The organism is Acinetobacter sp. LUNF3 (assembly GCF_022699605.1).
GTDB lineage: Bacteria > Pseudomonadota > Gammaproteobacteria > Pseudomonadales > Moraxellaceae > Acinetobacter > Acinetobacter johnsonii.
On the sequence record NZ_CP093968.1, the window covers coordinates 1,152,899 to 1,210,569 of the forward strand.

At 41.2% G+C, this 57,671-nt stretch carries 51 protein-coding genes, 5 tRNA genes and 3 pseudogenes (2 of these 59 running past the window's edge); 26 read left to right on the forward strand and 33 right to left on the reverse strand.

What is annotated here, in order from left to right; genetic code table 11:
* The 8 genes from MN200_RS05595 to MN200_RS05630 all read left to right on the forward strand — a co-directional run.
* A protein-coding gene (locus MN200_RS05595) for an aminoglycoside phosphotransferase family protein (RefSeq protein ID WP_242760268.1) crosses the window boundary here: on the forward strand, window positions 1-620 show its 3' portion. Its footprint begins 307 nt before the window's first position; only the last 620 of its 927 coding nucleotides appear in the window; its start codon lies beyond the left edge, outside the window; it ends in the stop codon at window positions 618-620.
* 137 nt (window positions 621-757) lie between these two features.
* Window positions 758-1,312, forward strand: a complete 555-nt coding sequence (locus MN200_RS05600; protein WP_242760269.1) for a PAAR domain-containing protein — start codon at window positions 758-760, stop codon at window positions 1,310-1,312.
* 3 nt (window positions 1,313-1,315) lie between these two features.
* Entirely contained in the window at window positions 1,316-1,498 is a 183-nt protein-coding gene (locus MN200_RS05605) for a hypothetical protein (RefSeq protein ID WP_242760270.1), read from the forward strand.
* On the forward strand, window positions 1,499-2,122 hold the full coding sequence (locus MN200_RS05610; protein WP_242760271.1) for a hypothetical protein: 624 nt from the start codon (window positions 1,499-1,501) through the stop codon (window positions 2,120-2,122).
* 11 nt (window positions 2,123-2,133) lie between these two features.
* Entirely contained in the window at window positions 2,134-2,574 is a 441-nt protein-coding gene (locus MN200_RS05615; protein WP_234303834.1) for a hypothetical protein, read from the forward strand.
* A gap of 382 nt (window positions 2,575-2,956) precedes the next feature.
* Window positions 2,957-4,165, forward strand: a complete 1,209-nt coding sequence (ubiH, locus tag MN200_RS05620; RefSeq protein WP_205666903.1) for a 2-octaprenyl-6-methoxyphenyl hydroxylase — start codon at window positions 2,957-2,959, stop codon at window positions 4,163-4,165.
* Window positions 4,162-5,406: an FAD-dependent monooxygenase gene (locus MN200_RS05625; protein ID WP_010326333.1), complete on the forward strand. Its 1,245-nt coding sequence runs from the start codon at window positions 4,162-4,164 to the stop codon at window positions 5,404-5,406. Before ubiH ends, MN200_RS05625 begins: the two co-directional genes overlap by 4 nt.
* Window positions 5,407-5,581: 175 nt before the next feature.
* On the forward strand, window positions 5,582-5,833 hold the full coding sequence (locus MN200_RS05630) for a hypothetical protein (RefSeq protein WP_004694228.1): 252 nt from the start codon (window positions 5,582-5,584) through the stop codon (window positions 5,831-5,833).
* 129 nt (window positions 5,834-5,962) lie between these two features.
* Here the strand turns inward: MN200_RS05630 and MN200_RS05635 are convergent, their stop codons facing one another.
* From MN200_RS05635 to MN200_RS05715, 17 genes are all read right to left on the reverse strand, one after another.
* On the reverse strand, window positions 5,963-6,619 hold the full coding sequence (locus MN200_RS05635; RefSeq protein ID WP_178928657.1) for a DUF2238 domain-containing protein: 657 nt from the start codon (window positions 6,617-6,619) through the stop codon (window positions 5,963-5,965).
* A gap of 96 nt (window positions 6,620-6,715) precedes the next feature.
* Complete coding sequence (gene purB / locus MN200_RS05640; protein ID WP_004980844.1) at window positions 6,716-8,104, reverse strand: adenylosuccinate lyase; 1,389 nt, start codon at window positions 8,102-8,104, stop codon at window positions 6,716-6,718.
* A 57-nt stretch (window positions 8,105-8,161) separates the two neighbouring features.
* Window positions 8,162-8,893: a high frequency lysogenization protein HflD gene (hflD, locus tag MN200_RS05645; protein ID WP_242760272.1), complete on the reverse strand. Its 732-nt coding sequence runs from the start codon at window positions 8,891-8,893 to the stop codon at window positions 8,162-8,164.
* 13 nt (window positions 8,894-8,906) lie between these two features.
* Window positions 8,907-10,040, reverse strand: a complete 1,134-nt coding sequence (gene mnmA, locus MN200_RS05650; RefSeq protein WP_004980838.1) for a tRNA 2-thiouridine(34) synthase MnmA — start codon at window positions 10,038-10,040, stop codon at window positions 8,907-8,909.
* Window positions 10,041-10,044: 4 nt separating this feature from the next.
* The gene (locus MN200_RS05655) at window positions 10,045-10,530 is read right to left on the reverse strand and encodes an NUDIX hydrolase (RefSeq protein WP_242760273.1); all 486 of its coding nucleotides are present in this window, start codon (window positions 10,528-10,530) and stop codon (window positions 10,045-10,047) included.
* A gap of 255 nt (window positions 10,531-10,785) precedes the next feature.
* Entirely contained in the window at window positions 10,786-11,730 is a 945-nt protein-coding gene (locus tag MN200_RS05660) for a phosphatidate cytidylyltransferase (RefSeq protein ID WP_242760275.1), read from the reverse strand.
* Window positions 11,727-12,425, reverse strand: coding sequence for a lysophospholipid acyltransferase family protein (locus MN200_RS05665; RefSeq protein WP_242760277.1), 699 nt, complete (start codon window positions 12,423-12,425; stop codon window positions 11,727-11,729). The genes MN200_RS05660 and MN200_RS05665 overlap by 4 nt, the downstream gene beginning before the upstream one ends.
* A gap of 56 nt (window positions 12,426-12,481) precedes the next feature.
* Window positions 12,482-12,916 (reverse strand): hypothetical protein, encoded by a 435-nt coding sequence (locus MN200_RS05670; protein ID WP_242760279.1) that lies wholly within the window; start codon window positions 12,914-12,916, stop codon window positions 12,482-12,484.
* A complete protein-coding gene (locus MN200_RS05675) occupies window positions 12,913-14,271 on the reverse strand; it encodes a phosphatase PAP2/dual specificity phosphatase family protein (RefSeq protein WP_242760281.1) in 1,359 nt (452 codons plus the stop codon). The genes MN200_RS05670 and MN200_RS05675 overlap by 4 nt, the downstream gene beginning before the upstream one ends.
* A gap of 77 nt (window positions 14,272-14,348) precedes the next feature.
* Window positions 14,349-16,097 carry a bifunctional alpha/beta hydrolase/class I SAM-dependent methyltransferase gene (locus tag MN200_RS05680; RefSeq protein WP_242760283.1) on the reverse strand — a complete coding sequence of 583 codons (1,749 nt, stop codon included), beginning with the start codon at window positions 16,095-16,097 and terminating at the stop codon, window positions 14,349-14,351.
* A 24-nt stretch (window positions 16,098-16,121) separates the two neighbouring features.
* Window positions 16,122-16,760 (reverse strand): CDP-alcohol phosphatidyltransferase family protein, encoded by a 639-nt coding sequence (locus MN200_RS05685; protein ID WP_242760285.1) that lies wholly within the window; start codon window positions 16,758-16,760, stop codon window positions 16,122-16,124.
* 229 nt (window positions 16,761-16,989) lie between these two features.
* A complete protein-coding gene (locus tag MN200_RS05690; protein ID WP_005399792.1) occupies window positions 16,990-17,526 on the reverse strand; it encodes a gamma carbonic anhydrase family protein in 537 nt (178 codons plus the stop codon).
* A gap of 91 nt (window positions 17,527-17,617) precedes the next feature.
* Entirely contained in the window at window positions 17,618-18,766 is a 1,149-nt protein-coding gene (gene dacC, locus MN200_RS05695; protein WP_004694204.1) for a D-alanyl-D-alanine carboxypeptidase PBP5/6, read from the reverse strand.
* Between the two features lie 117 nt (window positions 18,767-18,883).
* Window positions 18,884-19,270, reverse strand: coding sequence for a hypothetical protein (locus tag MN200_RS05700; RefSeq protein WP_242760286.1), 387 nt, complete (start codon window positions 19,268-19,270; stop codon window positions 18,884-18,886).
* 192 nt (window positions 19,271-19,462) lie between these two features.
* Window positions 19,463-19,837: a hypothetical protein gene (locus MN200_RS05705; protein ID WP_242760287.1), complete on the reverse strand. Its 375-nt coding sequence runs from the start codon at window positions 19,835-19,837 to the stop codon at window positions 19,463-19,465.
* A 257-nt stretch (window positions 19,838-20,094) separates the two neighbouring features.
* The gene (locus MN200_RS05710; RefSeq protein WP_205666895.1) at window positions 20,095-20,370 is read right to left on the reverse strand and encodes an antibiotic biosynthesis monooxygenase family protein; all 276 of its coding nucleotides are present in this window, start codon (window positions 20,368-20,370) and stop codon (window positions 20,095-20,097) included.
* A gap of 8 nt (window positions 20,371-20,378) precedes the next feature.
* On the reverse strand, window positions 20,379-21,533 hold the full coding sequence (locus MN200_RS05715) for a catalase family protein (protein ID WP_242760288.1): 1,155 nt from the start codon (window positions 21,531-21,533) through the stop codon (window positions 20,379-20,381).
* A 247-nt stretch (window positions 21,534-21,780) separates the two neighbouring features.
* On the opposite strand from MN200_RS05715, the pseudogene MN200_RS05720 reads away from it, so the two are divergent.
* The 4 genes and pseudogenes from MN200_RS05720 (at window position 21,781) to MN200_RS05735 (ending at window position 25,590) form a co-directional block, all read left to right on the forward strand.
* A pseudogene (locus MN200_RS05720) lies at window positions 21,781-22,484 on the forward strand (DUF1003 domain-containing protein).
* A gap of 338 nt (window positions 22,485-22,822) precedes the next feature.
* Complete coding sequence (gene surE / locus MN200_RS05725) at window positions 22,823-23,593, forward strand: 5'/3'-nucleotidase SurE (RefSeq protein WP_058869283.1); 771 nt, start codon at window positions 22,823-22,825, stop codon at window positions 23,591-23,593.
* A 153-nt stretch (window positions 23,594-23,746) separates the two neighbouring features.
* Entirely contained in the window at window positions 23,747-24,565 is an 819-nt protein-coding gene (locus MN200_RS05730) for a peptidoglycan DD-metalloendopeptidase family protein (protein WP_242760289.1), read from the forward strand.
* A gap of 95 nt (window positions 24,566-24,660) precedes the next feature.
* Window positions 24,661-25,590: a LysR family transcriptional regulator gene (locus tag MN200_RS05735; protein WP_010326350.1), complete on the forward strand. Its 930-nt coding sequence runs from the start codon at window positions 24,661-24,663 to the stop codon at window positions 25,588-25,590.
* 208 nt (window positions 25,591-25,798) lie between these two features.
* Here MN200_RS05735 and rsmI read toward each other — a convergent pair whose 3' ends face one another.
* Complete coding sequence (gene rsmI, locus MN200_RS05740) at window positions 25,799-26,644, reverse strand: 16S rRNA (cytidine(1402)-2'-O)-methyltransferase (RefSeq protein ID WP_242760290.1); 846 nt, start codon at window positions 26,642-26,644, stop codon at window positions 25,799-25,801.
* Window positions 26,645-26,974: 330 nt separating this feature from the next.
* Between rsmI and MN200_RS05745 the strand changes: the two genes are divergently transcribed.
* The 3 genes from MN200_RS05745 to MN200_RS05755 are packed head-to-tail and all read left to right on the forward strand — an operon-like array spanning window position 26,975 to window position 29,000.
* Window positions 26,975-27,382 carry a YraN family protein gene (locus MN200_RS05745; protein ID WP_058869310.1) on the forward strand — a complete coding sequence of 136 codons (408 nt, stop codon included), beginning with the start codon at window positions 26,975-26,977 and terminating at the stop codon, window positions 27,380-27,382.
* A gap of 60 nt (window positions 27,383-27,442) precedes the next feature.
* Window positions 27,443-28,126: a BON domain-containing protein gene (locus MN200_RS05750; RefSeq protein WP_010326352.1), complete on the forward strand. Its 684-nt coding sequence runs from the start codon at window positions 27,443-27,445 to the stop codon at window positions 28,124-28,126.
* Complete coding sequence (locus tag MN200_RS05755; protein WP_178928499.1) at window positions 28,116-29,000, forward strand: alpha/beta hydrolase; 885 nt, start codon at window positions 28,116-28,118, stop codon at window positions 28,998-29,000. Before MN200_RS05750 ends, MN200_RS05755 begins: the two co-directional genes overlap by 11 nt.
* Window positions 29,001-29,042: 42 nt before the next feature.
* Here MN200_RS05755 and nudC read toward each other — a convergent pair whose 3' ends face one another.
* The 3 genes from nudC to dnaQ form a co-directional block, all read right to left on the reverse strand.
* The gene (gene nudC / locus MN200_RS05760; protein ID WP_218287978.1) at window positions 29,043-29,819 is read right to left on the reverse strand and encodes an NAD(+) diphosphatase; all 777 of its coding nucleotides are present in this window, start codon (window positions 29,817-29,819) and stop codon (window positions 29,043-29,045) included.
* Window positions 29,819-31,462 carry a chemotaxis protein gene (locus MN200_RS05765; RefSeq protein WP_242760291.1) on the reverse strand — a complete coding sequence of 548 codons (1,644 nt, stop codon included), beginning with the start codon at window positions 31,460-31,462 and terminating at the stop codon, window positions 29,819-29,821. Before MN200_RS05765 ends, nudC begins: the two co-directional genes overlap by 1 nt.
* A 126-nt stretch (window positions 31,463-31,588) precedes the next feature.
* Window positions 31,589-33,010 carry a DNA polymerase III subunit epsilon gene (dnaQ, locus tag MN200_RS05770; protein WP_242760293.1) on the reverse strand — a complete coding sequence of 474 codons (1,422 nt, stop codon included), beginning with the start codon at window positions 33,008-33,010 and terminating at the stop codon, window positions 31,589-31,591.
* Between the two features lie 208 nt (window positions 33,011-33,218).
* Here dnaQ and MN200_RS05775 point away from each other — a divergent pair, with 208 nt between their 5' ends.
* The 6 genes from MN200_RS05775 (at window position 33,219) to MN200_RS05800 (ending at window position 43,381) form a co-directional block, all read left to right on the forward strand.
* Window positions 33,219-36,488: a LysM peptidoglycan-binding domain-containing protein gene (locus MN200_RS05775; protein WP_242760294.1), complete on the forward strand. Its 3,270-nt coding sequence runs from the start codon at window positions 33,219-33,221 to the stop codon at window positions 36,486-36,488.
* A gap of 35 nt (window positions 36,489-36,523) precedes the next feature.
* Window positions 36,524-38,365, forward strand: a complete 1,842-nt coding sequence (locus MN200_RS05780; RefSeq protein WP_125281281.1) for an extracellular solute-binding protein — start codon at window positions 36,524-36,526, stop codon at window positions 38,363-38,365.
* Window positions 38,366-38,386: 21 nt separating this feature from the next.
* Complete coding sequence (gene yejB / locus MN200_RS05785; RefSeq protein WP_125281280.1) at window positions 38,387-39,448, forward strand: microcin C ABC transporter permease YejB; 1,062 nt, start codon at window positions 38,387-38,389, stop codon at window positions 39,446-39,448.
* Window positions 39,448-40,461 (forward strand): ABC transporter permease, encoded by a 1,014-nt coding sequence (locus MN200_RS05790; RefSeq protein ID WP_242760295.1) that lies wholly within the window; start codon window positions 39,448-39,450, stop codon window positions 40,459-40,461. The genes yejB and MN200_RS05790 overlap by 1 nt, the downstream gene beginning before the upstream one ends.
* Window positions 40,436-42,025, forward strand: coding sequence for a dipeptide ABC transporter ATP-binding protein (locus MN200_RS05795; protein WP_242760296.1), 1,590 nt, complete (start codon window positions 40,436-40,438; stop codon window positions 42,023-42,025). The genes MN200_RS05790 and MN200_RS05795 overlap by 26 nt, the downstream gene beginning before the upstream one ends.
* 111 nt (window positions 42,026-42,136) lie before the next feature.
* Window positions 42,137-43,381, forward strand: a complete 1,245-nt coding sequence (locus MN200_RS05800; RefSeq protein WP_151835909.1) for an NADH:flavin oxidoreductase/NADH oxidase family protein — start codon at window positions 42,137-42,139, stop codon at window positions 43,379-43,381.
* A gap of 8 nt (window positions 43,382-43,389) precedes the next feature.
* Here the strand turns inward: MN200_RS05800 and MN200_RS05805 are convergent, their stop codons facing one another.
* Window positions 43,390-44,055: a glutathione S-transferase gene (locus MN200_RS05805; protein ID WP_151835908.1), complete on the reverse strand. Its 666-nt coding sequence runs from the start codon at window positions 44,053-44,055 to the stop codon at window positions 43,390-43,392.
* A gap of 62 nt (window positions 44,056-44,117) precedes the next feature.
* On the opposite strand from MN200_RS05805, the gene MN200_RS05810 reads away from it, so the two are divergent.
* Window positions 44,118-44,726, forward strand: a complete 609-nt coding sequence (locus tag MN200_RS05810) for a YiiX family permuted papain-like enzyme (protein WP_151835907.1) — start codon at window positions 44,118-44,120, stop codon at window positions 44,724-44,726.
* A gap of 77 nt (window positions 44,727-44,803) precedes the next feature.
* Here MN200_RS05810 and MN200_RS05815 read toward each other — a convergent pair.
* From MN200_RS05815 to pyrC, 10 genes and pseudogenes are all read right to left on the reverse strand, one after another.
* Window positions 44,804-44,879, reverse strand: a tRNA-Glu gene (locus tag MN200_RS05815).
* Window positions 44,880-44,926: 47 nt separating this feature from the next.
* Window positions 44,927-45,002, reverse strand: a tRNA-Glu gene (locus tag MN200_RS05820).
* A 24-nt stretch (window positions 45,003-45,026) separates the two neighbouring features.
* A tRNA-Glu gene (locus MN200_RS05825) sits at window positions 45,027-45,102 on the reverse strand.
* A gap of 123 nt (window positions 45,103-45,225) precedes the next feature.
* Window positions 45,226-46,138, reverse strand: a pseudogene (locus MN200_RS05830) (alpha/beta hydrolase).
* An 80-nt stretch (window positions 46,139-46,218) separates the two neighbouring features.
* On the reverse strand, window positions 46,219-47,631 hold the full coding sequence (locus MN200_RS05835) for an amino acid permease (RefSeq protein ID WP_242760297.1): 1,413 nt from the start codon (window positions 47,629-47,631) through the stop codon (window positions 46,219-46,221).
* 109 nt (window positions 47,632-47,740) lie between these two features.
* Window positions 47,741-47,816 (reverse strand) — tRNA-Glu (locus MN200_RS05840).
* Between the two features lie 175 nt (window positions 47,817-47,991).
* Window positions 47,992-49,427: pseudogene (locus MN200_RS05845) on the reverse strand (amino acid permease).
* A 504-nt stretch (window positions 49,428-49,931) separates the two neighbouring features.
* Window positions 49,932-50,007 (reverse strand) — tRNA-Glu (locus MN200_RS05850).
* 20 nt (window positions 50,008-50,027) lie between these two features.
* Window positions 50,028-50,687, reverse strand: coding sequence for a ribonuclease T (gene rnt / locus MN200_RS05855; RefSeq protein WP_081313228.1), 660 nt, complete (start codon window positions 50,685-50,687; stop codon window positions 50,028-50,030).
* A complete protein-coding gene (gene pyrC, locus MN200_RS05860; protein ID WP_010326368.1) occupies window positions 50,672-51,706 on the reverse strand; it encodes a dihydroorotase in 1,035 nt (344 codons plus the stop codon). The genes rnt and pyrC overlap by 16 nt, the downstream gene beginning before the upstream one ends.
* A gap of 151 nt (window positions 51,707-51,857) precedes the next feature.
* Here pyrC and MN200_RS05865 point away from each other — a divergent pair, with 151 nt between their 5' ends.
* Window positions 51,858-53,120, forward strand: coding sequence for a GGDEF domain-containing protein (locus MN200_RS05865; RefSeq protein ID WP_058869296.1), 1,263 nt, complete (start codon window positions 51,858-51,860; stop codon window positions 53,118-53,120).
* Window positions 53,121-53,175: 55 nt separating this feature from the next.
* Here MN200_RS05865 and argG read toward each other — a convergent pair whose 3' ends face one another.
* Complete coding sequence (argG, locus tag MN200_RS05870) at window positions 53,176-54,519, reverse strand: argininosuccinate synthase (protein ID WP_004694013.1); 1,344 nt, start codon at window positions 54,517-54,519, stop codon at window positions 53,176-53,178.
* A gap of 626 nt (window positions 54,520-55,145) precedes the next feature.
* Between argG and lldP the strand changes: the two genes are divergently transcribed.
* The 3 genes in view from lldP to lldD are tightly spaced (at most 32 nt apart) and all read left to right on the forward strand, a layout consistent with a single transcriptional unit that may run on beyond the window.
* Complete coding sequence (gene lldP / locus MN200_RS05875) at window positions 55,146-56,813, forward strand: L-lactate permease (protein ID WP_171054209.1); 1,668 nt, start codon at window positions 55,146-55,148, stop codon at window positions 56,811-56,813.
* A 32-nt stretch (window positions 56,814-56,845) separates the two neighbouring features.
* Window positions 56,846-57,589 (forward strand): transcriptional regulator LldR, encoded by a 744-nt coding sequence (lldR, locus tag MN200_RS05880; RefSeq protein WP_004694009.1) that lies wholly within the window; start codon window positions 56,846-56,848, stop codon window positions 57,587-57,589.
* Window positions 57,590-57,591: 2 nt separating this feature from the next.
* Window positions 57,592-57,671 carry the beginning of an FMN-dependent L-lactate dehydrogenase LldD gene (gene lldD / locus MN200_RS05885; protein ID WP_058869297.1) on the forward strand. 1,075 nt of this gene lie beyond the right edge of the window, so only the first 80 of its 1,155 coding nucleotides appear in the window; the start codon lies at window positions 57,592-57,594; its stop codon lies beyond the right edge, outside the window.

Sequence of the window (57,671 nt, forward strand, 5' to 3'; positions counted from 1 at the left end):
CTTTGCTTGGGAATGCAGGACGAGCTTTGGGCGAACTTCATCGTGCGCTTCCACAAACGCGCATATTGAATATGAGGTTCTGGCAAGATCGTGATGGCTTATCAACACATTGGGTATTGTGGAAGCAACAATTAGAATTAATGATCTCAAAATGGATGTCACGTATAAATCCATTGTCATCTGATTATCATGAGTTTTGCGACCAATTGAATGAGTTACGAAAATACGCTAAAGCGATATGTGAGCCGACACAGCTTCATTTACTGCATTGTGACTATATAGGTCGAAATATCCTTGTAGACAGTGAAAATCGAATTTCGGGTATTATAGACTTCGACGCTGCTCGTATTGGAGATGCGGTCTATGATTTAGCTAAAATTATTTGGGTGGATATAGATTTCTCTGATTTAGAATTACGAAATGCTTTTTTAGAGGGTTGGGAATGTACGTATAAGCAGACTGTGCCTAAAATGAAATTTCTATTCTATGTTGGCATTCAATGTCTTGCAGCAATCGCTTGGACAGATAAAAATCCTTCTGCTGATGGGACAAATGCTGTTTTTCGTGCTTCCGCAATTCGAACGTTGAGAATTGTGCTAAAGGAGCTAGAAGCACTTTGATTGAATTCTAATACTGTTGTTGCGTATAAGCGCCATTATGTTAAATAGACTCTATATTCAGGGTATTTATTGGAATTTTGTATCGTTTAATTCTTATGCTTTAATGTGATCATTATTAATAAATAATCAAATTATAAATGAAAGCATTAATCACAGTAAGTTGTAAAACAGATCATGGTGGAATCATTGTTTTAGGTGACTCATCTTTTTTAGTCGAAGGTAAGGCAGTACATCTTGATGGTATGACTCATTTTTGCCCTAAATGTAAGGTTCAATCACGTGCAATTGCTTCCAATCAAGGTTTTATGATTGTTGGTGGAAAAAGTATTGTTGCTGTTGGTGATACCTCTACTTGTGGATCAAAATATTTAAAAATTTCTGATTTAGCTGTAATGAGTAATGGATTAGGGAGTGGTGGATCCAGTTTAAACACAACAGCACCTCTCTCGAGTAGTTTTATTGATGATAAAAATCATTTTTATGATGAACAAATACAATTAGAAAATGCTAACGGTGAACCATATGCAAATGTTGAGTATTTAGTCACGTTTGAAGATGGTTCTACGCTCAATGGTATGACAGATAGAAATGGCAATACTGAAAGATTAAAAACTGAATCAGCTTTAGCAATAGTTTCTATCGATCTAATTGTTGATAGTAATTGTAACGAATCTTGTTCTTGTGGAGCATAATAAATGGATTTTAAAATTGTACCTGATTTACACTTACCGGAAATTCCAGGATTTAAATTGCCTAATATGCCCGATTTACCATCGGGGAAATCAGTAATTAGGTTCGTAACTGATAAAATCATAACAAATAAAACGGTAAAATCTAAAGTTGTTATTCGAGAAGATAAATCAAAGAAATATAGATGAATGACTGCTGGCGAAATAGCTATGTGCAGAAAAATATTTAAAGATTCAATGGATTATAGTAAGGTTAAAATAATAAACAAAGCATTTTTACCTAAGCAGCAAGTTCCTATGACACCAAGAGGGCATGCTCACTATCCTGATGGATTAACAGGATCTGATATTTATCAAGACGATTTTTCCAATCCTCAATTTCAAGAAAATCCAATCAGAGTGAATGGTAGTGATTTAAGAATAAGAGCCAAACTCACTTTCATTCATGAAATGACTCATGTTTGGCAATTTCAAAAAGGCATGAATGTACTGAGTAGAGGAGCAGTATTACAAACATTAGAGTGGACTTTACCTGACTCAGTATATGATCCTTATGACTATAGCTTAACAAAAGATACTGACTTTAAAAAATTGAATCCTGAACAACAAGCGAATATAGTCGCTGATTATTTTGGAATAATTGAAGGTTATAAGGAAATCAATTTTAGTATCGCTTGGCGGAATCATAGAAGTAATAACGCACAATACATAAGACAGGTTATGCAACCAATCATTAATAATCCTGTAGGATATCAATTAGTCTCAAATATTACTTTAATTCCGGTAGTTCCATTACTTTTCTTAATTTACTGAACTTTATCCTAATGAAATATATAATTTTTTTAAGCCTAGTGTTTTCATCATTATCATTAATTGGTTGTAAAGAAAAACGTGTGGACTATTTCAAATACGAAATTGTAGATGGCATAAATATTTGTGCATTGAAAACTGAAGAAATTAAAGAGGCTATCGATTTTTCCATGTTCGATACGTCTTTTAAGAGTATCAACGGAAACTTTAATGATGAATTATCAAAACAAATTTATGAAAGAAGTCTAAAAAACATCAGCCAAAAAGAAAGTAAACATGTTTTTTGCTTTTCAAAAAATAGTTTGAAATCAGATTTTTTAGAGACACAAATTAGAATTGAACTAAAAAGTGAAAAAAATTTCAGACAATATGAATTTATAAACTTTTTTTGTTTGAAAAATAATAACTTAATAAATTTTAAGGACAGAGAAGAGGCTATAAAGTCATGTCAATAATGTTAAATTTTTCTAAAAATAACATAATACACCTTATACGTAATCCTTTGAATTACATTTTAAATTCAATTGCTTATGTTTTTTTGAAGAGCTCAATCTGAAGTGGTTGGGCTTTTTTATGTATTATTCATTTTTCATGATCATTATTTGTTTAAAGTTGCACATTTCTTATAAGTCTATTTAAACAGTGTCCTGAAGAAGTTTTGATGAAAATCGAAAAGATTGTCTTTTCAGAAATCATGACATGACACTTTACGGTGAAAGTACGTAAAAACATCCATTTCATTATAAAAAAGAAAATCTTTGATGTAATATAAATCCATTAAAACTTATAGGTATTTGAAGTTTTTGACTTTAGGTACGCCATAAAAAGGATAGAAGCATGCAACAAGAAGTCATCATAGTCGGTGGTGGTATGGTCGGACTCAGTCTGGCGTTGATGTTAGCCAAACAAAACATTGCGGTGAAGCTTTTAGAGGCGATCAAATACCCAAATTATGATGATGAAAACCTTGCGCCATACCACTCTAGCTTTGATGCAAGAAACAGCGCCTTGTCACGTCGTACAGTCCAAATTTACCAAGAACTAGGCTTATGGAGAGCGTTACAAGAACATGCAACACCTATTTTAGAAGTAAATATCACCGAACAAGGTAGCTTTGGTAAGGCGCGCCTTAAAGCAGAACAAGAAAAAGTCGAAAGTTTCGGTCAGGTCATCGAAAATGCATGGCTCGGTCGTGTGCTACTGACGGAAGTTCAAAAACAGTCACTCATTGAGTTGATTGATGGTGTACAAGTCACCCAACTGACCCAAGATGCCGATATGGCTTACATAGACGCGAGTCGTGGAGAAGAACAACTGTCATTGCAAGCAAAACTCGTCATTGCTGCAGATGGACGTGATTCATTCTGCCGTAAAGCCTTAGGAATTGGTGCTTCAGAACATGATTATGATCAGGTCGCTATCGTCACTACAGTACAAACTTCAAAACCGCACAACCATGTGGGTTTCGAGCGCTTTAGTAGTTTAGGACCATTGGCACTATTACCTCTTCCGGGAGAATACCGTCGTTCAGTAGTTTGGCCTGTGAAAAAAGGCACTGAAGGTGAATGGTTGGGCGATGAAAATGACCAACATTTCTTAGATGCCTTACAAGACACTTATGGCGACCGTGCAGGAAAGTTTCAAAAAACAGGTAAGCGTTTTAGCTTTCCATTATCACAAGTACTAGCAGAAAAGCAGGCCGTAGGACGAGTGGTCTTAATGGGCAATGCTGCGCATACCATTCACCCCGTTGCGGGGCAAGGTTTTAACCTGTGTATGCGAGATGCGCACGTCTTAGTACGTTATTTAACGGAGCAAATTGCGCAAAATGCCGACTTGGGCGATGCCGTAATGCTGCAAGCCTATGAGGCTTCACGTTTGACCGATCAACAACGCGTAATTAAGTTCTGTGATTCGGTGGTACGAGGCTTTAGCAATAGCAATCCAATCTTAAAATTTATTCGTAATACTGGTTTGGTCGCGTTTGATACGATTCCAGGCATTAAACCACTCGTTGCCAACTATGCCATGGGGCTAAAAGCATGAGTCATGTTCAAACTGATGTTTTAGATGTGGTGATTATTGGCGGTGGTTTGGTTGGTGGACTGACCGCCTTGCTTTTGGCACAAGGCGGTGTGCAAGCTACCGTATTGGATGCTGCACCTATTTTAGATGAGCACAAGACCTTAAGTGTTGCAAACCCACGTGTCTTGGCACTCAGTCAAGCGACGATACACCTACTTAAAACCGTCGATGTTTGGGATAAAATTGCCCGCCAGATGCCGTATAGTGGCATGCAGGTGTGGAATAAAAATGGCTATGGTGAAATTAACTTTGGTCATGCGTCCAAGCAGGAACCACATGGCGAACAAGCCCTCGGTTCTATGGTTGAGCCAAGTTTGCTTAATTTAGCGATTCAACAGCAGATGCTTGCTGTACTCAACGATTACCGCACCCAAGTTAAAGTTACGCGTGTCGAAGAAGGTGTTGGGCTATGGTATATCCATTTGGCCGATGGTACGGTGTTGAAAACCAAACTGGTGATTGGTGCAGATGGTGCAAACTCTTTTGTACGGGAACAAGCGTTTATCGATATCGATGTGCTGGACTACAAACAGGCTGGTTTAAGCTGTGCCATTCGCACTGCACAGCCTCATCAACACGTTGCACGTCAGATTTTTTTAGAAACGGGGCCTTTGGCATTTTTACCAATGGCGAGTTTAAAACCAGAGCAAGCAGGGCATTGGCAGTCTATCGTATGGACGCTCCCCGATGATTATGCAGAAGAATATGCTGCACTTTCAGATGCTGAATTTACCCAGCTGTTAACGCGAGAAAGTCATCATATGTTAGGCGAAGTGTTGGAAGCAACACCGCGTGCCACTTTCCCACTCAAAGCACGTGCTGCACAGCAATATGTTAAAGCGGGCTTGGCTTTAATTGGTGATGCGGCTCATGTGATTCATCCCTTAGCAGGACAGGGGGTGAATATTGGTTGTCTTGATGCGGCTGTACTGTGTGATGTATTACTACATGATCTAGCACGTGGCGTGTGGGCACATGAGCAAACACTGAAGCGTTATGAACACCGCCGTAAAGGACAAAATGATGCCATGATGCATAGTATGTCTGCCATCGGTTGGATGGAAACCACACAACTCTTTCCTGTGGTATGGGCGCGAAACTTTGGTTTGAAACAGGTTGAAAAATTGCCTGTATTAAAAGATGCTTTTATGGCACAGGCCAATGGTTTAGGGTTGCTCAAAGAGACGCGTTATGCTGTGTAAGAAAGGAAGTGTTATTTTTTAGCCAGTCGTAAAATAAGATTACGATTTTGATTAAAAAAGATACGATTTTCCGTTGAATAAGACTATGCGAAAGGCTGAGAGCTTGTTAAATTTCAACATAATTGGAAACCAGTAATTCATGGGAACCTAAAATGTCATTTGTGGGGAGATTAAGATGACTGATTCAAATGATTATGATGATGTAGAAGACTCAGCAGTCGACGAAGACGAAGCTCAAGCAGCGGAAAAAGGCGCATCAGATTCTTCTGATAATGCTGCAAGTGATGGTGATGTTGCCGAAGCTGAAACACTTACGGTGACTGCAAAATTAAAACAACGCCAAGCACTTGAAGACGAAGTTGCGGCATTCCTTGCTCGCGGTGGCCGAATTACTGAAGTGCCAACAGATGAGTCTGCGAAAGACTAAGAGAGTTAAAAACACCACGCCTGACGTGGTGTTTTTTTGTTTTTTAAAACTGATGTACAAATCACTTGCGCTTGAATGAGTCCTGTATCGTCGTTAATTGTTGTGCTAGACGAATCGTAGGCAAAATGATTACTTTTTCAATAGACAGGCTATGCCTGTGATGATTGCACCAACTGTGGCTAAAAGCATGTCTTGGTGTGCGTCCCAAATATCACCTTGTTGCCCATTGTAGTTTTCAGCATCTTCAGGAGATAAGCCCATCGCAATAAACCATTCAATCCATTCGTAAATGAGGCTACTTGCCATCACAAATTGAATGACCAGCAAGAATAGGGTGAGTTTAGAAAGTTGAGGCAGCCACACTTGAAACAGACGGTAGAAAAACGGGTAGAGCAGCAGACCATATGCTAAATGTACAAAGCGATCATACATATTCCGCGTCCAACCTAAACTTTGGTTGAGGTCGAGGTTTAAATATTGAATTGACCATTCATTATAGGGTACATAAGAATATAGATAATGCGCACCGAGTATATGAATCAGCAAAAACCCAATATAAAGCATAAAGCTGATTAAGCTGAGCCCCATTTTATAAAGACAAATGATCAGCGTAACCAACATGAATACAGTTCCAACCTGATGCAAAATATAAGAGCTGAGTTCAAGGGGATGGATCGATGCGAAAGCAATGGCGACAGCGAGTACAATGAGCGCAATCCAATGCGGTTTTTTCAGTTGATAGTCAAAGTAAGCTTTCGTTGTTGTACTTTTCAGGATTGTCATCATTTTTATTGGTTTTTCAATTATGCGTATAGGAGATTCTTGTTTGCATTATAGATAAAAAAGCGAAGCCGAAGCTCCGCTTTTTTCAATTTCTAAAAATTAGATTTTAGAAATTAAGTCAGCAACTTGTTTTGCTTGTTCAGCTGCGTTACCTGTATAGGTTGCAGGTGTCATTTCCGCTAAACGTGCGCGGTCAGCAGCAGGGACAGCTTCAAGTTCATTACCATTGACGAAGTCAACCATCATGTCACGTGTCATGGCTTGACCACGAGTTAATGCTTTTAGTTTTTCATATGGTTTTTCAACGTTGTAACGACGCATGACAGTTTGAATTGGTTCAGCTAGAACTTCTTGCGCATTGTTCAAGTCTTCATCAATACGTGCAGCATTCAGTTCAAGTTTACCAATGCCTTTTGAACAAGCTTCAAAAGCAATCAAGCTTTGTGCAAAACCAACACCCATGTTACGTAGTACAGTTGAGTCCGTTAGGTCACGCTGCCAGCGAGAAATTGGAAGTTTTTCGCCAAGGTGCGCAAGTACAGCATTGGCTAAGCCTAAGTTGCCTTCTGAGTTTTCGAAGTCAATAGGGTTTACTTTGTGTGGCATCGTTGAAGAACCCACTTCACCATCTTTGAGTTTTTGCTTGAAGAAACCAAGCGAGATATAACCCCAAACGTCACGGTTAAAGTCGATCAAAATCGTATTGAAACGACGTAAAGCATCAAACAGTTCCGCCATATAGTCATGCGGTTCAATTTGAGTGGTGTACGGGTTAAAGCTTAAACCTAAAGATTCAACGAATGCTTGTGAGTGTGCAGGCCAGTTGATGTCTGGGTAAGCAGAAAGGTGAGCGTTATAGTTACCTACTGCACCGTTAATTTTGCCTAAAAGCTCAACTTGTTTGAATTGTTTGATTTGGCGCGCAAGACGATATGCTACGTTTGCCATTTCTTTACCCAAAGTGGTTGGGCTTGCCGTCTGACCATGTGTACGAGACAACATAGGTTGGTCAGCATGCTTTTCAGACAATGCCACGATTGAGTCAATGATTTGCTGCATAGATGCAACCAATACATCACGACCACTTTTCAGCATTAATGCATGAGACAAGTTGTTGATGTCTTCAGACGTACATGCAAAGTGAATGAATTCACCCGCATTTTTAAGCTCTTCGATGCCTTCAATTTTTTCTTTCAGGAAGTACTCAACGGCTTTAACGTCATGGTTCGTGGTACGTTCGATGTCTTTAATACGGTTGGCATCGCTTTCAGAAAAGTCAGCAACAATTGCATCAAGTGCAGCATTGGTCGCAGCACTGAAAGCAGGCACTTCAGTGATTTCTGGACGGTTTGCAAGCGCTTGTAACCAACGCACTTCAACAGTCACACGAGCATGGATTAAACCAAACTCAGAGAGGAAAGGACGAAGCGCATCACATTTGCTAGCGTAGCGTCCATCTAATGGAGAAAGTGCGGTTAAAGCGTTCATAGCGATTCCTTAAACTTTGGAATTAAACGTAAAACTAAAAAGCCCGTCGATCATGTGTTAAATCACCTGATACTGTAAACGAGCGAGATCTTGAATATCTTTAAGCAACTTGCGTTTGCTAAACACCATGCCCCATGAACTTCCACCGAGCTGACGCCATAAATGTGCCATTTGTAAGCCAGTGAAGAGGGAAGCACGAATGCGGTTGGTATGCGATGAATCTTTAAATGCTTCTGCATTACCTCGCACCATAATGCGTGGGTTAATTTGTCCTGCGGTGTCGACGTAGGTTTGCGCTAAGTTGGCAATGATGCTTGGATGTAAATAGTTATTATCGAAAAAAGAAAGTTGTCTTAAGATTTTTTGTTGGGACTGTTCAATAATGTCCACGAATTTGGGGTTGCTATACACTTTCTTTTCGAGTTGTAAGAGTGCCATGGCATAGGTCATGGGAAGTTTAGCAGTGGATAGTTTTGGAATTCGAGTTTTGGGTGAGGTATTAAAGGGCTGGGTAATGCTACTTTCTAAGGTTTTCAGTCCTAAGGAGATGTCCGCCAGTTGATGAAAGAAGTCTAAAGTTTGTCCGCTTTGGTTACCCTTTGGTCGGATATTTAAACTGGCTTTAATCAACTGCTCTAAATAGAAGTTACCGCTTTCCCCAATACTTTGTTGACCGCTCAAGGCGGTCATATGCGTCAGTTGCGCGGACTGAAAAACAGCCGCCAACGCCAAAGCTCGGTTTTGGCGTTCGTTCAAAGTTTGAGGCTGTTGAAACGGTAACTCAGCCATGTCTTAAAATCCTTTAAATAAAATCAGGTTTAGGAGCATTGGTATGATGAATCACGCCACCGCCTAAACAAACTTCACCTGAGTAGAATACGACACTCTGACCCGGAGTCACAGCACGTTGAGGTTCATCGAACTCAACACGTACGCCACCTGGGGTAGTCGGATCATTAAAGATCACACAATCTTGGTCATCTTGGCGATAGCGCGTCCGTGAGGTACAACGGAAACCTGTTTCAGAAATCTGCATTTCACCTGCGACCCAGTCAATCGTTTCACTCCAAAGCGCAGTACTTTGCATCAGTGGATGTTCATGACCTTGACCAATCACCAAACGGTTGTTTTCAATATCTTTATGTAGAACGAACCATGCGCCTTCAGCCACACCTTTCAAACCACCAATACCAATACCACCGCGTTGACCGAGCGTATAGTACATTAAGCCGTGATGTTCACCAACCTCTTTGCCATCATCTAAGACGATTTTTCCAGCTTGTGCAGGTAAGTATTGTTTTAAGAAGTCATTAAAACGACGTTCACCAATAAAACAGATGCCCGTTGAGTCTTTTTTCTTCGCTGTGACTAAGTCATATTGTTCCGCAATTTTACGTACTTCAGGCTTTTCAATTTCCCCTACAGGGAACAACGTCTTATTAATTTCACGGCCATGTACAGCGTGTAAGAAATAGGTCTGGTCTTTGTTTTTATCTAAACCACGCAGTAAAGGTGCGTATTCCTCACCTTTAGAGTTGGTCATAGTTTCGCCGCGACGTGCATAGTGACCAGTCGCAATAAAGTCTGCGCCCAGTTGCATAGCATGATCTAAGAACGCACGAAATTTGATTTCTTTATTACATAAAATATCTGGGTTTGGAGTACGGCCTGCAGCATATTCCGCTAAGAAATGCTCAAATACACGATCCCAATATTCCATAGCAAAGTTAGCGGTGTGTAGCTTAATCCCTAGTTTGTCACAGACCGCTTGAGCATCGGCTAAGTCTTCCATAGCTGTGCAGTATTCCGTACCGTCATCTTCTTCCCAGTTCTTCATGAAAAGACCTTCAACTTGATAACCTTGTTGAAGAAGAAGAGCAGCAGAAACAGATGAATCTACACCACCCGACATACCGACGATGACACGTTGTTGCATAGGACTAGGCATCCAAACTTGAAATAAGGGGAGAATTTTGGTGCTCATAAACGAGCGATAAAGGATATTTTTGACCCGCAAGTGCGTCTTGAACCGCTTTAATCACCAATGGACTACGTGCACGAGCCGTTTCGAGTAGTTCACCCAAAGTCATCCATACTGCACCCACGATACCTGTATCGAGTTCAGCGGTTGGACTGTGATGAAGTGACTGCGCTAAAAAGCAGAAACGATAATACGTGCGGTCTGGAAACATAGGTGGTGTATAGGTATAAATGCCCAATAACGCATCTATAGACACTTCATGTCCAGTTTCTTCCATAGTTTCACGAATGGCAGCTTCGATGAGTGTTTCACCTGATTCAACATGGCCAGCAGGCTGGTTAAATACAGTGTGTGTCACACCCGCAGTATGCTCTTCTACAAATAGAAATTTTCCGTCTTTTTCAACAACAGTTGCGACGGTGACGTGAGCTGTCCAAGCGGTCATATAAAAGCACCATGGGGTAAAAGGGCTATTCTACAAAATTTAGCAGTGCGTGGCTATGGAGATTTGCTTTGGTTTGAGACGTGTTGGGAAGCGGTTAAGAAAATTACAAAAGGACGCTTGTAAGGTAATACCACATAGACATTAGGCAGCATCGACAAAATATCATGAGGCAGAATGCAAGCCAAGCGAGTGCTGAAACTGGGTTGGTCTGGGGGAAATTTATCGTTTAAATATTTGTCTAACCCAATTTGCCAATTAACTCCACCAATATCTAAGTATATGAAAGAAAATAGGTGCAGAAAAGCAAATAGAATCAATGCGGTCTAGCATTCCGCCATGGCCATGAATGAGTTGCCCCCAATCCTTAACACCACGATCACGTTTAATCGCAGACATAACGAGGCCGCCAAAAAAGCCAAAGATACAAACAACTAATCCAATACAAGCAGCTTGAACATAGCTAAACGGCGTTAACCAAGCCATTGCAGTCCCTAAAGCGGTGGCTAAGAAAATACCACCGAGTAGGCCTTCGACTGTTTTTGATGGGGATAAAACGGGTGCAACTTTGTGTTTACCAAATAATTTTCCACACACATACTGCAACACATCAGAGGCTTGAACCACCATAATTAACCAAATGGCTAGCCAAATTGGTTCACCTTTAAACTCTGGGAGTTTCAAATTCAACAATGCTGGAACATGTGAAATACAGAATACGCTGACCATGAGTCCCCATTGAATTTTTGAACTACGTTCTAGAAAATGGGTGGTGTCTTCTTGTTTTAAGCTGGCAATAGGAATTAATAAAAATACATAGAGTGGAATAAAGATTGAATACAGCCCATACCAGTCGGTATAAATCAAATAATATTGATAGGGAATAACAAAATAGAATGCAATCAGTAATGGAAAATAATCGCCCCGTCTGGTCGGCAGTAAGCTAATGAACTCACGTAGGGCAAACAAAGAGATAATTCCAAATAATACAATAAATGCGGTTTTTCCCAGTAAAACTGCAGCAGCAATCACGATGAGCATGACCCACCATGCATTGATTCGTGCATTTAAGTTATCGATAACTGGTGAAGATTGATAGCCTGCTTTTTGTTTGAGAATAAAACCAACAGTTGAAGCAAAAACTAAAATGCCTGCAAAAATAGCAAATAGGGCATAGGTTTTATTAAGGTTGTCTAACATCATTGATTTTCAACCTCTTTTAATTTTAATAATTGTTTTTGCGCATAATCTATAAAGATGGTCTTATCCATGTCTAAATGTTGCTCTAAAGGGCAACCAAAACATACGGTAGAAAGCAAAGGTAGAGGGATAAATGCGCCTTTGGGCATAACCCGTCTTAAATTTGAAATCCAAACGGGAACAATTTCAATGTCTGGAAACTGTTTGTGCAAATTATATAAGCCACTTTTGAAGGGTAGTAATTCAATATCATCATTTAGATTGCGGGTACCTTCAGGAAAAAAGATAATCGAGTAACCTTGTTCAAGTGCATCTTTAACGGGTTGTAATGGATCAGTATGATCATCTCGGTTGCGTTGAATCGTTATACCATTGAAGGTATCTCTAATAAGGAATTGGCGAAAGCCATCTTTTAGCCAATAATCAGAAGCAGCCACAGGCTTGGTTTTCCGTCGCATGATTGTCGGCAAAGATGACCACAGCAATATAAAGTCGATATGGCTATTGTGGTTAGCGTAATAAATACGCTGTTTGGGCACAGGCTGACAACCGATCCATAAACTACGTGTACCCGTTAGCAGACGCGCTCCACGCCGTGTAAAAAATGCAATTAAACGGGCAATAGAATGAGTCGCAAAATGACTTTGAGTTTGCTCTAAAGCTGTTTTTTTCTCGTTTTGAAGCGGAGTTTTATTCATTACATAAACCAATTTTATCAACAATTTCAATGGACTTTTAGCCAGTAGAAAGAGGTTTATTGTGCCAATAATTTATAAATTAGAATCATTAGAACTATATATTGTATAAACAATACAGTTATTTGCAGTTTAAACAAACGGAAACAGCCTGCAAAGCGCAAAGACCAATCTCGACCCACTTTCGATTTTGGTATGAGCCTAAATTGCAGTAATGAGTGATCAAACTGTTGCGTTAAGTCTTCGATGGCCACTGTATCAGATTGTTGCGCAATCACTTCAATGAGTTCAGCATCAAATTTCAACCTGAGTGCTAGGTAATGCTGTATCGCCATCAAACCGAAACATATAAAAATTAATATCCAAAACTCAAGAGATTGCCAGCTTTTAAGTAGTATAGCCAAAATGGTTAAGACAAACGCGACATAGCCTGAAAATAACAAACCATACGTTGCAGATAAAAGTTTTGCCGCCACATAAAAGTGCATTTTCATGGGGCTGATCCTTTGAGTTTTAACTGATAAGTATTGAGATTTTTGATTTGTACGTCGTTCAGTCTAACCCATGGTCTAGCGGATTGAACTATTTGAATGGCCTCATTTACCTGTGTTGCATGCTGCTGTTGCATAAGCCAAGCGCAGAGAATAGCACTACTTCTGGAATAACCCAGCGCACAGTAAATTAATACATGCTGTTGTGTGCTCTGGCTTGAAGCTGCTGCCATTAATTGGTTGAACGCTTCAACCGCACGTTCAAGTTGGTCAGCCTGTAAAGGAATTAAGTCTAAACTTGAGTATTGAAAATATGAATTTTTTGAATTCACTGGCAACTCTGCAACACAATCAAAAACGGCCTGATATTTTTGTATTGTAGAACGTGTTGGGATGCGCCCTAAAAAAATGGTTGTGTTTTCAATTTTTAAAATTTGGGAGTCTTCGGGATGTTTCTTTGTCCAGATTCGACTGTTCAACCACGAAAAGATTAGGTAAGGGGCAAATAAAATTGTAGCGGCAATGCTCAAACTTCCATCTGCTTGCTTTTGGAAGAAATGAGGACGAACTAAATAGTAGCTTAAAGCAATGCCAAATAGACTGATTGCTGGATAGAGTAACCATAATCCCCAAGGTTGGAACAGATAGGCCAAGATTAGAAAAAGTAATGCGGTGCATAGGTAATAACTGCCTAACTTTAAATGCTTTGGCGTTAAAGTCTGCAAACCATCTTTTTTAAAGGGTGATTTTGCCGTAATTGGAAATAACCACAAACATAATGCACCTGCCAATAAACCTGTTGGAATATCGATAAAATGATGTTGCCATGTGGTGAGTACCGATATGCCAATTAAAAATGACCAAAGGTCGACAAAGTATTTCCACTGACCTGAGCTGTGTCTGCGGAAGAAGTCCCAAAGGATGACCAATAAAACGATATGGAGAGAAGGTGCTTGGTTAAAAGGTTTATCAAAACCCATCAAAACATCAAACCATAGGCCAAAAAAGCCATCTAAAGGTGGTCGTTCAAAACTAAATTTGAGTGGAAAAAGAAGAAAGCAACTGATCGAAATCAGCTGTGCGCTAAATAGCCGAAGTGCATGCTGTTTCAGCTCAAATTTATTCCAACATAACAGCAAAGATAGACCGTAAAAAAGATCAATGGACCAATATGGCACGATGCTCCATGACCAAAGCGGAATGTGTTTTTCCCAGTCATAGACAATACTCGGCACATTGGGCAGTTGTGATGCATAGTGATTTGCAAATCCATAAGTGAGAAAGAAAAACGGTGCAAGGAAAATCAAACACAGGATTCCCCATTTCCAAGTGCCTGTTTCTTTTTTCAGTATTTGCATAAAACGTCCACAGATTATTATTTTTAAGTTTTACATGGATGACATGATCCAAAGACTGATCATGTCATCCTGTGATTTTAAAGCTTTTGGGCAACGGACACGGTAAATATTCCAAACTCATCAATACATTGATCTACTTTTTTAAAGCCTGCTGCTTCTACAAGGGCATCCATTTCAGCCTGAGAACGTAAACGCATGACCCATGCATCACCTTCACGATGTGAGGTTAGGGCGCGTGCAATAAATTCTTGCTGAGGATGCCAAATTTGACCTGTGTAAATTAAATAACCATCTTTGAGGATGGCTTTGCTTAAACCTTCCAGTGATTGTCGCAGCAGGTCATTATCACTAAACAATTCATATAAGCCAGAAACCACAGCCAACGTCGGTTTCGGTTTAACAGATGCAAGGGATTGTGTATCAAATGCATCGGCTTGAACAAATTCAGCGACATCACTTAAGCCTCGCTCTGCAATCATTTGTTGCCCAGCTTGGACATTAATATCACTATAATCGCGCAATAAAATCGAGTCTGGACGTTTTGGAAGTTGTGTAACCGCATCTAAAATATAACGACCGTGTCCTGATGCAATATCCATAATTCTGAGTGGTTTACGTTTTTTGATAAGAATGTCAGCGTATTTCTGCACCAGATGCTCAATGTTCTGTTTACGGACACGAATACCACGCCAACCAATCGCATTGAGATATTGTCGGTCAATGATTTTACCAATCGGATTAGCACTTTCTGTTTGGTTACGATAAACGAAGTCTAAAGTGCTACCTGAGTCATACCCTGTATCTTCGCCAATTTTTAAGCCTTTAGATAAATGGCTTCCTATTTTCAAATTCTTTTTAGTCAACTCCCAAAATGCATTCTTCATGGATTTCGCTGGGAGTGGCGCACTAAGATCCTCTGCAATGGCACAACTTGAACCAATTTTATCTGCATTTAAAAGATCAGGGGCTTGATATTCCACAGCAAAACATTGCTGAATAAAACGACGGATTTTTTCAGTCGCTATATGACGGTCTTTTTCACCCAAAGTATCGTGAAAGAAGCCATCTAATATATGAAATTCTTTTTTGGGATGCGGTAGTTTTTGATAAAACTGTTGCTGCGGTTTTTGGAAGACTACAAAATCTGAGCCTGAACATAAAATCTGTGTTGGAACAAAGATATTTTGTGCATCTGCAACAATACGCTTTGATGCATCATATAGCCCCAATAACATTCTGACTGAAATTGCTTTGGCAATTTTAGGGTCGGTATCATAGCTTTGAGCACGTTGTTTATCATGCGTGAGCATATTGGCTTTTACATAGCTTTGTATAAAGAAATTGCCACGCAACTTTGCCATCACCCTTAAGCTTGGTTCAGCAAAAGGCACATATAATTTAATATCAAAAGCAGGAGAGGCTAAGCAGAGCGCACGAATTCTAGGTGCATAATCATGCACCCAAGTTGCAGCTAAAACAGCACCAACACTTTGAGCGACTACGGCAATATTTTCCGCAGAAATGGCGTATTGCTGTTCAATATGTTGTACGAAAGTTTGAATGTCTTTGACACATGCAGAAAAGCTTGGCGCATCACCACGCTCACCGGGCGAATGACCATGGCCGCGTGCATCCCATGCAAAGAAATCGAAATCTGGTAAATTAAGTTCGTTAACTAAATGCGCCATACGCCCCGAGTGTTCATGGCCACGGTGAAAGAGAATAATGGCTTTTTTTGTTGTAGATGGTGTAGCCGTTGCCCAGTGTTGGTAAAACAGTTCGGTCCCATCATGACTGTTAAAAGTGTGTTGACTATTGTTATACATCTATTTTTACTCTGAATAATAAAATTATGAAGAAGTTGTCTTTAAACTATTTTTAATTCGGTTAAATATGGTGAGCAGAAGCAGTAGAGCAATGAGAATAAGAATGCCATTACAAATTCTACCGAGAAGTTGTAGATTTGTACTGATGTATGGAAATATCACAATAATAACAGCAATTAAACTGAGCCAAAAAGCGCGATCACTTTTACCCATTGGGCCATCGTAACGCCGTTCTTGGCCAATAAGTGGCGCCATTACACCTGCATATTCGCTGAGCAGGGCAAGAAAAACGACAAGCAATAGTAGTTTTGCATTAATAAAACCAAAGGCAATAAAACAAAGATAGAGTGCAGTATCGGAAATAATGTCACACAATTCATTATAAAAAGCGCCCAAGTTGGACTGCTGTTTAAACTCACGCGCTAACATGCCATCAATTGCATTGAAGGCCATACGAATGAGCATCCACAGTGGAAATAACAATAAAAGCCCAGAAATAGGATGGGCTAAATAATGTTGATATAAAAAATAGCCTAAGCAACTCGAAATCAACATCGCCAATAAAGTGACTTGATTTGCTGTAATTCCAGATTTGTATAACAGTTGTACAAAAGGTCGTAATAGATTTTGAAATGCTGGTTTTAATTGATAGATAGATGGCATCGTTTTAATAATTAATAATAGTTGTTGAAATTTTAGTCAGATTGCACAAGGTTTATCAAGTGCTATTAAGAGGCTAAAAATTAAATAGTTTTCTTGTTTGAATTTTCGGTGTTTATACTCACAGCATCGTCAGGCAATATGATATGCGAACAAAAAAACTCAAAAGCTTTGCAGCAGATTCTAAGAACATTATTGTATCTGTCAAATGCGGGGGAAATACCCCCAATGATTATGACTCTAAATAATGCCCCGATACTTTGACATAGTTTTGTGCTGAATACGGTAAAAATGCCAACTCTTTTTCTGTCAGAGGACGAACTTTTTTGGCAGGACTACCGACATATAAGTAGCCACTCTCAAGCACTTTCCCTGGTGGAATTAGTGTTCCTGCGCCAATCATAACATCGTCAGGAATGATAGCATCGTCCAAAACAATGCTATTGATACCAATCAAAACACGGTTGCCGATGGTACAGCCATGTAAGGTGACATGGTGACCAATGGTAACATCTTCACCAATGATTAAAGGCGAGCCATTTGGTTTATCTGCTTTTTTATGACTAACATGCAGCATTGCATGGTCTTGTACATTCGAGTTTTTACCAATCCGAATATGGTTCACATCACCACGAATCACGGCAAAAGGCCATACAGAGACATTCTCAGCCAAGATGACATCACCAATCACCACTGCCATGTCATCGATATAGCAGTTGTTGCCAAGCTGTGGAGTGCTGTTCAAATAGGGGCGAATATTTTTAGCCATGTTGGTGTTCTGCCTTTGCGTAGGTGCCCATTATAAAATAAAAAAGCACCCAGACCGAAGTGTGGATGCTTTAACTTAAGTCTAAATATTACTAGAATAAGTTTGAGAAGAATTGTTTGATGTGGTCAAGCATACGTGCAAAGAAACCTGCTTCTTCAACATCTTTTAGCGCCACAAGTGGTTTTTCAGCAATCACCTTACCATCAAGGCTTGCTACATATTTACCAACCACTTGACCTTTTTTCAACGGTGCAGTCAGTTTCGGTTGAACCACGAGTTGTGTTTTGATTGCGTTGGCTTGGCCTTTAGGCATCGTTACGTTGAAGGTTTCAGCTAAACCAATTTGTACGTCACTTTCTTTACCAAACCACACTTTTGATTTTGCTAAAACTTGGTTCGCAGCTTGAACATTTTTAGTTTCAAAGTTTGCATAACCCCACGCTAAAATTTCACGTGTTTGCGTTGCGCGTTCTTGCATGCTTGGCGCACCAAAAATCACAGAAATCAAACGCATTGGGCCACGTTTAGCCGAAGTTGTTAAGCAATAACCCGCTTCGTCAGTATGACCAGTTTTTAAACCATCCACACTTGGGTCAGTATAAAGCAGGGCATTACGGTTGCCTTGTTTGATACCGTTAAAGGTAAATTCTTTTTCAGAATAAATCGGATAATATTTTGAACTGTCGTGAATGATGTGCTGTGCAAGCGTTGCCATGTCTTTAGCGGTCGAGTAGTGACCTTCAGCAGGCATACCTGTTGAGTTCATGAAGCTGGTATTGGTCATGCCGATACGTTTTGCTTCAGTGTTCATCATGTGAACGAAAGTGCCTTCGTTCCCGGCAATGTGCTCAGCCATAGCCTTAGATGCATCATTACCCGATTGAATGATAATGCCGCGTAACATCTCTAATGCAGTTGCAGTACCATTTAATGGCACATACATACATGATTCTGAACTACTACCACGACACCAAGCAGACTCGTTCATCCGAACTTTTTCATCTTCGGTTAGCTCGCCCGCCAACAACTTTTGCTCAATAATGAAACTCGTCATCATTTTTGTCATTGACGCTGGTGCTAATTTTTCATTTTCATTTTTAGATGCGAGGATTTGCCCAGTCTCATAATCCATCAGCACATATGATTTATTATTTAGTTCTGGTGGTGAGGATAAGACAGTTGCTGCAAATGAAATGCTTGGTACGAGTAATGCCGCAGCAAGGGCGCTTTTTTGAATCATTCTAAGGGGTTCCGATTTCTTTAGTATAAGCACGAGAGCTTTGCATTTTAGGACAAAGTTCTGCCGACTTCTACGGGAGAAATCGGCTTATTTCAAAGATATTGTAACCAATTGGTATTATTTGCTGTAAGTGCTCAATTCTTTACAAATTTCTTGATTTTTCGCTTTACCTGCTTTTTTCGCATCGGCTTGAGCTTCGGCTAAAATAGGCTTAAATTTTTTCTCTTTGCTGAGATTTTTGAGGTATTCGGTCGGGTTTTTCTGTTGCGGTAAATACTCTTTGGCCAAAGTATTGTAGCCATTTTCAAACTGACTCTGGTCTGAAACGAGACTTGGACAAACTTCTGATAGGACATAAATTGCAGCCAACTCTTGCTGCGTCACTTGTTGCAGTGGAGTCACTTCAATATTTTCGTCTTTATTGGCCGCATGAGCAGAACCGATGGCAATCAAAGAAGAACCACAAATTGCCAAAATCACTTTTTTCATTACATTCAAATTCATTCTAAACCCTAAGTGCATACATGTTGTTGCCATAATAGGATGAGCTTAAACAAATTTTAAGTAAATGTAAGCGAAAAAATGTATAGAAGCTGTTGAAGTCGCTTCATCGTTTTTACATTTTTCAGTCCAATAAAAAAGGATGAATAACCTCATTATTCATCCTTTCTTTATGATATAGATATAGAACTTGAATTAACCTTCAAAGTTTACAACGTCATCACATACTGACTTTTGTTCTGCTTTGTCAGTACCATTTGCATCTGTACGAGCTTCTTTCAGAATCGATTGGTATTCGCTGTCTGACTGCAATTTTGCATAGGTCATCGACTTATCTGAGTGGTCTTGTAAATAGGTTTGAATTAAAGTTTGAATGTTGCTTTCAATTTTAGGGCCTTGACCCACCAAAGCAGGGCAAAATTCGGTCATGACTTGCGCTGCTGCAATATCTTCTTTTACGATGGTGTTGGCTTCTTCTGTGCTTAATCCCTCTAGTGCAAAAGCAGATTGAGAAATCATGATAGCCATGCCTAATCCGAAGAAATTACGTAATGTTAAGCTTTTAATCATTTTTAAAATCACATATTTATGGTGGATGCGGAGACTCAATATATATATTTTCAGTTAGAATTCAATGAAAAGTTCTGACCAGTCATTTTTTTAATAAAGATTTTTGTTTTGAACCTTTTAATCGCCGATGATCATCCTAACGACTTCTAATCTTCAGTTTTGGCGGTCTTTAGGATGAGCTGCTTGTTGGGTGCAGGAATAATATTTAGGGATAAAAAACGCTTATACGAGTAAGCAAGCTGTGAACCGAATAACTGTTAATCACCCTCAGATATTTTGTAGTGCCGTTTAATGTTTTGCGTTTTCACTCCCCAAATGGACGAGGCCGTTCTACTTTGGTGATGCTTAAAACTTTTCATGCTATCAAACACTTCCTGCACCTCCCAGATAAAAGGGTCGAGGCTTTGCTTGACCTCAAAAGAAATGCAGCCTTCTTCTTGATGAGTTAATTCAATATGTGCTGGAAGGAGTTCTATCACCATACGGACTTCTTCTTTAGACACACAGATTAACAGGCCATTGAGTTTAACCATAGAACTCCTTATTGATCTCCGATATTGTTAGCGTTGGTTTGTTTAGCCGAATTCATCTCATGTCTGACGCGACTAATCTGGTCATATATGACTTTGCGCATTCGGTTTATCGCACCCAGTGGTTTATGTTCAGCTAATGCATGCCATGGTGTAAAGGATAGATTTTCACAAAACTTATTTTGCTCAGGGGTATCAAAAACTTGTTGAGGAATATGAATTGTGGCCACCTTATAGAAAGGAGCTTGGTCTTCTTTCCATTCCGTCATCGAGTCTTCAACAGACATTGAGCTGGATGTTCGAGGTTGTACTAAAAACTCCATGCAGGCATCACGATCTTGTAAGGTCGTTCGAAGTGCCGCTCTTAAAAAGTCTGTTTGAGGAGTAGCTGGAATCGGGCTAACAACGCTTGAACATGCACGAGCAGAGTACTTTACCGCTTGACGATGATCGCCGACTCCTAACTGATAGGGCACCATAGACCAGTATCTGGTTTGCAGTGGATTTGAAATTTTATTTCTAGTGTTCAAGGCAATCCAAGTTCCTTTGGCTCCTAATGCAAAAGGGACATGCAGTTTTTTTAGAAATCGATCGCTATTGATATCTTGTATAAATGATAGATAACGAGCGGGGTCATTTACAAAGAATACAGGGTGATTGATCATAATGAAGTCTTGCGTAGCCGCAGGTTCATCTAAAAGGTTTTTCTCTGGCACGGCTAAAAGTTTGATCGCCATGCCGCGTGCATCTTTTTTTATATCCGCCTGTTTTGCATTACTCGATCCATTCGAAAAACGAATCCATGCTTGATAATTTTTTCCCGGAATAAAAACACCATAAGCCATGTTTTGAGGCAATGTTTCGTTTATCTTAAATTCTGCACGTACGCAACCATGTGCTTTAGGGTGCGCATCACGTAGCGCGATATCTGTGGAATATTGTTTTCGGATCGTCATTTCAATGATGTTCGCGATTTCTTTAGCAGTGGCGGCCTCATTTGGATAAAGACTTTCACTTAGATCATGATCTACATCTGGGTATATAAAATCTTTAGGAGAAGTCAACATTACAGGTGGTGTATTCGCATCTACGTTAGCGGTGATACCTGTGAGCAATATGGCATGAAAAAGTAGACCCAAGTGTATAGGTCTTGCGGAGTTAGGCATTGATTGCCTCCTTGCTCTAAAGCTGGATTTTTTTAATTTTTAGCCTGATGATATGGACTTGTTTAGCCTTATTTGAGACACAGAATCATGATTATATCTGTGGCATTTTTTTATTCATGGCTACTGTCTAGAAAAATCTTAATGAGGAGCTACTCTGAGTGATGCTGAAAATTTGACATTAGTTTAAAATTTATTCGATGATGTTTATCTCCCCTAAAACTTATAATGATTATAAAAGAGAACGAGCATGAGCGAAAAAAATCAAAGTCATGAATGTTTAGTTTGTGGGCAGAAATTCCTCATTAAAAACCTCATTCCTATGGGGCAATACGAAAATCTATTACTGAAGAAATTTCACATGATTTTCCAGAATGGTCGCCTCAAAGTTATATATGCCAAGCAGACTTAACCAAATATCGAATTCAGTATGTTCATTCACTGTTAAAGTCTGAAAAGGGGGAAGTGACTGATCTTGAATATGAGGTGATTAAAAGTTTGCAACAACATGAAGTGATCACCAAAAATGTTGAAAATCAGTTGGATCAAAATTGGACTTTAGGGGAAAGGCTGGCAGATAAAATTGCGACCTTTGGCGGTAGTTGGGCTTTTCTCATGTGCTTTGCGACTTTCCTAGCTATTTGGATTATTGTTAATACAGTGGTCATGGTTACGCATCCTGCCGATCCTTATCCCTTTATTTTATTAAATTTAATTTTATCCTGTATTGCTGCGGTTCAAGCTCCTGTGATTATGATGAGCCAAAATAGACAGGAAGCCAAAGACAGATTGCGCTCGCAAAACGATTATAAAATTAATTTAAAGGCGGAGTTGGAAATTCAACATTTAAATGAAAAACTAGATCATCTGTTGATGCATCAGTGGAATAGGTTAACCCAAATACAAGAAATACAACTGGATTTGTTATCCGAAATGAGTAAAAAACGCGAATAACTTGGCTCAATATCCAAACACTTAAAAGAATGTTCTGTAATAGTGAGTGATAGCTAAACTCGCTTTCTTCTATTTTTAAGCTCTCTCTTTTGTTCTGCCCATGCAAGAGTAAAGTACTCACCCAGATCAATGATTTCATCTTTTCAGATTGCCTGATCTCAATGTATAGTCTTTCTGCATCGAGGACTCTATAGCTTTTCTTTTCGCTTTAAAAATTTAGTTTTTTCAAGCTACCCATAAATCTACCTGTTTGAATTGCAGATTAAAAAGACGAAGACGAGTGCAAAATAGATGTATAAGACTTTTACCGACTCATATAGATTGAAGAAGATCCATCAGTGAATATTTTAATAGCCAATGACGATGGTGTTTTTGCACCAGGTATTCAAGCGCTCGCACATGCTTTACGTCCATTAGGTCGCGTGGTGATTGTAGCACCTGAAAGTGAACGCAGTGGTTTTTCCAGTGCTTTGACTTTAGATCGCCCCTTACGCCCAATCGAAATTGCACCCGACATGTGGGCAGTCAATGGAACACCCGCGGACTGTGTCTATTTGTCCATGAATGGCTTATTTGACTTTGAGTTTGATCTGGTTGTTAGTGGCATTAATAGCGGGGCAAACTTGGGTGATGATGTACTCTACTCAGGTACTGTTGGAGCAGCATTTGAAGGGCGTCTAATGAAACAGCCAGCCATTGCGGTATCACTTGCGGGTCCTGAAGTCCGTTCGTACAATCGTCCAGAAGATTATCATCATGCCGCACAGTGGGTGCATGATTTTGTGAAGCAAGGTTTGCCTGCACTGCCACCACGCCATATTTTAAATATTAATATTCCAGATGTTGCTGAGTTACAGGGCGCTAAAATTACTTATCAAGGACGTCGTCGTCAGTCTAAGCCGATTACCAGTCATGTTGACCCACGTGGTCGTCAAGTGTACTGGATTGGGCTTGCAGGTGAAGCTGTGGCAGAACCGAAAAGAGGCTATGATGAGGTAGAGTCAGACTTTTTCGCTGTGGCAAATGGTTTTGTGAGTATTACGCCTATTCAGATGGATGCAACCAACTATGAAGTTTTGCATGCATTACAAGGGCAAATAAGTGCTTAAAAGGCACTACAGCTAAGCAATACAGGGAGTGTATTCAGCTGTTTGTTATAACTTTGTGAAAATACGCGCAGAGATACTATTTTCACATACTTTTTTGCTAATCTTAGCGCAAATTAAACTGATTATTTTTTGTATTTTTAGAGAGTAAGATAAATGTCTGTGTTGTCTCAAATTCGTTTCATTGCAATTCCTACAGCACTACTGAAAACTGTCGTGTTATCCACAGCTGTAGTTTCAACTGTTATTTTGAGTGGTTGTGCTTCTAAACCACAGGTTAACAATGCAACACGTTTTACGAAAGCACCAGACTATTATACAGTTCGTTCAGGCGACACGCTGAGCGGTATTGCAACTCGTTATGGGCTGAGTTATACCTCTGTTGCAGACATGAATGATATTGCTGCGCCGTATCGTATTTATGTGGGGCAGTCATTACGTTTAAAAGGTTCGGGTAGCCCACGTACAACCACGACGCAACCTATTACACAAACCGCTCCAATTCAACGTCAAAATGTTGGTCTCCCGAGTCAAAATACGACCACCACAACCACAACAACTCCTGCTAAAGTACCGACCGCACCTGTTGCGAGCTCGAAAAGTTCAACTTTACGCTGGGTAAAACCAAGTAATGGCGCTGTTTTGCAAGGTTATAATTTAGCAAATAATGTGAAAGGTATTCGCTATGCTGGTAACCAAGGTGATCCAATTTATGCAGCAGCAGATGGCCAAGTGGTGTATGCAGCAGACGGATTGAAAGAATATGGAAACTTAATTTTGATTAAACATATTGATGGTTATATCACAGCATATGCACACAATAGTGCGATGAATGTGAAGAGCGGTCAAAATGTGACGGCAGGACAGAAAATTGCGGAAATGGGCTCCACAGGTGCAACGCGTACCATGTTAGAGTTCCAAGTACGCTTAGATGGCAAGCCAATCAATCCGACTATAGTTTTACCATTAAATTAAAAAATCTGGATGCAACGCAAAAAATTCACCGTATAATACAATGAGTTGTTTTTATCAAATAGATGAAAACTTCTCATGAATCCAGAGAGAATTTTATGTTAGATCAACTACGGGCAATGGGTGTTTTTGCTTGTGTTGTTGAAAAGAGTTCATTTAGCGGTGCCGCGCGTGAGTTAGGCATCACTACAAGTGCTGTGAGTCAGCAAATTCGTTCTTTAGAGCAAGAGATGGAAGTTGTTCTTTTACATCGCTCAACAAGAAAGTTGAATTTAACTGAAGCAGGCCAGGCTTTTTTCCACAGCTGTCAAGAAATGCTCGCCGCTGCTGAACGTGGCAAAATACGTATCAATGAATTGCGCGATGATCTCGTGGGTGAGCTGCGAATAGCCACTACGCCAGAGTTAGGTGCCAATCATGTGATTCCTGCTTTGTCGCATTGGATGTCTGCACATCGCGGATTATCTATTCATATTGAAGCAGATAATCATTATGTGGATTTGATGAATGGGCGAATTGATATTGCCCTCAGAATGAGCCCAACAGTTGACGATCAAAGCGTACATGTCGTGCCATTGGCGCGCGTGGAACAGATTTTGGTTGCTTCACCGAGCTATTTGAATCAGTCTGCACCAATTTCACGACCTGAAGATTTGAAAAATCATGATCTTATTCCGATCACGATTATGAAAAATAATCATGATTTTGATTTTAAAAATGTGGTGACAGGTGACGCGGTTAAACTTGAGATGAAATCAAGAGTAGCCAGTAATAATATTTTAGTGACAAAGACTTTATGCCAACATGGGCATGGTGTTGCACGTATTTTATATTTGGATGTGCAAAAAGAATTGGTTAACGGTTCTTTAGTGGAAGTTCTTCCAGAGTGGAAGCTCCCTAACTTTACGCTATATGCCATCATTTCAAAGCATGAACAACAGCCGATGAAGATTCATCGTTGTTTGGATGCATTGAAACAATACTTTTGCCAACTACCCGGTGGTCGTATTTACCAAGAAGCAAGCTAATTCGATAGAGATTGTAACTGACGATCAGTCAACCCATACACATGCTAATAAATTTTAAATGAAATAACTACATAATTTGAGTTAAGCGGTTCACATGGAACCGCTTAACACGGAGAGCAGTAGAGAAAGGCCAAAGCACTTACGTCTGTTGCTCTTTATTTTTTTCATTCACAACAAAAACAATACTTTTATTCTAAGCTATTGAAGCCTATTCAGCCTGATCTTGTGTTAATTCTAAAGCACGTTGGTAAGCAATTTTCTTTTTAATGCCGGTTAAATCAGCCGCTAACTGTGATGCAGCTTTCACTGACAAATCTTGTAAGAGGCGCGTTAAAAGCTGGTCGAGTTTTTCTTGTGCCATATCTTTTTCAGTGGTCGCGCCACCAACAACCAATACAATCTCACCTTTTTGTTGATGATGATCGTTTGCAATAAATTCAACCAACTCACCTAAAGTCATCTTCTTAATGGTTTCAAAGGTTTTGGTAATTTCACGAGCAAAACCGACAGGGCGGTCAGCACCAAAGACTTTAGCCATGTCACTGACACTGTCTAAAATACGATGTGGTGCCTCATAAAAAATCAGGGTTTGCGTTTCGTCTTTGAGTTTTTCCAAACTTGCCAGTCGTTGGGTTTGTTTAGAAGACAAAAAACCTTCAAAGCTGAAACGATCACTTGGTAAGCCCACTGAGCTTAAAGCGGCAATGGCAGCACAAGCGCCAGGAACAGGGATTACGCGGATATTATGCTCTTGTGCTGCACGAACCAATTTAAAACCTGGATCACTGATAAGAGGCGTTCCTGCATCACTGATAAGCGCCATATCTTCACCGTTCAACAAACGCTGAATAAGGATGTCAATTTTGTTGCTTTCGTTATGCTCGTGGCATGCAGTAAGTGGAGTTTGAATATTAAAGTGTTTCAGTAATTGTGCTGAAGTTCGTGTATCCTCAGCAGCAATGATTTTGACTGATTTTAGTACATCAATTGCGCGGTAAGTCATGTCATCTAAGTGCCCAATAGGGGTTGCGACTACAAATAACTGGGCACTCATGGGTTTTCTCCGCGTTGCAAAATAATAAAATGATGGGTGAGGTTGGATGCTATGTCGCATTCAACCGATACCGCGATAAGCATTCTACCTGAATTGTCCGTCGTGGCGTGAGCTAGAATGTTGTCGGCGATGGATTTGCAGGAGTTGGTAAGACATTCGACTGAAATCTAAACGCCAAGAAAGCTTTAAAACGTAGAATGAAATGAATTGATTGGTTCGAGAGACTCACAGCAGTGGTTTTAAACATCAAGACGTGAGATTTTTGATCGAAATTGAGCTTTTCAAAATGCACTGATTAAAAAATAAAAAGAAGTGGGGGAAGATAAAGAGATGAAGCTGGGACAATGGGCAGAGCAACAAGCTTTGACTGTGCTAGAAGAACAGGGGTATGTTCATGTGCAGTCCAATTATCACTCGCGCTTTGGCGAAATTGATCTGATTGTACAAAAAGGGCAGGAATTGGTTTTTGTTGAGGTCAAAGCACGTTCAAAAACGCGTTTTGCACAGGCTGCTGAAACAATTTCCTATTCAAAACAACGCAAAATAGCCAAAACGGCCATGTTTTTTTTACAAGATCATCCACATTTCCAGCAATATTATTGCCGCTTTGATGTGATTTGTTTTGATTTTTTTAAAGAAATTGCAAAAACCATACAGCAAGATTTTTCAAAATTCACTTATGATCAGCAATGGATAGAAAATGCTTTTACTTTTGATCAAGACTTTATTAATCTTTGAACAAAATCAAAGCTGAAATGCTGAATTAAAATAGTTTGAAAAGTTGAGGAGTCTTGCTGAGTGTTCAATCGTATTGCAATGACCGTATTATGCGTCGCAAGTTTATCTGGATGTGCAAGTTTCATTTCGGGTGGGACAGGAACAGCCGCTGTAGGAACAGAAAGCGGTGCACGTTCATTAGGGCAGGTTTTTATTGACTCTTCAATTGAGCGTACTGCAAAAATTAACTTATATAAGTTGGACAGTCGTTTTAAACAGTCACGCGTCAATATCGAAAGTTTTCATGGCAATGTCTTATTAACAGGACAAGTACCCGATCAACACTTACGTCAGTTGGCTGAAGACAATGTACGTGCGATGTCGGATGTCAAAACCGTGCATAACTACATTACAGTTGGAAACCAAATTAGTTATAGCACCATCATGCAAGACACCTCAGTTACAGCAAATACACGTGGCTTGATCATGAAAGCTGCTGTTGTTTCAGATGCGAAAGTGCGTATTCACACCGAAGATGGCGTGTTATATGTGATGGGACGTTTAAATGGTGCTGAAATTACCGATTTAAACCAAGTGTTACAGCAAGTGGGGAATGTGACTAAAATTATCACATTGGTGGATAATATAGAGCAACAGACGCAAACGACCAGTGCGTTTGCATCACCAATGATTAATTCAACACCGACAGAGCAAACGCCTGTTGCGATAGACCCAGACCAAGTTGAACCAAATAATGTTCAATAAGCTTCAGCCTTTTGTTCAAAGACTGAATCGTTCGGTAGAGTATGCAAGATTACTCTATCGTGACTTTCGTATTTATGATGTAGGTAGTTATGCCCTAAACCGTTTAACACCACGTAAGGGTTATTCGGTCCAAGAAAATGTGGCCTATGGCTTACGCGCGCGACACCGTCTAGATCTGTTTCGCACGCAAAAACCGCGTGAACACCGTCCTCTGATTGTATTTGTGCATGGCGGCGCGTGGATGCATGGCGATAAAAAAGATTATCGTTTTATTGGTGAAGCCTTTGCCAAAGAAGGCTTTGATGTGGCGGTGATTAACTATCACTTGGCGCCTGAGCATATTTTTCCTGCCTCTATTGATGATCTCAGCTTGGCTTTAAATTATCTCAATGTGCATCAGCTTAAATATCAAATTTCAACGGAAAAAGTGGTGTTGATGGGGCATTCTGCGGGCGCGTTTAATGTGATGTCTGCGCTCTATCATCCGAAGCCATATGAAATACAATGCCGCAGTCAAATTACCGCCATTATTGGTTTGGCAGGCCCTTATCATTTTGACTATAAAGGTGATCCGATCTGTGCGGATGCTTTTGATCAGAACAGACCTTATCAGGAAGTGATGCCATATTATTTCGTCGAGTCGAATACGGTTAAACATTATCTATTGGTTGCGGAGAATGATGATGTCGTCGGGTTAAGCAATGCCGTTGATTTGGATCGTAGGTTAAAAGAAAAAGGTAACTACAGTCAACTTTGGACGGTGCCACGCATTGGTCATATTTCAATGATTGGTTCAGTATCGAGTTTGTTTAGTCGTTACTTCACGACCAAGCAAAAAATTATGCAGGCGCTCGAGGATGCGCTTAAGCATTAATTGGGTTTTAAAGTGTATTTGTTGTAGAGATGGTGAGTGAGCTTACAGCCACTCACGTGTATCATCTGCGACCGTTGTGCCTTCTGTCGCATGCATGATCATGGCATGTGCAATACTGCCTTTGAACGGAATTTCAGGCAATTGATCAAACTTAAAGAATTGGGCATCGCTGATTTCTTCTTCTTGTAAGCAAAGCTCACCCGATGCGTATTCTGCTTTAAACGCAATCATTAAGTTACTTGGGAAAGGCCAAGGCTGACTCGCCAAGTATTGAACATTTTTAACTCGAATGCCGACTTCTTCCAAGGTTTCGCGGCGTACCGCTTCTTCTAAGGTTTCACCGACTTCAACAAAGCCTGCAATCAACCCATACATATTGCTACGGGTATTACGCGCATTTTTTGCCAACAGAATTTCATCTTCACCTCGTGTAATGACGGTGATAACACAGGGTTGTACTCGTGGATACTGATGATAACCGCAGGCAGGACAGATCATGGCATATTCGCTGGCATGCGCTTCTGTGGCGTGGCCGCAATGACTACAAAATTTATGATTGCGACGCCATTCTAACAGTTGAATAGCTCGGCTGGCCTGTTCGAATTGTTTGGTGCTCCAGAGTGGAAGCAACTGGCGAATTGGGATGAGTTCTAAGCCATCAGGAATCGGCTCATTGTCTAGCAGGTCTCGGGCAATCACTTGATCATCCGAGTGAAAACTTAAATCACTTGCTAGCTTTTCTACACGAGGCAATTGAAAATTATGGTCCACCAACAATTGTTGTTGGTGGAAAATATAAGCAAGTGAAAGTTCTGACATTAGGCAACAGTCTTTAGTTTTTGGCTACTGTCCAATGCTACATCAAACATACTGTGTAATACAGGCTGTTTGTTTTTTAAGTTATCAATCAGCATATCTGCACTTGCGAGAGCGTCAAGCACATGATTCACCTGAGCGGCAGTGAGCGCAGTTTCAGCCGTGATTTGTTGTTGCACAAAATCTGCTGAAATATTCAGGGCGGTTTGACCATTTTCAGCGCCTAAGAATAGCATTGCGCCAGCAACTTCACGTAGTTGTGCAGGAGTATTCTCAAGAGCACTTAAATCTTGTTCTTGCTGATATTGCGCCAAAGCTTGACTACTTAAGTCAATAGACGTTTTAGCCTCAGTCAATAAAGCAGCATGGGCTTCATCTAAACGGTCTAGTGAAATATTCATGTTGTTCACACGAAGCTGTAGGCGGCTTGAAGTATGGTGACGTTCTAGCACTCCAATGGAGTTCATTGCCGACAAGATCACGTTCATCAACTGCTGCGCAAAACCTTCATCTTTCAGCATATCTGCTTGACTAAGTGATGCTGCTTGACGGTTTAAGTCATTATGCGCTTCATTTAAGTTCAATACTTTGAAAATGTTCGCCAAATCGACCAGTTTTGCTTGGAGCTCTTGGGTCTTCTCAGGCGTCATGTTTTGATAGTTGTACTCAATGTCATTGCGGATTTGCGACATTTCGGTGGTTACCAAATCACTAATGGTATGCATCGTGTCGAAATCTGGGCCATACAGATGACGACTGAAAACTTGCAGCTGCGTATCTGTGAGTAGGTCGTCGCCAATATTGAGTTTGCCACGGATGTGTTGGGATACTTCGTCTTCTTGGCTGATACATAAGCTGAGAATGTTGGCAAGATCGGTGAGGCTGGCTTTGAAACGTTCAGGCGCAGTAAAGAACTGTGCAATGTTACGTTCGATGCTAATCAAAGTACGTAAACGTGGTTCATTAATGAGCAATTGTTCAATTTGATTGAGTGCAACGTAGACCAAGTTCCAATATTGTTTACTCGGTGTTTGTTCTGCTAGACCTGCTAAATAAGTGCCAACCAATTTCATTGCTTGTAAATCAAGTTCGCTTTCTTCTTGTTTCAGCATTTGGCTTAAAGACAGCTTGTACAAGCGGTGAACATATTGTGATTTTTCAAGACTTGGTGCTTGAGGGAGGCTAAAATCTGGGGTAATACAGCCCAGTAAGGACTCGATGTGTTGACCTTCTTGCGTTAGAGGCTTTGCTAATGCAATTTCAAGACGGTTTAAGGTATCGAGTAAAAACTGTGGAATTTTCACTTCTCTTAAACAAATGAATTCAATATAGCGCTTCAGCATGGTCGTGCCTTCGCTGAGTGCAATCACATCTTGCGTATTAATCTGTGCAGGATTCCCCATGATCTTGCGCATAAGCTCTGCGGAATATTCAGCAATTTTGGCTAAGCTCGACATATCAATCAATGCAAGCACTTGAGCACATTGCTCAAATTGGTTTAATGCATCGTCAATCCCAAAAGGTAAAGTCTGATCTTCTGCTAAGGTGCTCACAGCTGATTCAACCAGCTTAATGGAGTTATCCACTTCATTTTTTATTATCAGCAGCGCCGTTGGATCAAAATGAATAGAGGTTTGGTAAGACATTGATCTGCACCTATCCTAGTGTTTTATCGTGTTTATATGCGGCCCAAACAAGGCATAGCAACTTGTTCATCACTATAGCCTAACTGAAAAATCTTGTAATACAAAAGTTAACAAAAACTTTAGAATTTATTTGGCAAAAAGGCAGGGTGTGCCATGTTTTTCTTGGTATTGTTTGACCCAAGTCTCATGTGCTTGAAGTTCTTCGGCTGAAGGGTGAATTACCGCCAGTTCAATATCTAGTGTTTGATGCTGACTTTGCCCATTTTGTTGTTCACTATGTGACAGGGCATCCATATCAAAGGAAACCTGACCACCTGTCATAGCCAAGTAAACGTCGGCTAGAATTTCAGCATCCAGTAAGGCCCCGTGGAAGGTACGGTCACGCTGTGGAATTTCGTAACGGCGAACTAAGGCATCGAGTGAGTTTTTTTGCCCCGGATGCTTAGATTTTGCCATCGCGAGGGTATCTGTCACCGCACAAACTTCAGAAAGCGCAACAAATCCTGCACGCTTGAACTCCATGTCTAAGAAGTTCATATCGAAGCTTGCATTATGCGCAATGATTTCCGCACCTTTGAGATAGGCAAATAAAGTGTCAGCAATCTCTTGATACAGCGGTTTATCTTTTAAAAAGTCATCAGAGATCCCGTGGACATTTTCAGAATCGCCCACAGGTTTTTTCGGGTTGATGTAGATATGAATAGAGCTGCCTGTAAGCTTTCGATTGACCATTTCAATCGCACCAACTTCAATAATGCGATCGCCATCTTGATAATAGAAACCCGTGGTCTCTGTATCGAGGATGAGCTGTCGAGGTCCAAAGACCTCAACCTTACGTGGAGTAATCACAATTTGTGGATGTTGTTTAAGTTGTGTTAAATCCACACTTGTTGCAACTTCAGACGTTTGTTCAATAGAAGGCACCGTTGTAGCAAGTTCTGGTTCAGCGACTAAACTTGGCTCTTGTTCTGCAACGTGTATTTCACTTTCGGTTAAATCTTCGCTGTCATCGGCTTCTTCGTCATCGAAACCCAAACCAAAAGGGTCGTTTAATAACCAGTCTGGTTCAATTTTTTTTTTATCTACAGATGGTTCTGTTGTCGTTGTTTTAGACTGACGAAGTTGAGCCTGTGTTTGATCGGCACCGAGGTTTGCCAATTGATCTGCCATTTCATTACCTTCATGACCTGCATGGCCTTTGACCCAGTGCCAATCGATATCACGGCCTTGGCAGGTTGCATCGAGTTTTTTCCACAAATCTGGATTTTTAACGTCTTTCCAGTTTTTCTTTTTCCAACCTGTAATCCACTCGGTAATGCCGCGTTTGACATAGGTTGAATCGGTCCAGACTACCAACTTCGCATCGGTTGGGCAGAAAAGAATGCCTTCAATGGCCGCGGTGAGTTCCATACGGTTATTGGTGGTGTTGTCTTCACCGCCACACAGTTTATGCTCTTCAGTTTCTGTAATAATGTACGCGCCCCATCCCCCAAGACCAGGGTTTCCACGACAAGCACCATCGACATACAGGGTAATTGTTTGTGACATACACAACTTCCGTAAACTGAAAATAAAACTAAGCGAGCACCATTGTATAACGCAAATGCACTAGAGAAGTGTATAAGATGCAGCTTTTTTAATTTCTTGTAACATTTATACTGATTTCAAGTTAAATTAACGCCTTGTGTCTGCGGCGTGCTTTACTACAATGGCAGATCTAAAAAATAAATTTTATACGAGTTGTTTGGATTTTCTTATGTATAAGTCAGCTGCCATTTTTGGCCAACCGATGTTACCGACATTATTTAAAATTACAGTACTCGGTTCAGCACTCGCGACACTTGGACTGGCTGGTTGTTCCTCGACGCAAAGTGCTACGCAAACATCTAAATCCAAACAAGTCGGATCTAACTACTTAGACGCAAATAGCCTAGATTCTTTAGAAGATTTACTTTCTGCAACAGACATGCGTGCGGTGGAAGGGGATCGACTGTTGGTGTTAAAGCACGGTGACGTTTGGAAGCGTATGACCGTGGGCTTTAAAATGAACAGCGATCATTGGAATCCGCGTATTGATGCACAGCGCGGGTGGTTCATTTCACGTCAACCGTATTTGGATCGTTTAAGTGCACGTGCTTCACGTTATTTGTATCACACCGTTAAAGAAGCTGAGCGTCGCGGTTTACCAACAGAGCTGGCTCTACTGCCTGTGATTGAAAGTTCGTATGACCCTGCTGCAACCAGTAGTGCTGCTGCTGCGGGCTTATGGCAGTTTATTCCAAGTACGGGCCGCATTTATGGCTTAAAACAAAGTAGCCAATATGACGGACGCCGTGATGTGGTGGAGTCAACACGGGCTGCGTATGAGTTTTTGGGCAGTTTATATAACCAGTTTGGTTCGTGGGAACTTGCACTAGCGGCTTATAACGCAGGTCCGGGCCGTATTCAACAAGCGATTAACCGTAATAAAGCCGCAGGTTTGCCGACAGATTATTGGTCGTTAAAACTGCCTGAAGAAACCATGAACTATGTGCCACGGTTCTTGGCGGTTGCGCAGATCATTAAAAATCCAAATGCCTATAACATCAATTTACCACCGATTGCCAATCGTCCGCACTTTAGAGAAGTTACTGTGGGCGCGGTGAGTCTAAATGAAGTTGCGTCTATTACAGGTTTAAGTCGTGCCGAGCTGTATCAGTTAAATCCGGGACACCGTGGTGAATGGATTGATGGTGCAAGTCCAATGCGGATTTTAATTCCTGCGGATTTGAGTCCTTCAGTGGATGTACGTTTGAAAAAATTACAGGGTGGTTCAGGCGGCTTGTGGGCATCTGCAAATACCAAACTGCCTGAAAATAACCAAACGATTCAACCAAGCAAAATTGAACCGCCGACCTTAAACACCAAAGCGATTACACCGTCGAAAACTACACCACCTATTTTAGCGACGACAACCACAAAAAACACAACAGGAAAGCCAGTTACTTCGTCTACAGTGACGTCGTCAAGCAGTACTGCTATTGCGATGCCTACCCGTGGTTCAACGCCTAAAGGGTCTAATGCACTGGCTGCTTTTGCTGCTAATAGCGATATTCCAAGTGCGCCGCGTATTCCAGTTGCGGTTACGCCAGCGACCCCAGTGAAACCAGTTTCCGTTGAGCCACCAATTTCAGCAGCAGAGCGTGAGCAGTTAACCGCGGCAATTCAAGCCGAAGGTCAAAGCAAAACTGTCGATGAAGTTCTGAAACCAGTTGCGACGAAAGCAGAACAAGCTGAGGTGGTAGCTGAAATTCAGGCTTTGGCTCCTCAAGGGACAGAAATTGTAGATCCTTTGGATGGTAAAATTAAGCTGACTGCAATTCAAACCAGTCAGTCAGTGGCTGAACTGCAAGGCAAAGAGTTAACCAAAGGTTTTGCTTATCCAAAGTCTGTGGCTGACAATACCCGTTTAGATTCAGATGAAGTGAAACGTAATCAAGGCAAAAACTTTGTTAAGACTGACTCTGAAATTGTGATTGTGCCGCCAAAAGGTAAACGTTCAACTTATACCGTACAACCGGGTGATACTTTGGCGCTGATTGCTGCCAAAAATGGGGTGAACTGGCGTGATGTCGCGAAGTGGAACCAAATGGATGCCAATGCCACACTTTATGTCGGTACATCGATTTATTTATATGATGCAAAACCACAAGCTGAAAAAGTTGAAGTGCGTTCTACTGTGAAAGCTGAGTCTAAACCTGAGAGTTATACCGTTCGTGCGAATGATACCTTAACAGGGATTGCGGATGAGTTTGGTTTAAGCTTAAAACAGTTGGCTGACTATAACGGTTTAAGTGTGACCAGTGGCGTACGTGTGGGACAAAAGCTTTCCTTAAAAGAAACAGCTCAATCCCGTACTAAATCCAACGATGAAAAAAACAGCAGCCAAACCAAAGTAGCAACTCAGTCGTATACGGTGAAACGTGGCGAATATCTGAAACTGATTGCAGACCGTTATGCGCTGTCAAATCAAGAATTGGCAGATTTAACACCAGGTTTAAATGCGGGCAGCAACCTGTTGGTTGGACAAAAAATTAATGTGCCACTCAATGATGTCAAAAGCTTAACGACAAGTAGTGCCAAAGCATCTCCAGTTAAAGCCGAGCCACAGTTCAAAGTTGAAAGCTATAAAGTACAACGTGGTGATACATTGTATAATATTGCATCACAGTCGAAGATGAGCCTGTCGGAGTTGGCTGATCTCAATAATCTGTCAACCAATAGCGGCTTGCAAGTGGGTCAAAGTATTAAGATCCCTGCGGGTTCAACCGTGCCAGATACTTATACCGTTCAGTCAGGAGACTCATTAACTGCGATTGCTTCGAAATATAATTTGGGTATGGATTATATTGCTGACCTCAACAACATGAGTCGTACAGCGGGCTTACGTGCGGGTCAAAAACTCAAATTAACGGGTGAAGTGCCTGCTGTTGAAACGCCGAAAACAGTCGAAAAACAAACGACTGCAAGTAATAACTCAACCGATATTCACGTTGTGAAATCGGGTGAAACTCTAAATAGTATTGCGCGTAAATATCACTTGCAACTGAACTATTTGGCTGCATTAAACAACCTAAGCCGTACAGCCAATGTTCGTGTCGGTCAGCGTTTGAAAATTGAAGGTGATGTTGATCCCGCGCCGATCAAAACTGAAACAGTGGTAGCAAAACCACAAGCAACTTCAGGTCGGGCAACTGAAAGCTATAAAGTGAAGTCAGGCGAGTCGTTAAACTCAATTGCAAACCGTGCTGGGATGTCGGTGTCAGAGCTTGCTAGTTTAAATAATCTGAGTCCGCGTGCGGGCTTACAAGTTGGGCAAACCATTCAAATTCCAAAACTTATTTCGCAGTACACAGTGAAACGTGGTGATACCTTAATTGGACTGGCAAGTCGTTATGGTATGGACACTTCGCAATTGGCTGAGCTCAATGACATTAAACCGAATACGCAGTTGCGCATTGGTGATGTAATTAAGGTGCCGAACTAATATTGAGTTGAAATGCAATTTCAGAGAAAGTCCCGATGAAGGTTAGAACAACATTTTTGCTGTTCAGCCTTGTAGCGATTCCATTAAAGGCATGGTCTGCACTGCAGACCATGCCTTTTATTGCACCTTATGGTACGCCGAAATATAGCCAATTGGATCATTTACCTTATGCCAATGTGCAGGCGCCAAAGGGTGGCGAATTAACACGTGCAGTCATCGGGAATTTTGATAACTTAAACAGTATGAATGGTCGTGGTACTGCGGTTGAGGGAACCAACTATTTATTTGACTCGCTCATGAGTAGTTCTTTGGATGAGCCTGCGGTGATGTATCCGTTGCTGGCAGAAAAGGTCAGCTATGACCCGAAAAACTTTAACACCATCATTTTTCATTTAAACCCAAAAGCACGGTTTAGTGATGGCAGTCCTGTTACCGCAGCCGATGTAAAGTTCAGTTTTGATATCTTTCAAAGCAAATCCAATTTTGGCTTACAGATGTATTTATCGGATTTAGCCAAGACCGAAGTATTATCCAAATACAGCGTCAAAATGCATTTTAAAACCCGAAATAATGTGGAAATGCCTTTGATTGTAGCCAGAATGCCAATTTATTCCAAAAAAGACTGGCAAGGCAAAGACTTTAGTCAAACTTCGATCAAACCGATTTTAGGCTCAGGTCCTTATCTCTTAGAGAAAATCAATGCAGGGCAGCGCGTTGTTTATAAGCGTAATCCAAAGTATTGGGCCAGAGATTTAAAGGCCAACCAAGGGCGCTATAATTTTAACCGCGTGGGTTATGTGTACTATCGTAGCAAAGATATTGCTTTTACTGCGTTTAAGGCGGGTTTATATACCTTGCATGAGGAAGAGTCCGCACGACAATGGGTGACAGCCTATAACTTTCCCGCTGTAAAACAAGGTCTCGTTAAAAAATATCGCTTTAAGCATTTCAATCCAATTCCAACGCAAAGTTTTGTATTTAATACCCGTCGTCAGCCTTTTCAAGATATTTATTTTCGCCAAGCTTTAACCTATGCCTACGATTTCGAATGGCAAAATAAAGCAATGTTCTATGGGCAATATCAACGTCTGCAAAGCTATTTTTCTAATAGTGAACTAGAGGCGAAGGGTCTGCCTTCGGCTGCTGAAATCAAAATATTGAAGCCTTATTTGGCGAAATTGCATCCCGTACAGCGAGATGGTGTTTTAAAGAACTGGCGTTATTTAGCTTCAGATGGATCGGGCTATAATCGAAATAATTTACTCATCGCACGACAGATTTTATTAAAAAATGGCTATACATATAATGCCAAAGGTCGACTGTTAGATCGGAAAAATAAGCCGATTCAGTTTGAGTTTCTGATTCAGCCGAGTGATGCTGTGCGTGAAATTACGCCTTTTGTTCGCCACCTAAAGCGCCTAGGAATACAGCTGAACATTCGACAGGTTGATACACCCCAGTATTATGAGCGGATGCGGACTCAAGATTTTGATATGACCCTACAAACGATGCCACAGTCTTTGACACCAGGCAAAGAACAGGTGCAACTGTGGGGCAGTGCTTCAGCCCATCAGGTGGGAAATTATAATTATTCGGGTATTCAAAATCCGGTGATTGATCAGATGATCCGACAGTTGATTCAAGCGCATGATCGTAAGCAAGTGGTCGTTCAAACGCGTATTTTAGATCGCTTGTTGCGTGCGGGTTATTATCAAATTCCAACCTATGGTAAAGCGGATCAATGGTATGCCTATTGGAATATGTACCAAAAACCGGCACGGAGTCCACAGTTGCATGTCGGTTTGGATTATTGGTGGAGTGATGCCAAACAGGCGAAACAGGTGAGTCAGTACTTAGGTCAGGCAGCCAAGCCATAAGCTGGTATAGGGGTTTTTGAGATGCGTATTTATATATTCAAAAGGCTGTTGCTGATCGTTCCGACCTTATTTCTGATTTTACTGATCAATTTTGCTGTGATTCAAATTGCGCCCGGTGGTCCTGTTGAGCAAGCCATTCAACAAGCGGAAGCTATGCAAACTTTGGGTAATTTGGGCGGTGCAGGTGGAGGCTCAAATGTCTATCAAGGCGCGCAAGGACTCAGTGATGAAATGCTCGCAAAGATCAAAGCACATTATGGTTTTGATCAGCCCATGCATATACGTTTCTTTGAAATGGTGAAAAATTATGCGCAACTAGACTTCGGCACGAGCTTTTTTAAAGACCAACCTGTTACAGCATTGATTAAGGATAAATTACCTGTATCCGTGTCCTTGGGGCTGTGGAGTGCTTTGCTAATTTATCTGATTTCGATTCCTTTGGGCATCAAAAAAGCCCGATTGCACGGCACAGTATTTGATCAGTCTACATCGCTCCTGTTGGCAGTGGCCTATGCAGTTCCTGCATTTATTTTTGCAATTCTCTTGATTGTCTTTTTTGCAGGCGGTTCTTATTTCCAATGGTTCCCCTTACAAGGTTTGGTTTCGGAAAATTTTGCGGATTTGTCGTTATGGGGCAAAATTAAAGATTATTTCTGGCACATGGCTTTACCGCTTTTGGCGATGGTGATTGGTGGCTTTGCCACAGTGACTTATCTCACTAAGTATTCGTTTATGGAAGAGCTAGGCAAGCCCTACGTGCTGACGGCGCGTTCTAAAGGTCTGACTGAGTCTCAAGTGTTGTACGGTCATGTGTTTCGCAATGCAATATTGATTGTGGTGGCAGGTTTACCTGAAGCTTTAATCGCTTACTTCTTTGTAGGCAATTTATTTATTGAGATCATATTTAATCTGGATGGTCTAGGCTTATTGGGCTTTGAGGCGATTGTGCAGCGTGACTATCCTGTGATTTTTGGCACCTTATTCATTTTTACTTTGTTGGGCTTGCTGCTGCGTCTAATTGGCGATGTGTTGTATCAGTGGATTGATCCGCGAATACATTTTGATTCGCAAGGGAGAGGCTGATGTCACCCATTTTACAGGCAGGTTTCAAACGATTTAAGCAAAATAAGCTCGGGCTCAGTTGTTGTATTTTATTTATCTGTGTTTTTGTCCTTTCTTTAGCTGCAGAGCTGATCGCTAATGATAAACCGTTGTTGGTGAAGTATAATCATGCTTTGTATTTCCCTGTATTGAAACACTATCCTGAAACGACTTTTGGCGGTGTTTTTGAGACTGAAACTGAATATAAAGATCCAGTGGTACAACAGCTGATTCAAGCAAAAGGTTGGGCCATGTGGCCGTTGATTCGATATTCATATCAAACCCCCAATGTAGATTTGACTGTCCCTGTACCATCACCGCCCACGATGAAAAATTGGCTCGGGACAGATGACCAAGGTCGTGATGTTTTGGCACGAGTATTATATGGCTTACGTGTCTCACTACTGTTTGGTTTTATTTTAACTTTCAGCTCAGCTGTACTGGGCATTGTGATTGGTGCACTACAAGGTTATTACGGTGGTTGGGTCGATTTAATCGGGCAGCGCATTTTAGAAGTGTGGGGCGGGTTACCCATGCTGTTCATGGTGATGATTTTAGTCAGTATGTTTAGCCCAAATATTTACTGGCTGTTTTTAATCATGCTGTTATTTAGTTGGACAATTTTAGTTCCACTGGTACGTGCTGAGTTTTTAAGGGCCCGTCAGCTAGACTATGTCCGTGCCGCGCGAAGTTTAGGTGTCACCAACCGAGCTATTATCTTTCGGCATATTTTACCTAACGCAATCAGCTCTAGCCTGTCACAACTGCCTTTTATTTTAACTGCCAATATTACAGCGCTAACAGCACTGGATTTCTTGGGTTATGGCTTACCGCCTGATGCGGCATCATTGGGCGAGCTTTTGTTACAAGGCAAGAATAATTTAAATGCACCATGGTTAGCACTGTCTGGCTTTTTCAGCTTGGCCCTTGTGCTTGCGTTGCTGATGTATATCGGGGAGGCTTTGCGCGATGCATTTGACCCTAGACGCCAATAGTAAAGCCCCTATACTTAAAGTGAATGCACTGAGTATTCAAAGTGCAGAACGCCTATTGGTCGATCAGCTCAGTTTTGAACTGTATGCTGGGCAGACTTTGGCGCTGGTTGGAGAGAGCGGTTCAGGAAAATCGATTAGTGCTTTGGCCTTGATGGGGTTATTACCGAAAGTATTGCAAGTGCAGGGCTCAGTGCTATTAGACGGAAAAGAGCTACTCGAGTTAAACGATGCGCAATTCAGGTCGATTCGTGGGCAAAAAATCGCAATAGTTTTTCAAGAGCCGATGACTGCCTTGAATTCTTTACATCGAGTAGAAAAAATCATTGCCGAGGCTTTATGGTTACAGGGTTGGTCTAAAAAGCAAGCGCGACAACGCGTGATTGCCTTGTTAGAAGATGTGGGTATTCCAAATCCTGAAAGTGTGTTACAGCGTTTTCCTTATGAGCTGTCTGGCGGCCAACGCCAGCGGGTCATGATTGCCATGGCACTGGTGCAAGAGCCTGATATTTTGATTGCTGATGAGCCCACCACGGCACTAGATGTCATGCTGCAAGTTCAAATTTTAGACTTGCTGAAGTCTTTACAACAGCGCCATAACATGGCCATGATTTTGATCAGCCACGACCTCAATTTGGTGAAACATTATGCTGATGATGTCGTAGTCATCCATCAAGGCAAGGTCGTAGAGCAAGGGGCGGTTGCGCAGATTTTTGAACAGTCGCAGTCTGCTTATACTCAAAACTTACTCAATCATTCTTTTGGTCAAGCTATTAACGTACAAGATACTGCTCCTTTGCTCCGCTTAAAACAACTCGAGGTTAAATTTCCGATTAAAAAGGGCTGGTTTAATCGAACGACCCAGTATCTTGCTGCGGTTGAAGCTTTAGATTTGAGCTTGGCTCAAGGGCATTCGTTGGGAATTGTTGGGGAAAGTGGTGCAGGCAAAAGTTCTTTGGCACTGGCTGTAGCAAGGTTGATTGAAAGTCGAGGGCAGATCCGGTTTGGAGAACATGATTTAAACCAACTCTCGCAAAAGGCATTACTTCCGCTACGTCGTGATTTTCAAATCGTATTTCAAGACCCGTTCGCAAGTTTGAACCCACGCATGAGTGTTGAACAAATCATTGCAGAAGGTTTGACTTTAAAGCCTTTGTCTTTGTTTGAGCGAACACAGCGTATTGAGAATGTCTTAACTCAGGTGGAGTTGCCAGTCGCATTTAAAAGCTATTATCCACATGAGCTATCTGGTGGGCAAAGGCAGCGTGTGGCTTTGGCACGAGCCTTGGTACTTCAACCTAAACTATTGATTTTAGATGAACCAACTTCGGCCTTAGACCGAAGTACGCAGCGTTCGATTGTGGCGTTATTACGCTGTCTACAACACGAGCAGGGTATGAGCTATTTGTTTATTAGTCATGACTTACAAGTGGTACGAGCACTATGCCAACAGGTTTTGGTCTTACGTCATGCCAAAGTGGTGGAATTGCAAGCCACTGAACAACTTTTTGAGCAACCGCAGTCTGACTATACGCGTCAATTGATTCAAGCCAGTCAGTATCAGTAAAATTATTTTGCTAAATAAAAAATTTGACAAAATGAATTGTCAAATTTTCTTGACTGTCGCCAAAAAACACATAGAGTAAAAACACTAAAAAATATTAAAGGATGAGTTTTCATGAGCCAGCTTGCAAATGCAATTGACGTAGGGCAGGTCCATTTTAAAAATAAGATGATTAAAGGGGCGATGAGTGAAGCACTAGCCAATCATGCAGGCCAGCCGAATCATTTGCATTTAGGCTTGTATGAGGCTTGGGCAAAAGGAGGCCTAGGCTGTGCCATTACAGGCAATGTGATGGTGGACTTCCGAGCTAAAAATGAACCAGGCGTGGTGGTGATTGAAACTGAACGTGACTTAGAGCCACTAAAACAATGGGCTGCGATTGGTAAAAAATATGGCATGGTGCAATTGGTACAGTTGTCACATCCGGGCCGTCAATGTCCTAAGGGTTTAAATAAGGAAACGGTTGCACCTTCAGCAGTACCGTTTAGCCCTGCTTTAGCAATGAGCTTCGGAACGCCGCGAGCGCTTCGTGAAGATGAAATCCTTGATATTATCCAACGTTTTGCAACTTCAGCTGCCATTTGTGAGAAAGCAGGCTTTGAAGGCGTGCAATTACATGGTGCACATGGTTATCTCATCAGTCAGTTTTTATCGCCGTTGACCAATAAACGCCAAGATCAATGGGGCGGCTCTGTTGAAAACCGCATGCGTTTTTTATTGGAAATTTATAAAGCAGTACGTGCGGCAACGTCAGAGCAGTTTATTATTTCGGTCAAACTCAATTCGGCAGATTTTCAGCGTGGTGGAATCTCGGAAGAAGATGTCATTGCGACATTTAAAGCTATTGATGCGGCTGGGATTGATTTGATTGAAATTTCAGGGGGCAGCTATGAAGCACCTGCGATGGCAGGGGTGAAGCAAGAAAAACGTAAAGCGTCGACCATTGCACGTGAGGCTTACTTTTTAGAGTTTGCTGAAAAAATTCGTGAACAAGTCCAGTGTAAGTTGATGGTGACAGGCGGTTTTCGTACTGCTGCGGGTATGAACGCAGCCTTAGAAAGTGGCGCGTGTGACTTTATTGGGATGGCACGTCCATTTGCGGTAGAACCTGACGTGACCAACCGTTTAATTGCAGGGCAAGATGTACGTTATGCAGTCGATAAGATCAAAACAGGCATTTCAATGATCGATAAAATGGCGATTATGGAAGTGATCTGGTATGCCGCGCAATTTAAGGATATCGCAGAAGGTAAACAACCAAATCCGAAACTGTCACCGCTCAAAGTGTTTTTTCATTATTTAAAAGGCAATCTAAAGGCGGTGATTAAAGGGCAAGTCAACTCTAGAAAGTCAGCTTAAGCATAGCATTACTGCGTGATAGACCAATACTGTTCAAAATCAGAAGCGGACCATTGCCCACGTGCCATTGCAGCATTGAAGGCAGGTCTGCTTTGTATTTGGGTGAAATAGTGTTGAATAGAGTTATACTGAGCAAACTGCGGAGTGGCATAACTGGCCGCATAGAGTGGAAACCACATCAAGATATCGGTATAACTAAACACATCGCCTGCAAAGTATGCATACGCGCTTAAGTGGGTATCAATTTCTTTCAGTTGTCGATGTAGCTCAGGGTTTAAATAAGCGCGATTGAACGAGCTTTGAAAGGCCAAACTTACAATGCGCACAAGCAAAGGTGTTTGTTGTTTAATGTGTTGGAAAACTTGTTTCAATGCCAAATTGGGCATGAGGCTGGCATCGCTATAATGGCTATAAAAACAGAAGTTCCAATACTGTGTATGGTCATGGGGAATAATCAACTTCTGGTGTAGTTGGCATAGGTATTCTACGATTGCACTGCTTTCCGTAAGTCGTATCGTCTGAGTATTATGTGAAATGTCGAGCGTTGGAAATTTCAGATTTGTTTGTTTAGTTTGTGCTGTATCATAAAGTTTGAGTTTATAAGACAGCCCAAGTTCCTCAAGTAGCCAAAGAATACGTTGTGAGCGCGAGTTTTGAAGATGATGTAAGATCATAAATATTTTTAGTTTTAAGTGATTGATCGTATCTATAAAAAGAAGAATAAAGGAAATCTAGGATGAAAAATAGAAATGTTGCGATTTTAAGTGCTGTTTTAGTTTTGGTAAGTCCTCAACAGCTATGGGCGAATATGTCCTATCAAACAGGCGATATTATTTTTCACGTCTCGAAGTCTCAACAAAGTTTAGGGATACAAAAAGCGACCAAGTCTCGTTATAGCCATATGGGTTTAATTGTTAATAAAGATGGAAAAGCATGGGTTTTAGAGGCAGTTCAGCCTGTGAAATATACGGCACTTCAGCAGTGGATTGATCGCGGGGTAGAGCGGCATTATGTGGTGAAACGCTTTAAAGCGAATTTGACTGTTCAGCAAAAGCAGCAACTGATCAAGAACGCCGAACAATACTTAGGCCAGCCTTATGATCTTTATTTTGAGTGGGACAATCGTGCGCTATATTGCTCAGAAATAGTCTGGAAGGCCTATCATGATGCTTTGGGTATCGAGTTGGCACCATTATCCAAACTGAAGCAATTTGATTTAAGGTCGTCTGAAGTCAAGCAACTCATGCAACAGCGATATGGGAAAAACATTCCCTTGAATGAAACTGTGATTGCACCACAGGCTATTTTTGCCTCGACCGCTTTAATTGAAGTTGATCGTAAATAGACAGGCAATAAAAAAGCCCAAGTCATCATGCTTGGGCTTTTTTATGAGATGACTCTAGAAAAAATCAATCTCGAATATGGCGTCCCTACGGGGATTCGAACCCCGGTTACCGCCGTGAAAGGGCGATGTCCTAGGCCTCTAGACGATAGGGACAGTACAGAAGTGATGTTTTAAAACCAATTACTTTTGATCTTAAGTAATGGCGTCCCTACGGGGATTCGAACCCCGGTTACCGCCGTGAAAGGGCGATGTCCTAGGCCTCTAGACGATAGGGACTTAATAAAACTTTACTTCTGAAATTGGCGTCCCTACGGGGATTCGAACCCCGGTTACCGCCGTGAAAGGGCGATGTCCTAGGCCTCTAGACGATAGGGACGTTTCAGAGGTGGGCGTATATTAGGGCGAAAATAGAGGGGTGTCAAACGCTTTTCTCTAAATAATTCCAGTTTTAAGTGTTGAGTGCATAAATTTAAAACAATCTAGATAAAATGATTAAAAATCATATGATTTGAGCTGGTTTTTTAAGCAAACTTAGCAAATTGTTGATGAACTCGGGGTGGCGTAAATAGCCTTCGATCAGATGAGGATGAGCAAGATCGGTGGTGATTTGCTTGTTGATAATCGCGGGAGTAAAAGCAAATGGTTTTTGGTTCAGTGGAAAAGCACTCAGAAAATCAGCATCTGAATAAAAGTTGATCCAATCACCATATAAAGCAGTAGGCCGTTGAATGGGTTGCTGTAAATGACATTGAATAACGCGAAAGGCAGTGGTGAACCGAGGGTAATCAGTGCTTGAATCTTAAGTTCGGGGTGTTGAATTAAATAATTATAGGCAATCACGCTGCCTAGAGAGTGGGCAATCACAATATTGGGTTTCGTACCGTGTAAGTGCTCATGCAGACGCGTATGCACGGTGTGGATGAAGTGTGGGTTGGATAAATATAGGTACGCTTCCATCAAAAAACGATGAATAAAGCTACTATGCAGCTCTGGGAAGTGGTTGATTAAACTGGCTAAGTCACGTAAGGCCAGATCTTTGCCGAGGAGGCTGATGTATTTAATTTTATTATTGAATGAGAGTTCATCTGAAATAGTGAGCTGGGGGTTTTTAGAAATTTCAGCTTGATGTTCGATATTGGGTGCGGCGGTGTGCGTCAGGAATAGGATTACAAAAAGGAAAAAGGAGACCAATGCTGTGGCATGAGGGTGCTGGCGTTGAGGGTGTTTTCTAAATGCTGCCGTGTTAGAAGATCTCCATAAAAGGCCAGCCGACTGTGCCGCTGAAGATAAGTTAGGTCATATGCGTAGCCAAGTTCGCTCAGTACCTGTTGTAAGATCACAAGCCAATGTTGAAGCAGGGTACGCGCAGTCTTGTGCTGCTGATTCATCCCATGAATCCATACAATATTCATCGTGTATGCACCGATGATGTACTTGATAAAAACAGTATAAAAAAAAGAGCGACCGAAGTCGCTCTTTTTAACAATACGGATTAAGTTTTCTTGTGATAAAAGGTGTAATAACTCGCATAACATACTGCAATAAACAATAAACAACCAAAGAAGCTAATACGCATACTTGGGTCAAACACCATACTAACGCAGGTGATAAAGCAGAAGATAAAGCCAAGGATTGGCAAAATAGGAAACAGGGGTGCTGCAAAACCTAATTCTTCTTTTTTACGTCCTTGTTTATACCATTGGCGACGGAAGTTAAATTGGCTTAAGCAAATACTCATCCAAACGACGACCATGGTAAACGCTGCAATACCTAAAAGGTTTGTAAAAATGGCTTCAGGTGCAAACTGTTCAGACAGTAAACCCGGCATTCCACCAATCATAGTCACAATGACTGCAACGTAAGGGACACCACGTGCATTGATTTTTGAGAAGACTGCTGGCAACTGCTTTTGGTAAGACAACGACCACATCATACGCGAAGCGGCAAATAGTCCAGAGTTCGCAGCAGATAGCAACGCAGTGATAATCACAAAACGAATAATATCTTCAGCATAAGGAATGCCAATGTGCTGGAATACGGTCACAAATGGACTGCTACTCACGCCTTCAGCTGCTAAACCTGCTTCTTGATGCGGAAGGAGTGAAGTCACGACCAAGATGGTACCCACAAAGAAAATCAATAAGCGAAAAATCGCAGTATTGATGGCTTTGGGTACATTCTTAGCAGGATCTTTGGTTTCACCCGCAGCAACACCAATCAGCTCTGTACCAGAAAATGCAAAGTTCACGATCAACATGGTGGTAAAGATAGGGAACAAGCCTTCTGGGAACCAACCCTGAGCCGTTAAGTTGCTAAATAAAGGCGCAGCTTCATAGCCTCTGTAGCCAATCACGCCAAAAATAGCGAGTAGACCCAATAAAATAAAAATAACAACGGTGATAACTTTGACTAAAGCTAACCAAAACTCAGATTCAGCGAACCATTTGGTCGAAATCATATTTAAACTAAATACAAAAGCACCAAAAATTAGGGTCCACATCCACATTGAACTATCTGGAAACCACTCCTGCATAAGCAGTGCGGCAGCTGTAAACTCGGTTCCTAGCGTGACGGACCACGTTAGCCAGTACAGCCATGTGATGGTATAACCTGTACCTGGTCCGATATAGCGTTTGGCATAGGCGCCAAATGAGCCAGACTCAGGCATATGAACAGCAAGTTCCCCTAAACACAGCATGACCATATATGCAATGATCCCGCCGAGGAAATAAGAAATAATGGCACCTACAGGCCCCGTTTGTGCAATGACTTCACCCGACCCTAAAAATAGGCCAGTCCCGATTGCGCCGCCAAGCGAAATCATAACCAGATGTCGAGTACTCATAGCGCGTTTTAAAGGCGCAGAATTGCCCTGATGCGAAGCATCATTCGGAGATGAGTGCATAAGCGTTAATAAGTTCAGGAATGAAGCGGGCTATTGTAGTGAAAAACTGCAAATCTGCAATGAAATAATAGTAATTATGAATAAGTGTTGATCGGATAAGATCAAAAAATGGCGTCCCTACGGGGATTCGAACCCCGGTTACCGCCGTGAAAGGGCGATGTCCTAGGCCTCTAGACGATAGGGACATTGTGAGGTGATGCGTATATTAAGGATTAAAGGCCTATTTGTCAAAAGGGTTTTTGCTCTGTGATGGTTGAAAGTTCAAACATTGGGCAAAACAAGTAATTAAATTGAATGAATTTTTTATTGTTGCAAAAGTGAGCCCAAAAAATAAGCTTAAGCTCACTTTGCTGAAGGTACTTAGTTTTTATTATGATAGAGCCAATAGTAACTGGCATAGCAAGTCGCCATAAAGAGCAAGCAACCAATAAAACCTGAAAGCATTTCAAGGTCAGCCGCCATACTTAAGCCTGTTTCTGTACAGCAGATAAAGCCTAGGATCGGAACCAACGGATACCAAGGGGTACGGAATTACAGCTCAGATAAAGCATGGCCTTGCTTTAACCATTGGCGACGAAAGTTAAACTGACTAGCAAATACTCATCCAGACAATCACCATAGTGAATGCTGCAACACCCATTAAGTTCTTAAAAATGACATCTGCACCAAACTGCTCAGAGAGCAAGCCCGGCAAGCCACCAATCATGGTGACCCAAATGGCAATATAAGGCACCCCAGATTTACTTACTTTTGCAAAAAGCTTGGGGAATTGGTTTTGTGAGGACAGGGCCCACATCATGCGTGATGCAGCATATAAGCCTGAGTTTGCGGTTGATAATAACGCTGTGATAATCACAAAACGGATAAAATCCTCGGCATAGGGAATGCCCATTTGGGTGAATACAGTTACAAACGGGCTGCTGCTTAAGCCGCCATGTCCGCCCACTTGCAAACCGGTGTTGCTATAGCTAAGTAGCGAACTGATGACAATGATGGTACCAACAAAGAAAATAATGAGGCGCCAAACCGTCGCATGAATGGCTTTGGGCACATTTTTTCTGGGTTTTTAGTTTCACCTGCGGCAATGCCAATCATTTCTGTACCATTAAAAGCAAAGTTCACAATTAATAAGGTGGTAAACAAAGGAATAAGGCCATTTGGTAGCCAGCCTTGTGCTGTTAAGTTGTTAAATAAGGGGGCAGATTCATAGCCCTGAAAAGGAATGATACCGAAAATACAGGCAAAGCCTAAAAGAATGAAAATGAGTACAGTTGCGACTTTAATCATGGACAGCCAAAACTCAGACTCTGCAAAAGCTCGGGTTGAACTGAGGTTTGAAATCAAAACGCCACTGGCAAAGATTAACGTCCATAACCAGATTGACGTTTGCGGGAACCATTCCTGTACCAAAATGGCTGCTGCTGTAAATTCTGTGCTGAGTGTTGCCGACCAGCCAAGCCAATACATCCACGACACCATATAACCTGTGCCAGGGCCAATATAAAGTGTTGCAAAGGCACCAAATGAACCAGAAACAGGTAAATGTACTGCAAGCTCCCCGAGGCAAAGCATGACCATATATGCAATCACCCCCCCCCCAATAATATAAGCCAGCACAGCACCAAGAGGCCCTGCTTGTGAAATCACTTCGCCTGAGCCCATGAACAGACCTGTATCAATGGTGCCACCAAGCGATAACATGACATGATCAGGTGGCGTGTGCTCATGGCATGTTTTAATGAGGTATTTTGCGGTGAATCAATTGAAGACTGCGAAGGTGGGGTGGCAGATTGCATAGAAAATCAAACAATGGGCTTAAAGTGATATTCTATAGCTGAATACTTAGTTTATTATCACACCTAAAAGCATAGGAAATGAGGTTTTACAGATGTTTCCATGTGCTAGTGTTTTTAGAATTTAGCTATAGTTTTTAATAAGATGAAAAATCACGTGAATTAAGATTATCTGATGAACTTTGGCTATTAATTTAAAAAAATGTTTAAAGTCAATTTTTTAGTGGTCAGGTGTTGGATAAGAAGGGCTATTTTCAGCACTTGAATGGATTTCTTGTACAACAGTGTCTTGGTTGGTGTTATTTGTCTCTTGTTGGACAAACCAGAGGTAAAAAATAGAAGGTGATAGAATCAATAAAAAGATTAAAAATTTCTTAAGCATAACAATCAACCTTGAAAAACACGAACCATAGTATAGCTAGTGAATGGTTAAAATTGAAATGAAACATCGGTGGTCAATCAGAACCGATTAAATGAAAAGTAGTGTTTTCTAGAAATAGAATAAGATGGCGTCCCTACGGGGATTCGAACCCCGGTTACCGCCGTGAAAGGGCGATGTCCTAGGCCTCTAGACGATAGGGACGTTGCGAGGATGGCGGTATCTTATTGATCCGCCACCAGAGTGTCAAGTAGGTGTGGCGCGAGTTTGTTCAAAATATAACAGAACAGTTCGGCGGTCTTTTGAGTGTCGTATAAAGCCGAGTGGGCCTCTTTACCATCGAACTCAATCCCAGCTTGAATACATGACTTCGCAAGAACAGTCTGACCAAACATCACAGCACTTAGGGTGACGGTGTCAAATACTGAAAAACTGTGAAATGGGTTTTGATTTTTAGTCCCTGTACGTGCAATCGCTGCCTGTACAAAACCTAAATCAAAGTGGGCGTTATGACCGACCAAGACTGCATGTGTACAGTTTTGTTGGCGACGAACTTCATTAACGGCTTTAAAAATACGTTTTAATGCTGTTTTTTCGTCTTCAGCCATGGCCATGCGCATGGGGTTAAAGGGATCAATACCAATAAAGTCCAATGAGCGACGGTCTAGATTTGCACCTTCAAAGGGGTTGATATGCGCGTGATGTGCAGGACCCGGTACAAATTGACCTTCTTCATTATAAATAATCGGAATTGCAGCAATTTCCAATAAGGCATCGGTCTGTGCATTAAAACCTGCTGTTTCGACATCGACAACAACAGGTAGAAAACCACGGAAACGCTGACCAATTATTGGCAATGTTTCATTTGTCACACTTTTCTCCATTGAATGGTTTTACCCGCATACAGCGGAATAATTTGTTCACCATCCAAATAGTCTAAACTCTCAGGGATGACTTGGTCTTCTTTTACGAGTGTAATTGTTGAAGTATTGCGCGGTAGACCGTAGAAGTCTGCACCAAAGTGGCTGGCAAAACCTTCAAGGCGTTCAAGTTTACCCACTTGATCGAATGCTTGAGCATAAAGTTCAATTGCCGTTGGTGCGCTGTAGCAGCCTGCACATCCACATGCATTTTCTTTGGCATTTTTAGAGTGTGGTGCACTGTCTGTGCCTAAGAAAAACTTAGGGTTGGCACTGGTCGCAACTTCGAGCAAAGTTTGCTGATGCGTTTGGCGTTTTAAAATGGGTAAGCAATAGAAGTGCGGTTTAATGCCACCAACCAACATATCATTACGGTTAAACAGTAAATGCTGCGGAGTAATGGTTGCAGCCACATTGCGGTCTTGTTCTAAAACAAAGTTGGCTGCTTCACTGGTCGTAATGTGTTCTAAAACCAATTTCAGTTTTGGAAATTGTTTTAGCAGCGGAGAAAGAACTTCGTCTAAGAAACGTTTTTCACGATCGAAAATATCGACATGATTGTGTGTAACTTCGCCATGCAGAAGTAATGGAACCTGATGTTCTTCAAGTTGCTCAATGACAGCATAGACTTTACGAATGTCGCTTACACCATTGTCTGAGTTGGTGGTCGCACCAGCAGGGTAGAGTTTAATCGCGTTTACAAACTCAGAATTTTTAATTTTCTTGACTTCTTCAGGCGAAGTTGTGTCAGTAAAATACAATACCATGCGTGGGTCGAAGGCATTGCCTTCTGGTACATGCGCCATGATGCGTTCTCGGTACGCATTCGCTTCCTCAACCGTTTTAACGGGAGGTACGGTATTTGGCATACAAATAGCGCGTGAAAACTGTTGGGCTAAATCGGGAACAGTACGTTGTAATGCAAGACCATCACGAAGGTGAGCGTGCCAGTCATCTGGCTGGAGAATCGTAATCGTATTCAAGGCGATTTCTGTCAAAGAAATAAAACAGATGATAATGCATATACAGCAAAAATGGTAATGACAAATAAAGGCATCTTGTCTGATTATTATGATTTATCTTTGTAAATTTGTGTTATTTTTAAGCAACTACAAGAATTAAATCTGGTCTGGTATGGAATATAAATACAACCTCGCCAAACTTCAGTACGATAAAGAAAAAATGGAAGAGCTGATTACACGACACAACCGTCGTATTGGTCAGGTTTTTCCTCAGAAATTAGAGCAAGAGTTTTGGCGACTAAACTTAGAGCGCGCGCGTCGCAATATTAATGACTTTCTTTGGTCTGGTGTTTTGGCTTATTTTGTTTTTGCCATTTTAACGATTCCAGGGGATTACTGGATTATTGAGCAGTCTCATTTTAAACAAGATTTTACTCATTGCTTGCTTGGGTTGCTGAATGGTGCTGTCTGTCTTTTGTTCCTTTATATTTTTTCACATTTTACCAAGCTGAAGCCTTTTTTTGCTTATGCAGCCATGTTTGCTGTGTTTTGGGCTGTGGTCTCGACGACTTGGTTGACCATGTCAGTACATACCGAAGCTTTGCGCCATCAAGCGATGATGATCATTTGCATGATTTATGTCTTGGGGTATTTATTGACTGGGGTAAAGCCGGGATATGTTTTTATCACAGGCGTAGTAGCTGCTGGGGTTTCATTTTTAGTGCTGATTTCGACGCTGGTCAAGTTTGATGCGATCGTGATGGGGCGTGTGATGCTTGGTAGCTGTTTGCTGGGCTATATCATTAGTCGTATGATCTATGCCCGCGAGCGCATCATTTTTTTAAATATTCGCCGCGCTAAAATTAGTGAAAAAATACATCGAATACACACCTCAGAGTTGCTGCATTTGAGTCAGAATGATGAGCTGACCAAGATCTCAAATCGGCGTAATTTTGATGAAATGATGGATACCTATTATGAGCAATCACGTCAGGATGAAACACCCTTGTCGATTTTGTTTATCGATGTTGATTTTTTCAAAAAATATAACGACTGTTATGGTCACCAAAAGGGCGATGATGTGATTTCATCGATTGCAAAATCTATTAAAAATGCGATTCGACATATGGATTTTGTGGCGCGTTATGGCGGCGAAGAGTTTGTGGTGTTATTACCTGAAACTGATGCACATGGCGCTTATGCGGTGGCTTCAAATATTTACCGAGCGATTGAGCGTTTGGAAATTCCGCATGAAATGTCTGAAGTGTCTCCATTTGTCACCATTAGTTTAGGGATTACAGTCTTTAAAGGCGAGGTCGATTTGAGCAAAGTCGAGTTACTGGGGATCGCAGATCAGGCTTTATACCGTGCCAAGCAATTGGGGCGTAATCAGATTTATTATCAGCCTTTAACCACATCGACGTGTATAGAATGAATCGCTAAAATAAAAAAACCACTCATAAGAGTGGTTTTTTTGACATTCAACAAACTTACTTGTTTTTGTCTTTTAACTGTGGAACAGCAGAACCTGTACCGACTGCAAGCAAACCAGTATTGGTATAAATACCAAGTTTCGCACGAGTATCTGTGATGTCCAAGTTACGCATCGTTAACTGACCAATACGGTCCATTGGCGTAAACATTGAATCGCCTTTCTCCATCGTCAAACGCTCAGCTTCATAAGTGAGGTTTTCAGACTCTGTGTTCATGATGGTGTAGTCATTGCCACGACGAAGCTCTAAAGTCACAGTACCAGTGATGGCTTTCGCAACCCAACGCTGTGCAGTTTCACGAAGCATTAATGCTTGAGAGTCGAACCAACGACCTTGGTAAAGTAAACGACCTAAACGTAGACCGTTAATACGATACTGTTCGATCGTGTCTTCGTTATGAATACCTGTAACCAAGCGCTCATAAGCAATATGTAGAAGTGCCATACCTGGTGCTTCATAAATACCGCGAGATTTTGCTTCAATAATACGGTTTTCGATTTGGTCAGACATACCTAGACCATGACGACCACCAATACGGTTGGCTTCAAGGATGAACTCAACAGGGTCTTCGATACGTTGACCATTGATTGCAACAGGGAAGCCTTCTTCAAAAGTAATCGATACTTCTTCAGCTTTAACTTCTACGTCGTCTTTCCAGAATGCAACGCCCATGATTGGGTCAACAATTTTGATCCCTGCATTGAGGTATTCAAGATCTTTTGCTTCGTGGGTCGCGCCCAACATGTTTGAGTCAGTTGAATACGCTTTTTCTTTTGACATTTTGTAGTCAAAGCCGTTGTCGATCAAGAATTGCGACATTTCAGCACGGCCACCTAATTCATCAATAAACGTTTGGTCTAACCAAGGTTTATAGATTTTAAGTGCAGGGTTGGTCAACAAACCATAACGGTAGAAACGTTCAATATCGTTTCCTTTATATGTTGAACCATCACCCCAGATGTTGACATCATCTTCTTTCATTGCGGTAACAAGCATAGTCCCTGTTACTGCACGACCCAATGGCGTCGTGTTGAAATACGGTACACCACCAGTTGAAATGTGGAACGCACCACATTGAATTGCAGCAATACCTTCAAGTGCAAGCTGTAAACGGCAGTCAACTAAGCGAGCTTTTACTGCGCCATACGCTTCCGCTTTTTTTGGAATCGCATCGTAGTCGTCTTCATCAGGCTGACCTAAGTTTGCTGTATAAGCATAAGGTTCTGCGCCTTTTTGTTTCATCCACAAAAGTGCAGCTGAAGTATCTAGACCACCAGAGAAGGCAATACCAACTTTTTTGCCAACTGGGACATTCTGCAAGATAGTTGCATTATCAGTCATTGTTAATCCTAACGATATAAATATAGGCACCGAGAATGGGTGGCCTGAAAGAATACATATGTCCGCGATTGTAGCACTTTTCCAAATGGTTTTTCTAAAAAATCATAGGGCTTTAAAAATATTAAAGTTCATGTGCATATCGATACTGTTGAAAAATTTCTGGATAAAATCGGTTTCTATATTGTGTGCTCACTTTTTGTCTTTTTAGAAGATGTTTAGGCTGTAAATTAATCAGAAAAGTGGGGAAGTTGGTTTGGTTTTAAATTGGCATTACCAATATTGTGTGATTTTTCCATTTTTTGAGGATTAAGCTGGATTTAAGTTGGGTGATTATTTTTTATATTATTAGACTAAAGTCTAAAATTGGCATTATTTTAATAAAAACATCAGTAAAAACAATGATATTAATTTGATTGAAATATGATCTGGTTTATAAATGTAGTTAATATTGGTCATACCAATATTAATTTTTAATTGAAGTTTTACTTCATTTTAAATCAAAATAAGCCAAGTATAAGTCATTATTGGTTTGTTTCTCTTTACAGTCGCTCATATTGGTCTGTCCAATATTGGCAAAAGTGCCAATAATATGCTCAAAATTAAATCTTAGTAAGCATTTCAAGGAGATGACAATGCTTCAATGGCAGCAAATGTATGACCCGATGGGGAATATTTGGATTTCAAGTCTAATTGCACTGATTCCGATTATCTTCTTCTTTTTGGCGCTCGCGGTATTTCGTTTAAAAGGCAGTGTGGCAGGTACCATTACCGTAGTACTTGCACTTCTTGTCTCTTTATTTGCCTATAAGATGCCTGTGCTGATGGCATTCGCATCGATGGCTTATGGTTTCCTCTACGGTTTATGGCCGATTGCATGGATCATTATTGGTGCGGTATTCCTGTATAAAATTTCAGTGAAGACAGGCCAGTTTGACATCATTCGTTCTTCTATTCTCTCAATTACTGAAGATCAGCGTTTACAAATGCTGTTAGTGGGTTTTGCTTTCGGTACCTTCTTAGAGGGTGCGGCAGGCTTTGGTGCTCCTGTGGCAATTACCGCAGCACTATTAGTCGGTTTAGGCTTTAAACCTTTATATGCAGCAGGTCTCTGTCTAATCGTAAACACAGCACCTGTGGCTTTTGGTGCGATGGGTATTCCAATTATTGTTGCTGGACAAGTGTCTGGTGTCGATACGATGGAAATCAGCCAAATGGTGGGCCGTCAGCTACCATTTATGGTGCCAATCGTGTTGTTCTGGATTATGGCAATCATGGACGGCTGGCGCGGTGTTAAAGAAACATGGCCAGCAGTTGTGGTAGGTGCAAGTAGCTTTGCAATTGCACAATACTTAACTTCTAACTTTGTTGGTCCAGAATTACCTGATATTACGGCTGCAATTGCATCCTTGGTTTCTTTAACAATTTTGTTTAAATACTGGCAGCCGAAGCACATTTTCCGTTTTGCAGATCAAGATGCAACGATGAGTGAAGATGTGGCTGCACAAAAACAGCAAAAATATACTGTAGGACAAATTGCAAAAGCATGGTCTCCATTCGCAATTTTAACTGTGATGGTGACGATCTGGAGTGTGAAACCGTTTAAGGACTTATTTGCCAAAGACGGTGCATTGCATGATCTCGTGATTTCAATCAAAGTGCCATTTTTGCATCAAATGATTCAAAAAATGCCACCAGTGGTTGCTGAAATTAAAGACTATGACGCGATTTACAAGTTTGATTGGATCTCGGCGACAGGAACTGCGATCTTTATTGCAGCATTGATCACCATTGCCTATTTGAAGATGAAACCGAAAGATGCTGTGGTAACTTTTGGTGAAACCCTGAATGAATTGAAAGTTCCCATTTATTCAATTGGTATGGTGTTGTCTTTTGCATTTATCGCAAACTATTCGGGTATGTCTTCGACCTTGGCTTTGGCCCTTGCACATACAGGTTCGGCATTTACGTTCTTCTCGCCTTTCTTGGGTTGGTTGGGTGTATTCCTCACGGGTTCAGATACTTCTGCCAATGCACTGTTTTCAGCACTTCAAGCCACTACGGCTCAGCAAATTGGTGTGCCAGAAGTTTTACTGGTGGCAGCCAATACCAGTGGTGGTGTGACCGGTAAGATGATTTCACCTCAATCGATTGCGATTGCGTGTGCGGCAGTCGGACTGGTTGGTAAAGAGTCTGATTTATTCCGTTTTACCTTAAAACACAGTATAACGTTCACAATTATGATGGGTATTATGATTACTCTACAAGCCTATGTGTTCCCATGGATGATTCCATAACACAAATTGTGTATCAACGTTAAGGAAAGCAGATGAAAGTCTCCGATAAAGCTGTACAAAGCCTGCGTGTATTGATTGAACAAAGCAATATGCAAGTTGGAGACCGTCTGCCTGCTGAAAGAAAACTGTGTGAACAGCTTCAAGTCTCTCGCTCTTCTTTAAGAGAGGCCATTTCGCAGTTGACCAGCATGGGTATGTTGGTCAGCAAAGTGGGGGCGGGGACTTTTTTAAAACAATTACCAGCAACGTGGTCCAGTTATCAAATCGTACAACCGATTAGTAATTTGATGAGTGAGGATCCTGCCTATCGATTTGATGTGCAAGAGGCGCGCATTATTTTAGAAGGTGGAACAACTTGGTATGCAGCACAACGCGCAACCCAAGAAGATCTGGTGAATATCCGACATCATTATGACCAGATTAACCATTTTCAGGCTTTGGGAAATGATGATGAGGCGGCTCGTGCAGATGCGAAATTTCATTTGGCGATTGCTGAAGCCTCTCATAATTTGGTTTTGATTCAGATGATGCGTGGTCTGTTCGATTTGTTGCAGTTCAACGTCGCTTTGGGACGTCGAAAAGTCTATAGCGAAGCACACCGTTTTGATCAATTGCATGATCAGCACTTTCAAGTCATGAATGCAATTGAACGTCGTGATCCAGAAGCTGCACGTAAAGCAGTCTGTGGACACATTGAGTTTGTAGTACAACAGGTGCGAATGATTGATGAAGAAGAAGCTCGTCGTCAGCGCGCCAGTCGATTAAACAGGATATAAGCATGATTATTTCTTCTGCCAATGACTACCGTGAAGCGGCACGACGTCGTTTACCGCCATTTTTATTCCATTACATCGATGG

Coding starts and splice junctions, on each gene's coding strand:
- MN200_RS05600 (WP_242760269.1), top strand. CDS start 758: ATGAAAGCATTAATCACAGTAAGTTGTAAAACAGATCATGGTGGAATC.
- MN200_RS05605 (WP_242760270.1), top strand. CDS start 1,316: ATGGATTTTAAAATTGTACCTGATTTACACTTACCGGAAATTCCAGGA.
- MN200_RS05610 (WP_242760271.1), top strand. CDS start 1,499: ATGACTGCTGGCGAAATAGCTATGTGCAGAAAAATATTTAAAGATTCA.
- MN200_RS05615 (WP_234303834.1), top strand. CDS start 2,134: ATGAAATATATAATTTTTTTAAGCCTAGTGTTTTCATCATTATCATTA.
- ubiH (WP_205666903.1), top strand. CDS start 2,957: ATGCAACAAGAAGTCATCATAGTCGGTGGTGGTATGGTCGGACTCAGT.
- MN200_RS05625 (WP_010326333.1), top strand. CDS start 4,162: ATGAGTCATGTTCAAACTGATGTTTTAGATGTGGTGATTATTGGCGGT.
- MN200_RS05630 (WP_004694228.1), top strand. CDS start 5,582: ATGACTGATTCAAATGATTATGATGATGTAGAAGACTCAGCAGTCGAC.
- MN200_RS05635 (WP_178928657.1), bottom strand. CDS start 6,619: ATGATGACAATCCTGAAAAGTACAACAACGAAAGCTTACTTTGACTAT.
- purB (WP_004980844.1), bottom strand. CDS start 8,104: ATGAACGCTTTAACCGCACTTTCTCCATTAGATGGACGCTACGCTAGC.
- hflD (WP_242760272.1), bottom strand. CDS start 8,893: ATGGCTGAGTTACCGTTTCAACAGCCTCAAACTTTGAACGAACGCCAA.
- mnmA (WP_004980838.1), bottom strand. CDS start 10,040: ATGCAACAACGTGTCATCGTCGGTATGTCGGGTGGTGTAGATTCATCT.
- MN200_RS05655 (WP_242760273.1), bottom strand. CDS start 10,530: ATGACCGCTTGGACAGCTCACGTCACCGTCGCAACTGTTGTTGAAAAA.
- MN200_RS05660 (WP_242760275.1), bottom strand. CDS start 11,730: ATGATGTTAGACAACCTTAATAAAACCTATGCCCTATTTGCTATTTTT.
- MN200_RS05665 (WP_242760277.1), bottom strand. CDS start 12,425: ATGAATAAAACTCCGCTTCAAAACGAGAAAAAAACAGCTTTAGAGCAA.
- MN200_RS05670 (WP_242760279.1), bottom strand. CDS start 12,916: ATGAAAATGCACTTTTATGTGGCGGCAAAACTTTTATCTGCAACGTAT.
- MN200_RS05675 (WP_242760281.1), bottom strand. CDS start 14,271: ATGCAAATACTGAAAAAAGAAACAGGCACTTGGAAATGGGGAATCCTG.
- MN200_RS05680 (WP_242760283.1), bottom strand. CDS start 16,097: ATGTATAACAATAGTCAACACACTTTTAACAGTCATGATGGGACCGAA.
- MN200_RS05685 (WP_242760285.1), bottom strand. CDS start 16,760: ATGCCATCTATCTATCAATTAAAACCAGCATTTCAAAATCTATTACGA.
- MN200_RS05690 (WP_005399792.1), bottom strand. CDS start 17,526: ATGGCTAAAAATATTCGCCCCTATTTGAACAGCACTCCACAGCTTGGC.
- dacC (WP_004694204.1), bottom strand. CDS start 18,766: ATGATTCAAAAAAGCGCCCTTGCTGCGGCATTACTCGTACCAAGCATT.
- MN200_RS05700 (WP_242760286.1), bottom strand. CDS start 19,270: ATGAATTTGAATGTAATGAAAAAAGTGATTTTGGCAATTTGTGGTTCT.
- MN200_RS05705 (WP_242760287.1), bottom strand. CDS start 19,837: ATGATTAAAAGCTTAACATTACGTAATTTCTTCGGATTAGGCATGGCT.
- MN200_RS05710 (WP_205666895.1), bottom strand. CDS start 20,370: ATGGTTAAACTCAATGGCCTGTTAATCTGTGTGTCTAAAGAAGAAGTC.
- MN200_RS05715 (WP_242760288.1), bottom strand. CDS start 21,533: ATGCCTAACTCCGCAAGACCTATACACTTGGGTCTACTTTTTCATGCC.
- MN200_RS05730 (WP_242760289.1), top strand. CDS start 23,747: ATGTCTGTGTTGTCTCAAATTCGTTTCATTGCAATTCCTACAGCACTA.
- MN200_RS05735 (WP_010326350.1), top strand. CDS start 24,661: ATGTTAGATCAACTACGGGCAATGGGTGTTTTTGCTTGTGTTGTTGAA.
- rsmI (WP_242760290.1), bottom strand. CDS start 26,644: ATGAGTGCCCAGTTATTTGTAGTCGCAACCCCTATTGGGCACTTAGAT.
- MN200_RS05745 (WP_058869310.1), top strand. CDS start 26,975: ATGAAGCTGGGACAATGGGCAGAGCAACAAGCTTTGACTGTGCTAGAA.
- MN200_RS05755 (WP_178928499.1), top strand. CDS start 28,116: ATGTTCAATAAGCTTCAGCCTTTTGTTCAAAGACTGAATCGTTCGGTA.
- nudC (WP_218287978.1), bottom strand. CDS start 29,819: ATGTCAGAACTTTCACTTGCTTATATTTTCCACCAACAACAATTGTTG.
- MN200_RS05765 (WP_242760291.1), bottom strand. CDS start 31,462: ATGTCTTACCAAACCTCTATTCATTTTGATCCAACGGCGCTGCTGATA.
- dnaQ (WP_242760293.1), bottom strand. CDS start 33,010: ATGTCACAAACAATTACCCTGTATGTCGATGGTGCTTGTCGTGGAAAC.
- MN200_RS05775 (WP_242760294.1), top strand. CDS start 33,219: ATGTATAAGTCAGCTGCCATTTTTGGCCAACCGATGTTACCGACATTA.
- MN200_RS05780 (WP_125281281.1), top strand. CDS start 36,524: ATGAAGGTTAGAACAACATTTTTGCTGTTCAGCCTTGTAGCGATTCCA.
- yejB (WP_125281280.1), top strand. CDS start 38,387: ATGCGTATTTATATATTCAAAAGGCTGTTGCTGATCGTTCCGACCTTA.
- MN200_RS05790 (WP_242760295.1), top strand. CDS start 39,448: ATGTCACCCATTTTACAGGCAGGTTTCAAACGATTTAAGCAAAATAAG.
- MN200_RS05795 (WP_242760296.1), top strand. CDS start 40,436: ATGCATTTGACCCTAGACGCCAATAGTAAAGCCCCTATACTTAAAGTG.
- MN200_RS05800 (WP_151835909.1), top strand. CDS start 42,137: ATGAGCCAGCTTGCAAATGCAATTGACGTAGGGCAGGTCCATTTTAAA.
- MN200_RS05805 (WP_151835908.1), bottom strand. CDS start 44,055: ATGATCTTACATCATCTTCAAAACTCGCGCTCACAACGTATTCTTTGG.
- MN200_RS05810 (WP_151835907.1), top strand. CDS start 44,118: ATGAAAAATAGAAATGTTGCGATTTTAAGTGCTGTTTTAGTTTTGGTA.
- MN200_RS05835 (WP_242760297.1), bottom strand. CDS start 47,631: ATGCACTCATCTCCGAATGATGCTTCGCATCAGGGCAATTCTGCGCCT.
- rnt (WP_081313228.1), bottom strand. CDS start 50,687: ATGGAGAAAAGTGTGACAAATGAAACATTGCCAATAATTGGTCAGCGT.
- MN200_RS05865 (WP_058869296.1), top strand. CDS start 51,858: ATGGAATATAAATACAACCTCGCCAAACTTCAGTACGATAAAGAAAAA.
- argG (WP_004694013.1), bottom strand. CDS start 54,519: ATGACTGATAATGCAACTATCTTGCAGAATGTCCCAGTTGGCAAAAAA.
- lldP (WP_171054209.1), top strand. CDS start 55,146: ATGACAATGCTTCAATGGCAGCAAATGTATGACCCGATGGGGAATATT.
- lldR (WP_004694009.1), top strand. CDS start 56,846: ATGAAAGTCTCCGATAAAGCTGTACAAAGCCTGCGTGTATTGATTGAA.